The sequence below is a fragment of the Streptomyces sp. NPDC104226 genome, assembly GCF_055584085.1.
On sequence record NZ_JBVJMS010000005.1, the window covers coordinates 501,049 to 558,163 of the forward strand.

Consider the following 57,115-nt stretch of genomic DNA (forward strand, 5'->3'; position numbering starts at 1 on the left):
AACCTCCCGATGCCGGAGTCCGCCGAGATCGTCCAGATCCCCGGCTCCTGGCTCACCGACACCACCTACGCCAAGTCCGACATGGGCAAGGTCGTCGGCTACAACCTCACCGACGGCGCCAAGAAGTGGGAGATCCCGCTCGGCGCCAACGTCTGCGGGGCCAGCCGCTGGGTCTCGGAGAACAAGACCGCGATCCTCTTCGACGAGGCCCTGCCGACGGCCGAGAAGAAGTACCAGCCGTGCAACCAGGTCGGCGTCATCGACCTGGAGGCCGGCAAGCTCCTGTGGAAGGCCAACGCCAAGTCCCAGACCGGCGGCGACAAGCCCATCAACCTCTCCGAGGTCACCGTCAGCGGCCAGACCGTCGCCGCGGGCAGCCTGAACGGCGGCGCCGCCTGGAACCTCGCCGACGGCAAGGTCCTGTGGCAGGCCAAGACCGACGCGGACCGGTGCGAGGACCTCGGCTACGCCGGCGGCCCGGCCCTCGCCGTGATCCGGCGGTGCGGCGCGTCCCCGAACTACGTGCTGTCCGCCCAGAGCCTCGACCCGGTCACCGGCGCACCGAAGGGCTCGTACAAGCTCCCCGCGGGCCTGGACTTCGCCCAGATCGTCTCCACCAAGCCGCTGGTCGTCGCGGTGGACGTCAACGACACCTCCAAGAACGCCACCGGCGTCAGCGACCTCTTCGTCCTCGACGACGGGGGCCAGCTGAAGTCGCGCATCCCGCTCACCTCGGGCAACTACCGACCCGAGTGCGGGGCCACCGAGGTCGAGGACTGCACCCACATGGTCGTCGGCAACGGCAGGATCTACATGCCGACCGAGGAGCACAAGGGCGCGAGCGAGTCCGGCCGCACCAACGAGATCGTCTCCTTCGACCTGGAGACCGGCAAGCTGACCACCGACCGCGCCGACGCCGGTGACCGCTACACGGTGTTCCCGATGCGCATGGACGGCTCCAACCTCATCGTCTACAAGGTCCCGCCCTACGACGGCGGCGGCCAGGTCGTCTCCGTCGACGGCAAGACCATGAAGCAGACCGTGCTCATGCAGAACCCGGCGACCAAGGAATCCCAGCGCGCCGAGACCCAGTACGTGCCGAACGCCGCCGAGTACCGCTACGCCAACGGGAAGCTCTTCATCGCCCGCGACGCCGTGCACAGCAAGTCCTCCGTGGCCACCGACCCGTACTACAACTTCGTCTCCTTCACGACGGGCTGAGCCCCGAGAGCCCTGAAGGCCCCGGAGCCCTGAAGCCCCGAAGCCCCCGGAAGGTCCGTCCTTCCGGGGGCTTCTGCGCGGTATCCCCACCGCGTCGTCGAACAAGCGTGTAGCTTGCCGGGTCAGAAGGGCGGGGGTGGATACCTCAATGGGCGTACGGGTCATGGTGGTCGACGAGCACCGGCTGCTGGCCGAGGCGCTCGCCTCGGCCCTGAAGCTGCGCGGCCACCGGGTGCTGGCGGCCGCCGCACCGGCCGCGGGCGCCGCCGAACTGGTCATCAGCCGCGCCCCGGAGGTCTGCCTGCTGGGCACCGCCACGCCCGCCGAGCCCGGGGTCTTCGAGCCGGTCGTCCGGATCAAGCGGGAGCGCCCGCAGATCGCCGTGGTCGTCCTGGGTCCGGTGCCGAGCCCGCGCGGGATCGCGGCCGCCTTCGCCGCCGGCGCCTCGGGGTACGTACGCCACGACGAGCGCATCGAGGGCGTGGAGCGGGCCCTGGCCAAGGCCCGGGCGGGGGAAGTGGCCATCGCGCCGCAGCTGTTGCAGGGAGCCTTCGCGGAGCTGCTCAACCCCGCCGCCCAGCCCGACGACGAGGGCAGCCGGCTGTTGCGGCTGCTCACCCCGCGCGAGGTGGAGGTGCTGGTCCGGGTCGCCGAGGGCGAGGACACCCGGCTCATCGCCGCCGGCATGGCCATCGCGCCGAGCACCGCGCGCACGCACGTCCAGCGGGTGCTGATGAAGCTGGGCGTGGGCTCGCGGCTGGAGGCGGCCGCGCTGGCCGCCCGTACCGGTCTGCTCGACCGTGCCGGACTGCCGCCGTCCGGGGGCGCCCGGCCCTGATCGGGGCCGGGGATTTCCCCGGCGGCGCGGATTCCGGTATGCCGGTGACCAGCACGCGCACGGTGCGTGCTCCCCCCGGCGAGAGGCAGTAGTCACGTGAGCGAGACGGCGTCTTCCCAGGCTTCCGAGTTCCCCGGGGCCTCCCGGGCCTCCCGGGCCTCGAAGTACCTGGTCACCGGCGGAGCCGGATACGTGGGCGGGGTGGTCGCCGCGCACCTCCTGGAGGCGGGCCACGAGGTCACCGTCCTCGACGACCTCTCCACCGGCTTCCGTTCGGGGGTGCCGGCCGGCGCCGCGTTCGTCGAGGGCCGCATCCAGGACGCCGCCGAGCACCTGGACCCCTCCTACGACGCGGTGCTGCACTTCGCGGCCTCCTCGCAGGTCGGCGAGTCCGTGGTGAACCCCGGCAAGTACTGGGAGAACAACGTCGGCGGCACCCTGGCCCTGCTGGCCGCGATGCGCGGCGCGGGCGTGCGCAGGCTGGTGTTCTCCTCCACCGCGGCGACCTACGGGGAGCCGGGCGACGGGCCGCTGACCGAGTCCTCGGTGACCGCCCCCACGAACCCGTACGGGGCCTCGAAGCTGGCCGTCGACCACATGATCGCGGGGGAGTGCGCGGCGCACGGCCTCGCGGCGGTCTCGCTGCGCTACTTCAACGTGGCCGGCGCCTACGGGCAGTTCGGCGAGCTGCACGACCCCGAGACCCACCTGATCCCGCTGGTGCTGCAAGTGGCCATCGGCGAGCGGGAGTCGATCTCGGTGTTCGGCGAGGACTACCCGACCCCGGACGGCACCTGCGTACGGGACTACATCCACGTCGCCGACCTGGCCGAGGCCCACCTGGCCGCGCTGCGGGTCGCCGCCGGGGGAGAGCACCTGGTGTGCAACCTCGGCAACGGCAGCGGTTTTTCGGTCCGCGAGGTCATCGAGACGGTCCGCAAGGTCACCGGGAAGGAGATCCCCGAGGTGGTGGCCCCCCGCCGGGCCGGCGATCCGGCCTTCCTCGTCGCCTCCGCGCGCAGGGCGCACGAGCGCCTCGGCTGGACCCCGACCCGCTCGGACCTCACGGGCATCGTGACGGACGCCTGGAACTTCACCCGCGCCCGCCGCGGCTGATCCCACGGGCACCACGCGCCCACCCCCGTCGCGCCCGCGCCCGCGCCCCCGCCCCCGTCAGGGCGGGGGCGCGCGTGCGTTCGGGCGCGCCCGTGCGGGGCGCTGCGCGCGGGCGCCCGGCGTGCGCACGCCGAGTGAAATACCCCTCGTGCAACTGCCCGCGGCACACCAAGGGGCGGAACGGCACCTCCGGTGGAAGGAAGCAGTCGATTTCAAGCCACCCCCGAGCCCGTCCGGAAGCGCCTCGCCGGAAAATCGCTCGGAAAACTTCTGCAATTCGGCCAACCACGAGCCGACCCCGGCCCTACGCTGATGCGTGACACCGGTGGGGGCCGGTGTTGATTCAGGGGTCGAGACAAGTCGGGTACGACGTCCGGTCCGGGGTAGTGCAGAGATGTCACGGCGGCGGCCGCGGCGCCTGCGGATCACCCGGTCCGGGCGTCGTACCCGCAGTCGTCCGTTCCCCGACCCTTGGGGGTTTTGTGGTCCGTATCCGGGTACTCGTGGTCGACGATCACCGCATCTTCGCCGAATCTCTCGCCGCCGCGCTCGCGGCCGAACCTGACGTGGACGTCTCCGCGGCCGGCAGCGGCCCCGCCGCGCTGCGCTGCCTCGAACGGGCGGTGGCCGAGGGCCGCCGCTTCGACGTCCTGCTGGTCGATGCCGACCTGGCCGCCGTCCCCGCGGGCGGCGCCTCGGGCGTCCCCGCCCAGCGGGAGTCCGGCTCCGCCCCGCCCGCCGCCGACGGGATCGCGCTGGTGGCGGGCGTACGCGTGTCCCATCCCGGGGTCCGTACGGTCGTGCTCGCCGAGCGCGACGACGCGCGCCGGGCCGCCCTGGCGCTGCAGGCGGGCGCCTCGGGCTGGGTGGCCAAGGACTGCTCGCTCTCGCGGCTCCTGGCCGTCATCCGCGGAGTCCTGCGCGAGGAGACGCACCTTCCGCCCGCGCTGCTGACCGGAGTGCTCCGCGAGCTGACCGCGGCGCGCAAGCACCGTACCGACAGCGAACGGCTGGTGGAGTCCCTCACGCCCAGGGAGCACGAGGTGCTGCGCTGCATGGTGGCGGGGCTGGGCCGCAAGGACGTGGCCGCGCGGCTGTTCCTCTCCCCGCACACCGTCCGCACCCACATGCAGAACGTGCTGGGCAAGCTGGGCGTGCACTCCACGCTCGCGGCGGTGGCCCTGGCCCGGCGGGCGGGCGTACGGCCCGCCGACCTGCCGGGACTTCCGGGGCAGGGACTAGCCGGGGATGTTGTCGAACGGAGCGGTCAACTGGCGTAGCAGGCCGGCGAGGTCGGCGCGCTGCGTCCGGGAGAGCTGGGCCAGGATCGCCCGTTCCTGGGCCAGCAGGCCGGCGAGCGCCTGGTCGGCGCGGTCGCGGCCCTCGGGGCTGAGGCGTACGAGGACCCCACGGCGGTCGTTGGGGTCCGGCAGCCGTTCGACGAGGCCCTTCTTGGCGAGCCGGTCGATGCGGTTGGTCATGGTCCCGGAGGTCACCAGGGTCTGCGTCAGCAACTGGCCGGGTGAGAGCTGGTAGGGCGCGCCGGCCCGCCGCAGCGAGGTCAGGACGTCGAACTCCCAGGGCTCCAGGCCGTGCTCGGAAAAGGCCAGCCGGCGGGCACGGTCCAGGTGCCGCGCGAGCCTGCTGACGCGGCTGAGCACCTCGAGCGGTTCCACGTCGAGGTCAGGGCGTTCCCGCCGCCATGCCGCGACCAGTCGGTCGACCTCGTCCTCCATGCGGATCAGTGTAAAGGGTCTGTCGATGTGAAGTCTCTTTAAATCGAGCATCTCGATCTCAAGTATCTTGACGTCGAGATATATTCTCCGCCATCATGGGGCATGGAGGGGGCCGGAGCAGCTTCCGCTTCCGACCGCACTGCCAGCAGGGAGGCTCGAACATGCATTCCGATACCGCGCCGGCCAGGATCCAGGCGTCGACCACCGGCACCACGAACGAAGCGCCCACCGCGCCGACCGCCCCCACCTGGGACCCGCAGCAGTACCTCCGGCACGCAGGCCACCGGGCCAGGCCCTTCCTCGACCTGCTGGCCCGCATACCCGAGCTCCCCACCCGGGCCGCCCGCATCGCCGACCTCGGCTGCGGCCCCGGCAACGTCACCGCCCTCCTCACGGAGCGCTGGCCCGCAGCGCACATCACCGGCTACGACCTCTCCCCGGAGATGCTCCACCGCGCCGACGCCGAGTACGCTGGCCCCACCGGAGGCGGCGGCACGCTGGAGTTCCGCCACGGCGACCTCGCCGACTGGCTCCCGGAAGAGCCCCACGACCTGATCGTCTCCAACGCCGCCTTCCAGTGGGTCCCCGGCCACGCCGGATCCTTCGCCCCCTGGATCAACGGACTGCGCCCCGGCGGCACCTTCGCCTTCCAGATCCCCGGCAACTTCACCGCCCCCAGCCACCGGATCCTCGCCGACCTGTGCGACACCCCGCGCTGGCGGTCCCGGCTCGGCGGCCACGGGGCCCGCTACGTCCACATCCTCGAACCCTCCGCCTACCTGGAGCGGTTCACGGAACTCGGCTGCGCCGCCGACGTGTGGGAGACCACCTACCACCAGCTGCTCCAAGGCCCCGACCCGGTACTGGACTGGGTCAAGGGCACCGCGCTGCGGCCGGTGCTCACCGCGCTGGCCGACGACGAGGAGGCCGCCGGGGCCTTCCTCGCCGAGTACCGGGCCCTGCTCCGCGAGGCCTACCCCGCGGGGCCCCGCGGCACCGTCTTCCCGTTCCGCCGGATCTTCGCCGTCGCCCGCAAGGAGGCCTGACCATGCTCGCCGGACTCGACCACGTCCAGCTCGCCGCGCCTCCCGGATCGGAGGAGCGGCTGCGCGCCTATTACACCGAGGTGCTCGGCATGACCGAGATCCCCAAACCGCCGGTGCTCGCCGCGCGCGGGGGCTGCTGGTTCGCCGCCGGGCCCGTCCAGCTGCACCTGGGCGTGGAGGAGGACTTCCGCCCCGCCCGCAAGGCCCACCCGGGACTCAGGGTCGAGGGCATCGAGGCCTACGCGGACAGACTGGAGAGCCGCGGCGCCCTGGTCGTCTGGGACGAGAACCTGCCGGGACACCTCCGCTTCTACTCGGAGGACCCGGTCGGGAACCGGATCGAGTTCCTGGAGAAGCGCGGCTAGGAGAGGCACGGCCCGGAAAGGGCCCGGCGCACCGTACGACGGCGCCCCGCCACCGGATCTCCGGTGACGGGGCGCCGCCGTGGGTGCACGCGGTCCGCGGGGCTCACTTCTTGCGGTGGCCCACCAGCCGCGGCTTCGCCTCCAGGTTCTCCAGCCCGTGCCAGGACAGGTTCACCAGGTGCGCCGCCACCTCGGCCTTCTTCGGCTGGCGCGTCTCCAGCCACCACTGCCCGGTCAGCGCGACCATGCCGACCAGCGCCTGCGCGTACAGCGGGGCCAGCTTCGGGTCGAAGCCGCGGGCCTTGAACTCCAGGCCCAGGATGTCCTCGACCTGCGTGGCGATGTCACTGATCAGCGAGGCGAAGGTGCCCGTCGACTGGGCCACGGGGGAGTCCCGGACCAGGATCCGGAAACCGTCCGTGTAGCTCTCGATGTAGTCCAGCAGCGCGAAGGCCGCCTGCTCCAGGAGCTCCCGCGGGTGCCCGGCCGTCAGCGCGCCCGTCACCCCGTCCAGCAACTGGCGCATCTCGCGGTCCACGACGACCGCGTAGAGGCCCTCCTTGCCGCCGAAGTGCTCGTAGACCACCGGCTTGGAGACTCCGGCCTTCGCCGCGATCTCCTCCACCGACGTGCCCTCGAACCCCTTCTCGGCGAACAGGGTGCGGCCGATGTCCAGCAGTTGCTGACGCCGTTCGGCGCCCGTCATCCGGACCCGGCGGCTGCGCCTGGGTTTCTCGCTGCTGGAGCTGCTGCCGTCGTTTCCCACGTCCCCCATCATGCCGCGTTCGACGCTTCTTCCTTGCGCCGGGCGTCGATGCGGGCCTCGGACGGCCAGCGGACGTCGGACGCCCAGCCGAGCTGTTCGAACCAGCGGATCAGGCGCGCGCTGGAGTCGACCTGGCCGCGCAGCACGCCGTGCCGGGCCGAGGTCGGGTCGGCGTGGTGCAGGTTGTGCCAGGACTCGCCGCAGGACAGCACCGCCAGCCACCACACGTTGCCGGAGCGGTCGCGGGACTTGAACGGGCGCTTGCCCACCGCGTGGCAGATCGAGTTGATCGACCACGTCACGTGGTGCAGCAGCGCGACCCGGACCAGGGAGCCCCAGAAGAACGCCGTGAAGGCGCCCCACCACGACATCGTCACCAGACCGCCCACCAGCGGCGGCAGCGCCAGCGAGAACATCGTCCAGAAGATGAAGTCGCGCGAGATGCGGCGGATCGCCGGGTCCTTGATCAGGTCCGGGGCGTACTTCTGCTGGTCGGTCTGCTCCTCGTCGAAGAGCCACCCGATGTGCGCCCACCACAGGCCCTTCATCAGGGCCGGCACCGTCTCGCCGAAGCGCCACGGCGAATGCGGGTCGCCCTCGTGGTCCGAGTACTTGTGGTGCTTGCGGTGGTCGGCCACCCAGCGCACCAGGGGACCCTCGACCGCCATCGAGCCCATCACCGCGAGGGCGATGCGCAGCGGCCGCTTCGCCTTGAAGGAGCCGTGCGTGAAGTAGCGGTGGAAACCGATGGTGATGCCGTGGCAGGTGAGGAAGTACATGAAGACCATCAGGCCCACGTCCAGCCAGCTCACCCCCCAGCCCCACGCGAGCGGAAGCGCGACGAGCAGGGCGAGGAAGGGGACGGTGATGAACAGCAGCAGTGCGACCTGTTCCACGGACCGCTTGTTCTCACCGCCGAGGGTCGCGGACGGCACGGACGCGCCGGAAGACGCCGGGGCGTCCTCGATCACGTCGGGACTGATGGTCATGGATGTGTCCCCTGAGGGTGAGGGAGTCGGCAGGCGCCGCCCGGCCACACGTCCCTACGGGTGCGTAACCTACGGCAACGTAAGTATGGCAAAGCTCCCCCGCACGACAAGAGGAGCGCGCCCGCGGACCCGGGCGCGCGGGCCCGCGCACGCTCCCCCGCGCCGCCGGACCCGGGCCGATCGGCCCGGGTCACAGGGCCGTCGTCCCGCCTGGTGACACAGGGACCTGGTCACCGGTACGGGCCACCTATCCTGGTGTCGTCGGACAGCGCGGTCCGCACGGGCAGCCCGAGCTGCGCATCAGGAGCGGTGGCTCCGCCGGACCCAGGTCCGGGCGGGCACCACCGCGCGCATCCGGGGCCCACCTCCCAGTAGCGCTCGAAACACTGCAAGGAGCCGCACCTGTGAGCAGTGCCGACCAGGCCCACTCGACCACCGCCCCGGCCGCGACCCCCGCCGGCGCGGCCAATGCCGAGCTGCGCGCGGACATCCGCCGCCTCGGCGACCTCCTCGGCGAGACCCTCGTACGCCAGGAGGGCCAGGACCTCCTCGACCTCGTCGAAAAGGTGCGTGCTCTCACCCGCACCGACGGCGAAGCCGCCGCCGAGCTGCTCGGCGACACCGACCTGGAGACCGCCGCCAAGCTGGTACGGGCCTTCTCCACGTACTTCCACCTCGCCAACGTCACCGAGCAGGTGCACCGCGGCAAGGAGCTGCGCGCGCACCGCGCCGCCGAGGGGGGCCTGCTGGCCCGCACGGCCGACATGCTCAAGGACGCGGACCCCGAGCACCTGCGCGAGACGGTCAAGAACCTCAACGTCCGCCCCGTCTTCACCGCGCACCCCACCGAGGCCGCCCGCCGCAGCGTCCTGAACAAGCTGCGCCGCATCGCGGCCCTCCTGGAGGAGCCCGTCTCGGGCGCCGGCGAGCGCCGCCGCCACGACCTGCGCCTCGCGGAGAACATCGACCTCGTCTGGCAGACCGACGAACTGCGCGTGGTCCGTCCCGAGCCCGCCGACGAGGCCCGCAACGCGATCTACTACCTCGACGAGCTGCACGCCGGCGCCGTCGGCGACGTCCTGGAGGACCTCGCCGCCGAGCTCCAGCGCGTCGGCATCGAGATCCCGGCCGGCACCCGCCCGCTCACCTTCGGCACCTGGATCGGCGGCGACCGCGACGGCAACCCCAACGTCACCCCCGACGTGACCCGGGACGTGCTGATCCTCCAGCACGAGCACGGCATCACCGACGCCCTGGAACTCATCGACTTCCTGCGCGGACTGCTGTCGAACTCCATCCGCTACACCGGCGCCACCGAGGAACTCCTCACCTCCCTCCAGGCCGACCTGGAGCGCCTCCCCGAGATCAGCCCGCGCTACAAGCGGCTGAACGCGGAGGAGCCGTACCGCCTCAAGGCCACCTGCATCCGGCAGAAGCTCCTCAACACCCGCGAGCGCCTCGCCAAGGGCACCCCGCACGAGGAAGGCCGCGACTACCTCGGCACCGCCGAGCTGCTCACCGACCTCACCCTCATCCAGACCTCCCTGCGCGAGCACCGCGGCGCCCTCTTCGCCGACGGCCGCATGGACCGCACCATCCGCACGCTGGCCGCCTTCGGCCTCCAGCTCGCCACGATGGACGTGCGCGAGCACGCGGACGCCCACCACCACGCGCTGGGCCAGCTCTTCGACCGGCTCGGCGAGGAGTCCTGGCGGTACGCGGACATGCCCCGCGACTACCGCGGCCGCCTCCTGGCCAAGGAGCTCCGCTCGCGCCGCCCGCTGGCGCCCACCCCGGCCCCGCTCGACGCGGCCGGCCAGAAGACGCTCGGCGTGTTCGGCGCCATCAAGGACGCCTTCGAGAAGTTCGGCCCCGAGGTCGTCGAGTCCTACATCATCTCGATGTGCCAGGGCGCCGACGACGTCTTCGCCGCGGCCGTCCTCGCCCGCGAGGCCGGTCTCCTCGACCTGCACGGCGGCTGGGCCAAGATCGGCATCGTGCCGCTCCTGGAGACCACCGACGAGCTCAAGGCCGCCGACGTCATCCTCGACGAGATGCTCGCCGACCCCTCCTACCGGCGCCTCGTCTCGCTGCGCGGCGACGTCCAGGAGGTCATGCTCGGCTACTCCGACTCCTCCAAGTTCGGCGGCATCACCACCTCCCAGTGGGAGATCCACCGCGCCCAGCGCCGGCTGCGCGACGTGGCCCACCGCTACGGCGTGCGCCTGCGCCTCTTCCACGGCCGCGGCGGCACCGTCGGCCGCGGCGGCGGCCCCTCGCACGACGCGATCCTCGCGCAGCCCTGGGGCACCCTGGAGGGCGAGATCAAGGTCACCGAGCAGGGCGAGGTCATCTCCGACAAGTACCTCGTACCGTCCCTGGCCCGCGAGAACCTGGAGCTGACCGTCGCGGCCACCCTCCAGGCCTCCGCCCTGCACACCGCCCCGCGCCAGTCCGACGAGGACCTGGCCCGCTGGGACGCGGCCATGGACACCGTCTCCGACGCCGCGCACGACGCCTACCGCGCGCTCGTCGAGGACCCGGACCTGCCGGCGTACTTCTTCGCCGCCACCCCGGTGGACCAGCTCGCCGACCTGCACCTGGGCTCGCGCCCCTCGCGCCGCCCCGACTCCGGCGCCGGCCTCGACGGCCTGCGCGCCATCCCGTGGGTGTTCGGCTGGACCCAGTCCCGCCAGATCGTCCCCGGCTGGTACGGGGTCGGCTCGGGCCTCAAGGCCCTGCGCGAGGCGGGCCAGGGCGACGCGCTGGCCGAGATGGGCGAGCGCTGGCACTTCTTCCGCAACTTCCTGTCCAACGTCGAGATGACGCTGGCCAAGACGGACCTGCGGATCGCCCGCCACTACGTCGACACCCTGGTGCCCGACGAGCTCAAGCACGTGTTCGCCCGCATCGAGGCCGAGCACGAGCTCACCGTCCGCGAGGTCCTGCGGATCACCGGCGGCGAGAAGCTCCTCGACTCCAACCCGGTCCTCCAGCAGACCTTCTCGGTCCGCGACGCCTACCTGGACCCGATCTCCTACCTCCAGGTCTCCCTGCTGGCCCGCCAGCGGGCGGCCGCCGAGCGCGGCGAGGAGGCGGACCCGATCCTGTCCCGGGCCCTGCTCCTCACCGTCAACGGCGTGGCGGCCGGCCTGCGCAACACCGGCTGAGGTTTCGTACGGCACGGCAGAGGGCCCGCACACCGGACGGTGTGCGGGCCCTCTGCCGTACTGGCGACTAACTGTTGTACGTGGACTGCGCGCGCTCCAGGCCCTCCTGGATCAGGCACTCCACGGCGTCCGCCGAACGGTCGACGAACCAGTCCAGCTCCTTGCGCTCCGTGGAGGAGAAGTCCTTCAGCACGAAGTCGGCGACCTGCATCCGGCCGGGCGGGCGGCCGATGCCGCAGCGCACCCGGTGGTAGTCCGGGCCCATCGACTTCGTCATCGACTTCAGCCCGTTGTGGCCGTTGTCCCCGCCGCCCAGCTTCAGCCGCAGCGTCGGGTAGTCGATGTCCAGCTCGTCGTGGACCGCGACGATCCGGTCCAGCGGCACCTTGTAGAAGTCCCGCAGCGCCGTCACCGGGCCGCCGGACAGGTTCATGAACGACATGGGCTTGGCGAGCACCACGCGACGGTTCAGCGGTCCCGGCGGGCCGATGCGGCCCTCGACCACCTGGGCGCGGGCCTTGTGCGCCTTGAACTTGCCGCGCATCCGCTCCGCCAGCAGGTCGGCGACCATGAAACCGATGTTGTGGCGGTTGCCCGCGTACTCCGCACCCGGGTTCCCGAGACCCACGATCAGCCAGGGCGCCGCGTCGTCCGACATCAATAGCTCCTTATACGAAGACGACCGCCGTCCCGCTCCAGTGGAGCCGGACGGCGGTCGTTCAGCAAGTGCTGAGGGGGAGGGGCGAGGCTCAGGCCTCGTCGCCCGCGGCCTCGGCGGCCGGCTCCTCGGCCTGCGGGGCGACGACCTGCAGGACCGGGGTCTCACCGTCGACGGCCAGGGTGGTGCCGGCCGGCAGGACCAGGTCGGCGGCGGTGACGGTCGCACCGGCCTCGAGGCCCGCGATGGAGGCGGTGATCTCGGTGGGGATGTGGGTGGCCTCGGCCTCGACGGAGATCGTGGCGAGGAGGGTCTCCAGCATGTTGTTGCCGGCGGCCAGGTCGCCCTCGGTCACGACGGGAACCTCGACGGTGACCTTCTCGCCCTTCTTGACGATCAGGTAGTCGACGTGGGAGATCGAGCGCTTCAGCGGGTGCTTCTGAACGGCCTTCGGGATGACCAGCTCGGAGCCCTCGCCCGCGATGTCCAGGGAGATCAGGACGTTCGGGGTGCGGAGCGCCAGCGCCAGGCCGTGGCCCTCGACGTTGACGTGCTTCGGGGCGGTGCCGTGACCGTAGATGACACCGGGGACCAGGGCGTCGCGACGGGCCTGGCGGGCAGAGCCCTTGCCGAAGGTGTCACGGATCTGGGCGGAAAGCTTGACCTCGGACATGCTCACTCCTCGTGGGGTGATGGAAATGGACACAGTCACCCGGCCGGAACGGCCTGCTACGAAGAGCGCGTCGATAACGGAGACCCCGGACCCGTTCGGATCATCCGAAAACAGGTACGGCCTCCCTCGCCGAGCAACTCGAGGAGTGTACCCGGCGGGGAGGCCGTACCCAAAAACGATCTAGCGCACAGCGGAGGTGCTTACTGCTGCTCTTCGAACAGGCTGGTGACCGAGCCGTCCTCGAAGACCTCGCGCACGGCGCGGGCGATCATCGGGGCGATGGACAGCACCGTGATCTTGTCGAGCTCCAGGTCGGACGGGTCCGGCAGGGTGTTCGTGAACACGAACTCGCTGACCTTGGAGTTCTTCAGGCGGTCGGCGGCCGGGCCCGACAGGATGCCGTGCGTGGCCGTCACGATGACGTCCTCCGCGCCGTGCGCGAAGAGCGCGTCGGCGGCGGCGCAGATGGTGCCACCCGTGTCGATCATGTCGTCGACCAGGACGCAGACGCGGCCCTTGACCTCACCGACGACCTCGTGGACGGTCACCTGGTTGGCGACGTCCTTGTCGCGGCGCTTGTGCACGATCGCCAGCGGGGCGTCCAGACGGTCGCACCAGCGGTCGGCGACGCGTACGCGGCCGGCGTCCGGGGAGACGATCGTCAGTTTGGAGCGGTCGACCTTGGCGCCGACGTAGTCCGCGAGGACCGACAGGGCCGAAAGGTGGTCGACCGGGCCGTCGAAGAAGCCCTGGATCTGGTCGGTGTGCAGGTCGACCGTGAGGATGCGGTCGGCACCCGAGGTCTTCAGCAGGTCGGCGACCAGGCGGGCCGAGATCGGCTCGCGGCCCTTGTGCTTCTTGTCCTGGCGGGCGTACCCGTAGGACGGGACGATCACGGTGATGGAGCGTGCCGACGCGCGCTTGAGCGCGTCGATCATGATCAGCTGCTCCATGATCCACTTGTTGATCGGAGCCGTGTGGCTCTGGATCAGGAAGCAGTCCGCGCCACGCGCCGACTCCTGGAAGCGGACGTAGATCTCGCCGTTCGCGAAGTCGAAAGCCTTGGTCGGCACGAGACCGACACCGAGCTGGTGCGCGACCTCCTCGGCCAGCTCGGGGTGGGCGCGGCCGGAGAAGAGCATCAGCTTCTTCTCGCCGGTCGTCTTGATCCCGGTCACAGCACTGTCTCCTCAGACGTGGGAAAGCTGCTCGCCCCCATGTGCGTCCGTCCCGCACACGGTGAGCCAGCCGAATTGCGTGCACCTATCACGGTACGCCGTATCGGGCGTAGCCGTTTCCGGTCAGTTCACCTCAGTGTTCGCCGGAGGCCTCGTCGGCCGCCGACTGGGCCGCTGCCGCCGCGGCACTTCCCGGACGCTTGCGGGCCACCCAGCCCTCGATATTCCGCTGCTGGCCACGGGCCACGGCCAGTGCGCCGGGCGGCACGTCCTTCGTGATCACGGAGCCGGCGGCGGTGTAGGCGCCGTCCCCGATGGTGACGGGAGCCACAAACATGTTGTCCGAACCCGTCTTGCAGTGTGAGCCGACGGTGGTGTGGTGCTTGCTCTCACCGTCGTAGTTCACGAACACGCTGGCCGCGCCGATGTTGGAGTACTCGCCGATCGTCGCGTCGCCGACGTAGGACAGGTGCGGGACCTTGGTGCCCTCGCCGATCGTGGCGTTCTTCATCTCCACGTACGTACCGGCCTTGGCCTTCGCGCCCAGGTTCGTGCCCGGACGCAGGTACGCGAAGGGGCCGACGGTCGCCGAGGCGCCGACGACGGCGGTGTCCGCCACCGTGTTGTCCACCCGGGCGCCCGCACCGACGTGCGTGTCCTTCAGGCGGGTGTTGGGGCCGACCTCGGCCTGCTCGGCCACGTGCGTGGTGCCGAGCAGCTGGGTGCCGGGGTGCACGATCGCGTCCTGGCCGAAAGTCACCGTCACGTCGACGAGCGTGCTCGCCGGGTCGACGATCGTCACGCCGGCGAGCATGGCGCGCTCCAGCAGGCGGGCGTTGAGCAGGGCGCGGGCCTCGGCGAGCTGGACCCGGTTGTTGATCCCGAGGATCTGCCGGTGGTCCGCGCCCACGGCCGCGCCGACGCGGTGGCCGGCCTCGCGCAGGATGCCGAGCACGTCGGTGAGGTACTCCTCGCCCTGGCTGTTGTCGGTGCGGACCTTGCCGAGGGCGTCCGCGAGGAGGGCGCCGTCGAAGGCGAAGACCCCGGAGTTGATCTCGCGGATGGCGCGCTGGGACTCGGTCGCGTCCTTGTGCTCGACGATGGCGGTGACCGCCCCGTCGGTGCCGCGGATGATCCGGCCGTAGCCGGTGGAGTCGGGAACCTCGGCGGTCAGCACGGTGACGGCGTTGCCGTCGGCCTCGTGCGTGGCCGTCAGCGCGGCCAGGGTCTCGCCGGTCAGCAGCGGGGTGTCGCCGCAGACGACGACCACGGTGCCGGCGGGGCGGTCGCCGAGCTCTTCGAGGGCCATCCGGACGGCGTGCCCGGTGCCGTTCTGCTCGTACTGGACCGCGGTGCGGACGTCGGAGTCGATCGTGGCGAGGTGCGCGACGACCTGCTCGCGGGCGTGCCCGACGACGACGACGAGGTGGGTGGGGTCCAGCTCGCGGGAGGCGGCGACGACGTGACCGACGAGCGAACGCCCGCTGATCTCGTGCAGAACCTTGGGTGTGGCCGACTTCATGCGGGTGCCTTCACCCGCTGCGAGTACGACGACGGCTGCCGGGCGGTTGGCGCTCACGGGTGTGCCCTTCGGCTTCGGGTGGTGGACCCGTGAAGGATACCGGGGGGTCACGACCCCGAAACGAGGCCGGGTCCCGACAGGCCCCAGGGGGCGGTCAGGACCCGAACGTGCAGTGCTCCCCCGCCAGGACTCGAACCCGGACATAAGGCACCAAAAGCCTCAGTGCTGCCAATTACACCACAGGGGATTGATCGGCCAACCCGGACATTGAGCCCTGGTGGTCGAGCCGACGGGACCTACTATGCCGCACCGGGCGCCCTGAATGCGACGGTACAAATCCGAGCCCTTCAGCGGGATTTCCGGCCGCCTCCGCGCCGGGCCCGCTGCGTAGGCTGGACCGCATGACCAGTACGGGGGAAGAGCAGGGGAAGGCGGGGGCCGGGCGGGACGGGCCCCTGTGGTGGGAGCGGCGCAGGTCGGCCGTGTGGGACGTGGGGCTCGGCGTGGTGTCCGCCGTCGAGTGCGGGGTGGAGGGCGTCGATTTCGCGCACAAGGCCGGGATCCCGGTCTTCGCCGGGGTGCTGTTCGGGCTGCTGGTCGGGTCCGTGCTCGTCCTGCGGCGGCGCTGGCCGATCGTCGTGGTGCTGGTCGGCATCGCGGTGACGCCCGCCGCCATGGGGTTCCTGATGGGGGTGGTCGGGCTGTACACGCTGGCCAGATCCGAGGTGCCCCGGCGGATCACCGTGACTCTGGCGTCGATGTCCTTGGCCGCGATCTTCGTGGTGATGTACATGTCGACCCGGGAGGACCCGGAGATCAGCCGCACCTTCGTCGTCACCCTGTCCGTGTTCGTGGCGGTGGCGCTGACCGTGCCCCCGGTGCTGCTCGGGCTGTACACGGCGGCCCGCAGGCGGCTGATGGAGAGCCTGCAGGAGCGGGCGGACTCGCTGGAACGGGAGCTGTCGCTGCTCGCGGACCGGGCGGAGGAACGGGCCGAGTGGGCCCGTACGGAGGAGCGGACCCGGATCGCGCGGGAGATGCACGACGTCGTGGCGCACCGGGTCTCCCTCATGGTGGTGCACGCGGCGGCGCTCCAGGCGATCGCCGCGAAGGACCCGGTGAAGGCGGCGAAGAACGCCGCGCTGGTCGGGGACATGGGGCGGCAGGCGCTGACGGAGCTGCGCGAGATGCTCGGCGTGCTGCGGGCCCAGGCGCCGAAGCCGACGGCCGTGACGGCGCCGGTGGCCCTGGTGGGGAGCTTCGACGACGGGCCGACGCTGGCCGAGCTGGAGGTGCTGGTCGGGCAGTCGCGGGCGGCCGGGATGACCGTGGAGCTCGACGTGCACGGGGAGTGCTGCGCGTACGCGGCGGAGGTGGAGCAGACCGCCTACCGCGTGGTCCAGGAGGCGCTGACCAACTGCCACAAGCACGCTCCGGGCGCACGCGTCGTCGTACGGCTCGCGCACCGGGAGGGGGAGGTGGCCATGCAGGTCGAGAACGGCCCCTGCGACGGCAAGGCCGCCGAGCCCGGGCTGCCGAGCGGGGGGAACGGCCTGGTCGGCATGCGAGAGCGGGTACTCGGCCTGGGCGGGGTGTTCGTGTCCGGCCCGACGGACGGGGGCGGCTTCAAGGTCTCGGCGGTCCTGCCGAGCGGACGGGGGTAGCGGGGGTGGCCTGGGATCCGGTGGCGGAGCTGACGGACGAGGAGCGCGAGAACTTCGGGCGGCACGAGGAGCGCCCGGAGCGGTTGTGGCTGAACGTGCCCGGGCCGTTCTGGACAGGTATGACGGACAACTGCTGGACCGGGCGGATGGAAGCCCCGGACAACGTGCTGTACACGGCGGAGAGCGCGTACTGCACCGAGTACGTGTTCCGGCAGCCGAGGAATCCGGCGGAGGTGCGGGCGGTGGCCGAGGCCGCCTGGGCGGATCCCGTCGGGGAGTACTTCTGCGACGGCGACCTGTTCTGGACCCCGGCCGACGTGCGCCTGTGGTGGGCGGACCGGGGGCGGGTCGTTGCGCACCTGGCCGAGTCGCTCGCGGACTTCGGGGAGGGCGGCACGGTCGCCGACGCCGATGCGGCCGCCGGCGTACGGGAATTCCGGGCGTATCTGGCCGGCGCCCTCGGCGGGGATCTGCGGGCGTATCTTTTCCGGCTGGAGGAAGGCCGGTATCCGGAGGTCGGGGAGCGGCTCCCGCGGCTGTGACGCGGGGCGACTGGGGGGAAGTGGGGATGACGGTGGGCTGGGATCCGGTGGCGGAGCTGACGGACGAGGACCGGAAGCTGTTCCAGGGGCGGTGGGAGAAGAAGCTCTGGCTGAACGTGCCGGGCCCCTTCTACACGGGCGAGACCGACACGTGCTGGACCGGACGGCTGAACGCGCCCGGCAACGTGATGTACGCGGCGAGCACCGAGGGCACCCTCGAGTACGTCTTCCGGCAGCCGCGGAACCCGGCCGAGGTGCGCGAGGTCGTGAACGCGGCGGACGAGGAGCCCTTCCAGGAGTACGCGTACGACGGGGACCGCTGGTGGACCCCGCAGACCGTGCGCCTGTGGTGGGCCGGGCGCGGCCGGGTCGAGGAGCACCTGGCGCTCACCCTGGCCGAGTACGGGGACAGCGTCCATCCCGCCGACCGGGACGCCGCCGTGGGGGCGCGCGAGTTCCGGGCCTACCTGGAGGGCGGGCTCGCCGCCGATCTGCGGGCCTACCTCTTCCGGCTGGAGGAGGGCCGCTACCCGGTGGCCGGGGAGCGGCTTCCGGAGCTCGGGGGTTAGCCCGTCGTCAGGCGGGTCGGCTGGAGGCCGGTCAGGAGGAGGGTGAGGGCCTCGTCGAGGCTCGCACCGAGGTACCAGTCGCCGGTGTGGTCCACGCAGTAGACGCGGCCCTCGCGGTCGAGGGCGAGGTGCGAGGTCCCGTCGGCCTCGACGCCGAGCGGGCAGAGCTGCGTGGAGAGGGCGCGGCCGAGGTCCGCGAAGGTCCGGGCGAGGTGGAGCCCCGTGAGGGGGTCCATGCGGATCGCGGTGGGCGCGATCTGGCGGCCCGGCCCCGGGGCGGTGACGGTGAGGTTCCCGAACTCCGCCCAGGCCTCGACGGCGGCCGGGAAGACGGTGTGCCGGTGCCCGGCGGGGGTGGTGTGGTCGCGCAGGGCGTCGGCCCAGTACTCGGCCTGCTTGATGTCCCAGCGGCCCGGCTCCCAGCCTGCGGTGCGCAGGGCGGAGTCCACGGCGACGGGGAAGCGGGTGGCCGAGGAGCGGGCGTACGAAGCGGAAGCGGTGGTCATGGCGGCTACTCGGGGTGGGAGAGATCGACGGGGCGGACGCCGAAGTGGGCGAGGAGGGCCTCGCAGGAGCGGCAGGGCGGTGCGTAGCTGCCGTGGAGCGGGTCGCCGTCCTCGCGGATGCGGCGGGCGGTGATCTTGGAGTGCTTCAGCGAGCGGCGGGCCTCGCTGGGGGTGAGGGGCTTGCGCGAGGCGCGCTTGCTGCGGGCGCCCTCCACGGTGGCCAGGTGCCGGGAGAGCAGGATCGCCTCCGGACACCGGCCGGTGAAACGTTCGCGCTGGCCGCTCGTGAGGGTGTCGAGGAAATCCTGTACGAGGGCGTGCAGTACGGGGGGCTGGTCCGCCTTGCCGGCGGTGCCGGTGAGGGTTTCGCCGCGGACGGACAGGGCGGCCGCCACGGTGGGGAGGATCCCGTCCCGGCGGAACCGCAGCGTGGGCACGGCCGGGCGGCCGTCCCCGCCGCCCCAGCGCAGGCGGGGATCGCCCGCGCCCTGGCCGGCCGCGGCGCCGGGCTGCACCGGGATGGCCGCCGGGCCGCCGGTCGCCGCCGGGCCGCCCGTCGAGGCGGGGTCGCCGGAGCCGGCGGGGTCCGCGGATCCCGGGGCTCCCGTGCCTCCTGAGTGGGCGTCGGCCGCTGCCGTACGTGCTGCCGTGTTCTGCATGGTTGCGCTTTCCCTCCCGTGGCCGCGGTGCTGACCGCTGTCGCGCACGCCCCCGTGCTGCGGGGACAGCCTGTCAAATGTCTCCTCGCCTGTGGAAGCGGGGTCGAATATTCGTATCAATTCGGATCTTCCCGGCCGTCCCGCGGGGTCCCCGCACACGCGCGGGTGACGTCCTCGCCGGAGCACATAGGCTGTGGTGAACCAGCCGGATCCAGCAGGGGGCTACCGCCATGACGACAGGTCGGCTCGGGCATCAGGCCGCGCCACCCAACTCCGCTTACGCGGGGCAGGTCGTGCATTTCCCGGACCCCGTCCGGGCAGCGCGCCACCCCCACGGAGTCCGCATCGACGCGAACGGACATCCCGACCTCGCGCCGTACGCGCGCGCGGCCGTCGAGATCGCCGAACCCCCGGAGGGCTTCGGCGTGGACGAGCTGCGCCTGACCGACTGCGTGTCCGCGAACGCGGCCATGCGGGCGACCGGCCACGAACTGTGGGACACGGTCGGCCCGGTGTCGACCCCGCACGGCTGGACCTGGCACCACGTGGCCGGCACGCGCCGGATGGAGCTGGTCCCCGTGGAGGTCAAGTGCCTGCTGAGGCACCACGCCGGTCTGGCGACGGCGGCGGTGGACCACGGCAAGCGCGGGACGCGGCCCCTGCAGGAGGTGCGCCCGGTGCACCTGGGACTGCCCAAGACGGTGGTCTCGGTGTCCGAGCAGCAGGTCCAGGGCGTCGAGGAGGACCTCGGCTACCGGCTCCCGGAGGCCTACCGCTCCTTCCTGAAGGCGGCGGGCGGCTGCGCACCGACGGGCACGGGGCTCGACGTGGAGCTGGGCCTGCTGGTGGACCAGCCGTTCTTCACGGTGCGCGAGGAGGCGGCGGTCAACGACCTCGTCTACGTCAACAAGTGCCTGCGGGACCACCTGACGAAGGACTACCTGTGCGTGGCCTTCGCCCAGGGCGGGCTCCTCGCCGTGAAGGTGCGCGGGGAGGCCGTCGGCTCGGTCTGGTTCTCTCCGTACGACGATGCGCGCGACCAGGACGGCTGGTCGGTGCAGGAGCGCGTGGAGCGGTTGCTGCTGCCGTGCGGTACGGATTTCGACGCCTTCCTGGAACGCCTGGCGGGCAATCCGCCGGAACTGGAAACGGTGGCCGGTCTGATGGTGGACGGCGGATTCGCGCGCTCGGTTCCCGTGTCGGGTCGGGGCCGAGGTCAGGGCCCGGGACCGGGTTCGGTTCCCGGTTCGGCGGAGCGTTCGGTTCCGGGTGCCGGGCCGGCAGCGGCACCGGTGGAAGGGTGACGGCGCGATGGTGACGTTTGCGCAGGCGCAGGAGCGCGCCGAGGAATGGATCAACGGGGACGTGCCCGCGTACCAGCACCGCGAGGTGCGCGTACGGGAGTTCGGACTCGGTTTCGTGGTGTGGGCGGAGGACCGCCCCGCGGGCCCGGTGTCCGGGGGCGGCCGGCAGCGGCTCGTCATCGCGCGGGACAGCGGGGAGGTGACGCTCTGGCCCGGCCTGCCGGTGGGTGAGGTGATCCGCCGCTACGAGGAGGAGTACGGGGCGTCGGCCGCGCAGGCCGAGGCTTCGGTGCCGGTGCCGCGCATCGACTCGGAGCAGACCTCGTTCATGCTGAGTCCGCCGGAGTGGCTCCAGGAGGCGGCGGACCGGGCCGGGATCCCGGCGGCTCCGGCCGCCCCCGCTGCCCCTGCTGCTCCCGCGACCCCGGCGGCTCCCTCGGCGCCGGTCGGGCAGGCGGCCGCGGCCGCCTCCGGGGCGGGCTCTTCCGGGCCGGATCCGGAGCCCGTGCCGCTGCGCCGCGGGGGAGAGGTCCCCTACGAGCCGACCGCCAACGACGGGGTGCCCGCCGCGGTCCCGATCGGGGCCACGCCCTGGGCCGGGACCGATGTGAACCCCGGTGCGGACTCGGTGTCCGTACCGCTGCCGGCGACGGTGTTCGCGCCGCCGCTGTCCGGGTCGGACCTGGACGACGCCCCGGCGTCGTCGGGGCCGGGCCCGGAGGCGCGCACGACCCTGATGCCCAGGGGCAGCGAACTGCCGAAGACCGCCGTCGTGCCCGCGCTGGACCCGGAGTCGGGGCGGGGTCAGGCGTCCGGTTCCGGGTCGGCATCCGGGCAGGGCCCGTCGGCCGGTTCGGGTTCCGGGTCCGGGTCCGGTTCGGTGTCCGGCGGGGACATCGCCGATGCGCCGACGAGCAAGGCCCGGGTCAACCGGCCCGGGGCCCCCGCGCCCGTGACCCCGCCGGGTCCGCCCGGTGCGCCGGGTGGCGCGGAACCGCCTTCGTACGCCGCCACGATGCTGGCCGCTCCCGGTGGCCCGCAGCAGCCGGGTCCGCCGGGTCCTCCCGGTGTTCCGGGTGCGGGGCAGCCGCCCGCGCCGCCCGGTCCTCCCGGTGTGCCCGGGGGTGGGTTGGATCATGCCGCGACGATGCTGGCGGGTCCGCCCGTGGGCGGGCAGCCGGCGCCTCCCGGTCCGCCGGGTGCTCCGGGTGCGTCCGGTGGGCGCGGGGACGCGTACGCCGCCACGATGCTGGCCGGTCCCGGCGGACCCCAGCAGCCGGGTCCGCCGGGTCCTCCCGGTGTTCCGGGTGCGGGGCAGCCGCCTGCGCCGCCCGGTCCTCCCGGTGTGCCCGGGGGCGGGTTGGATCATGCCGCGACGATGCTGGCGGGTCCGCCCGTGGGCGGGCAGCCGGCGCCTCCCGGTCCGCCGGGGGCTCCGGGTGCTCCGGGTGCTCCGGGTGCGTCCGGTGGGCGCGGGGACGCGTACGCCGCCACCATGCTGGCCGGTCCCGGTGGACCCCAGCAGCCCGCTCCGCCCGGTCCTCCCGGGGTCCCGGGTGCCGGGCAGCCGTCCACGCCGCCCGGTCCCGTGCCGCAGGCCCCCGCTCCCGGGGTCCCCACGGTCGGCCCCGGCTACCAGGCCGTGCTCCGCTACCGCGCGCCCGACGGATCCGAGCAGCAGCTCATCCGCCGTTCCGCGCCCGGTACCCCGCACCCGGAGTGGCAGATCCTGTACGAGCTGCGGGCGATGAACGTGCCTCCGCAGCAGGTGCTGGAGCTGCACACCGAGCTGGCCTCGTGCGAGCTGCCCGGAGGCTACTGCGCGCGCATGATCCGCGAGACCTGGCCGCAGGTCCGGATCACCAGCGTGGCCCCGTACGGGACGGACCACGCGGGCCGGCAGCAGGGCATGCGGCACCTGCTGACCCACCAGGGCGAACTGCACCAGGTGGCGGACGGACCGGCGCGCCCCGCGCCGGTGCGCGCACCGCTGCCGCAGGTGCCCCTGCAGCCGGCGATCCCGCTCGACGCGATCGCGCAGGAACTGGCGGGGGCGTTCGGGCCGCAGGGGGTGTTCCGCTTCGAGCAGCGCGCCGTGTCCCGGCAGGGCGTGCCGGAGATCGTGGCGCAGACGCTGATGTGGTCCGGACTGCCGGTCGATTTCGGGCCGTTCTTCTGGGCCCAGGCCGTACCGGGCGCCCCGCTGCCGACGCTGGCCGAACTGGCGGCGCAGCGGCAGGTGCAGCCGGCCTCGGACGCGGGCTCGTACCTGGTGGTGGGCAGCGACTTCGGCAAGGCGCTGTGCGTGCAGTACGGGACCGCGCACATCGTGGCCGTACCGGTGGAGAGCGGTCCGGGCGGGGCGCCGGTGCCCCCGCAGTTCGTCAACTCCTCGCTGCCGCAGTTCGTACGGTCCCTGGCGATGCTGGGTCACATGTGGCGGCTGCGCCAGCACCTGACGCCGGAGCAGGCGGGCCGCTGGACCGTCGACTTCCAGGCGAACCTGGCAGGGCTCGACAGTGCGGCGCTGGCGTCGCCGGAGAACTGGTGGTCGGTACTGCTGGAGCAGATGTGGGACGGGCTCCTCTAGCCGGTACCCGCTGATCCGGATGGCCGGGTCGAGACCCTCGAACAGGGTCTCGGCCCGGCCATTCGGGCTTCCGTGACCAAATGACGCATCCTTGGCAGGAACCCCCGCGAGAGAGGCGCTTCCAGGATGAGTGCACCCTTTACGACCGTGCGTGGCCGTGGCTACCGGGCGGAAGAGGTGGACCGGTACCTCGCCAGGCTGTCGGGGAGCCGGGACGAGGCCTGGGAGAGCGTGGCCCGGCTGACCGCGCTGGTGCAGCAGATGGAGGCGGAGGCGGAGCGGCTGCGCGCGGAGGTCTCCGGGCTGGCCCCGCAGACGTACGAGGAGCTCGGCGAGCGCGCCCGCCGGATCCTGCTGCTGGCCGAGGAGGAGTCCGAGACCCTACGGGGCGACGCGCGGGCGGACGCACTGGCGGCGGCCGGCGCCGCCGAGGCGCACGCCGACCGGACGGCGGAGCTGGCGCGCGGCGACGCGGAGGCGGTGCGCGAGCAGACCGAGGTCAGGGCCCGGCAGGCACTGCTGCGGGCGGGGCGCGAGGCGGACGACGCGCGGACCGAGGCGCGGGACGACGCGGCGGCCTGGCGGGCGGAGGCGCAGGCCGCGCTGGCGGACACGGCCCGCAGGGCGGACGCGCTGCTCGCGGAGCGCGAGCAGGAGCACGCGGAGCGCCGGGACGCGGCGGAGCGGGAGATGGCGGCGCGGGAGGCGGAGCTGGCGTCCCGGCACGCGGAGCTGGAACGGTACGCGGAATCCCGCCTGGCGGAGGCGAAGCGGGCCTTCGCACAGGCCCAGGAGACCGCCCGGCACGGCCAGGAGGACGCCGAGGCGAGGGCGGCGGAGCTGATCGCGGAGGCGCGGGTGCGGGAGGAGCGGGTCGGGCGGGAGACGGACCGGATCCTCCGGGAGCACGGGGAGTCCCAGGACGAGATGCGGGCCCACATGAACCACGTCCGCTCCAGCCTGGCCGCCCTGACGGGCCGCGCCCCGGCCGAGGGCTGACCCGGAGGGGGCTGGATTGCCCGCAGGGCAATTCCAGCCTCGCCGGCGTTTGAGGCGCGGGGTCTGGGGCGGAGCCCCAGGGGGTCCGGGCGTAGCCCGGGGAACGGTGGAAGGGCGGGTAGGGGACTCTGCGCCGCGCAGCGGGCCCGTCAGGAAGGCTGCGCCGACCGCTGCTCGGGCCGCTGCTCGGGCGGCTGGTCGGAAGGCTGCGCCGGCTGCGGGGCGGGCGGCTGCTCGGAGGGTTGCTCGGGCAGCGGCTGGGTGGGCGGTGGGGCGTACGGGGACGGGTCGCTGCGGAGGCCGTGGGTGGTGACCACCACCGTGAAGGCGGGCGCCGCCGCCGCGGGGAGGTCCGCGGTCAGGGCCCCGGCAGGGGTGACCGTCGTAGGGAGGGCGGTCCCGTCCACCTCGACCCGCGGGTTGTCCCCGAAGCCCCCGCCCTCGACCGTCAGGAGACCGTCCGTCACGGACACCCTCGTGATCACGGGATTCCCCCGCACCGCCACCTTGTTCAGGAGATAGGCCCCGGCCGGCGCCCCGGTCAGCGCCCACATCTCGGCGGGCAGCTTCGGCAGCCCGCCGCCCACGTCCGTCAGGAAGAACGCCACCACGTACAGCATCGTGACCGCGCTCAGGGCGACGTACTGCAGGTCGACGAGGTCGGTCCGCCCGCCGTCGTTCGAGATCAGGTCGTGCACCGGGCGCCGCTCCGTGCCCTTCGGCGCGGGTTTGGCCATGGAGCCCCGCTCCACCCGCATGCCGACCACCGCCTTGGCCGCGATGAGGGCGGCGTACGGGCCTCCGAGCAGCGGGAGGTAGACGGTCGTCAGGGAGGACAGCGGCCCCTCGGGGCCCTGGAACCACCGGACGCCGCCGCCCGCGGTGAGCCCGTAGCCGAGGGTCGCCAGGAGCAGCCAGACGAGGATCACCGTCCAGGCGAGGGCGAGCGTGGTCGAGGTGGAGAGGCGCCCGTCGCGGCCGGTGACGAAGCCGGGGTGGCGGAGCAGGCGCAGGACGATGGGGCCCGCCAGGGCGGCGAGTAAGGCGAGTGCGAGCAGCGCGGACGTCATGTGTGGTCCCCCCGGGAGTGCGGCGTCTCCACCGAGGGTTGCCGACTCAACCCGGGCATGACAAGTTCCCGGCCTCTCCGCGGCGTCGGCTCAGCCCTCCCGCTGCTCCGGCAGCACCGGGAACCGGCGCGGCGCCACCAGCAGCAGCACCAGCGCCGACGCGGCCGCCGCCAGGCTCGCGCCGAGGAAGATGTGGTCCCCGGCGGCCGCCACCGCCCGGCGCAGGTACTCGGAGGCCTCCGGGGGAAGGAGTCCGGGGTGGCTCAGGGCCCGGGACGCCTCGTCGAGGTCCGAGGGGAGCCCGGGCACGGGGGCCTGCGACAGCCGGGAGGCGATGGTGGCGTTGGCGACGGCCCCCAGCAGCGCCGCTCCGACGCTCTGCCCGACGTTGCGGCAGAACAGCACCGAGGCCGTGGTGGTTCCGCGCTCCTCCCAGCCCACCGTGGACTGGACGCCCACGATCAGCGGGAGCTGGAAGAGGCCGAGGGCCGCGCCCAGCAGCAGCATGATCAGCACGGGCTGCCAGACCGGGGCGGGGTAGGGGAGCAGGGCGAAGGAGCCGAGGATGAGGGTGGCCAGGCCGACCCCGGTGGCGGCGGTGTTGCGGAAGCCGATGCGCCGGTAGACGTGCTGTGCGAGGGCGGCGCTGATCGGCCAGCTCAGGGTCATCGCGGAGGCGACCAGGCCGGCGCCGGTGGGGCCGAGGCCCAGTACGGACTGGGCGTACGTCGGCATGAACAGCATCGGGGCGACCATCAGCAGGCCGAGCCCGGCCATGGCCAGGTTGACGGCGGCGATGGTGCGCCGGCGCCACACCCAGCCGGGCAGGATGGGCTGTTCGGCCCGGCGTTCGATCCGGACGACGAGCACACCCAGTGCCGCGGAGGCTCCGAGCAGCACCAGCGAGGGCGCCGACAGCCAGGGCCAGGCGACTCCGCCCTGCACCAGCGCGAACAGCAACAGCCCCCCGCAGGCGAAGACGGCCACGGCTCCGGCCCAGTCGACGGGGCCGGTGCGGCCGGGGGGCCGGGTGGGCTCGACCAGGTGGCGGCTGATGATCCACAGGGCGGCGGCGGCCAGCGGCAGGTTGAGCAGGAAGATCCAGCGCCAGTCGGTGTACGTGGCGATCAGCCCGCCGAGCGCGGGGCCGGCCAGTGCGGAGCCGGCCCAGACCACCGACATCCGGGACTGGATGCGCGGCCGGTCCTTGAGCGGGTAGAGGTCGGCGGCCAGGGTCTGCACGGTGCCCTGCAGGGCGCCGCCGCCCAGGCCCTGGAGGATCCGGAAGGCGATGAGGGCGGCCATGTTCCAGGCGGCCGCGCAGAGCAGGGAGCCGAGCAGGAAGAGGCTGATGCCGAGGAGCAGGACGGGCTTGCGGCCGTAGGTGTCGGAGAGCTTGCCGTAGACGGGCAGGGTGACCGTTCCGGCCAGGATGTAGCCCGAGAAGATCCAGGAGAAGACGGCGAAGCCGCCGAGGTCGCCGACGATCTGCGGGACGGCGGTGGCGACGATGGCGCCGTCGAGGGCGACGAGGCCCATGGTCAGCATCAGGGCGGCGACGACGGCCGTACGGGGCCGCCCGGGCGGGGGCGCGGTCTGCGGACCCGCTCCGGCACCCGGACCCGTACGCGTTTCCGTACCCGCGTCCGTGTGTGCACCCGCGCCCGAGCCCGCGTCCGCACCCGTACCGCCATCCGCGCCCGCCTTGGCGGAGGCTTGGTTTCCGGATCCGGTCCGGTCGGTCCGGTCGGCCCGCTCCTCCTCGGGTATGCCACCGGCACTGTCGTCGGTACTCGCGCCCGTGCTCTCCCCTGACCCCATGAAAAACCCTTCACCCCGTTCTTACCTGCGCGGACACCATCTCACTGCGGCATTACGGGGTGGTATCCCCCGAGGGCGCCTCGTCCCAACGGGCGAGATCCCCTAGGGGTTGGTCCTCATAAGGGTCCAGGGGCCCTTCGTCCCGGGGGAGGACGAGGAAAGGCCGCGGGCGTCCTTAACTGGTCACTACAGGGCGGGAGTCCGGGGGGTAGGGCTAGCACCCCTATGGATACGGCGATTGGCACCAGCGCGCCGCGGAACCCCTCCCGACAGACTTCGAATGAAGCGCATCACAGCGCACGAACCGACGAACCGACGCAGCAGAACGAGGGGAAACACCGTGACAACGGCTATGACCGAAACCAGGCACGGGGGTACTGGAGGGCATGTCGCCGTCGCGGCACGGGCGCGGAAGGTCGTCAAGGCCTACGGCTCCGGCGAGACGCGGGTCGTCGCCCTCGACGCGGTGGACGTGGACATCCACCGCGGCCAGTTCACCGCGATCATGGGGCCCTCGGGCTCCGGCAAGTCCACGCTGATGCACTGCCTGGCCGGCCTCGACACGGTCACGAGCGGCCAGATCTTCCTGGACGACACCGAGATCACCGGTCTGAAGGACAAGAAGCTCACGCAGCTGCGCCGCGACCGGATCGGCTTCATCTTCCAGGCCTTCAACCTGCTGCCGACGCTCAACGCCCTGGAGAACATCACCCTCCCCATGGACATCGCCGGCCGCAAGGCCGACGCGGAGTGGCTGAACCGGGTCGTGGAGACCGTGGGTCTGGCGGGTCGCCTCAAGCACCGTCCGACCGAGCTCTCCGGCGGCCAGCAGCAGCGCGTGGCGGTCGCCCGCGCCCTGGCCTCCCGGCCCCAGATCATCTTCGGCGACGAGCCCACCGGAAACCTCGACTCCCGGGCCGGCGCGGAGGTCCTCGGCTTCCTGCGCCGTTCGGTGAACGAGCTGGGCCAGACCATCGTCATGGTCACCCACGACCCGGTCGCCGCCTCCTACGCGGACCGCGTCATCTTCCTCGCGGACGGCCGGATCGTGGACGAGATGTACACGCCCACCGCCGACCAGGTCCTGGACCGCATGAAGGACTTCGACGCCCGTGGGCGGACGTCGTGACCGTCATGAAGACCGCGCGGCGCAACTTCTTCGCGCACAAGGGACGCATGGCGCTCTCCGCCGTGGCCGTCCTGCTCTCCGTGGCCTTCGTCTGCGGGACGCTGGTGTTCACGGACACCATGAACACCACCTTCGACAAGCTGTTCGCCGTCACCAACTCCAATGTCACGGTCACCCCCAAGGAGGCCGAGGAGACCGGGGAGACCCCCGACACCGGCAAGCCGCAGGCGCTGCCCGCCTCGGTGGTCCAGCAGGTGAAGAAGGCCGAGGGCGTGAAGTCCGCCGAGGGCGGCGTGGCCTCGACGGCGGTCACCGTCGTCAACGCCAAGAACGAGAACCTCGGCTCGACCACGGGCGCCCCGACCTTCGCGGGCAACTGGACCGAGAACGAACTGAAGTCCATGAAGATCATCGAGGGGCAGGCTCCGCGCGGCCCCACCGACCTGATGATCGACAGCGACACGGCGAAGAAGCACCACCTGGGGCTCGGTGACGACATCCGCACCATCACCGTCAACGGCGACATCCGCTCCAAGATCACCGGCATCGCCGCCTTCACCGTGACCAACCCGGGTGCGACCGTCGTCTACTTCGACACCGCCACCGCGCAGCAGAAGCTGATCGGCACCCCGGACGCCTTCACCCACGTGAACGTCACCGCCAAGGACGGGGTGAGCGACACCCAGCTCAAGGCGAACGTCGCCTCCGCCCTCGGCGCCGACACCTACAAGCTGCAGACCGCGAAGGAAGCCGCGGACGCCAACAAGAAGAACATGGACTTCCTCGACATCATGAAGTGGGTGATGCTCGGCTTCGCCGCGATCGCCTTCCTCGTCGGGATCTTCCTGATCTTCAACACGTTCTCGATGCTGGTCGCCCAGCGCACCCGCGAGATCGGCCTGATGCGGGCCATCGGCGCGAACAGCGGCCAGGTGCTCAAGTCGGTGGTCATCGAGGCCTTCCTGCTCGGCGTGGTCGGCTCGATCCTCGGCGTCGGCGCCGGCATCGGCCTGGCCGTCGGCCTGATGCAGCTCATGAGCCAGATGGGCATGAGCCTGTCCACCGAGGACCTCACCATCGCCTGGACCACCCCGGTCATCGGCATCGTCCTCGGAGTCGTCGTCACCGTCGTCTCCGCCTTCATACCGGCCCGCCGGGCCGGCAAGGTCTCCCCGATGGCCGCCCTGCGCGAGTCCGGCACCCCCGGGGACAAGAAGGCCGGCCGGATCCGCGCCGCCATCGGCCTGACCCTCACCGGCATCGGCGCCGCGGGCCTCTACCTCGCCTCCACGGCCGACGCCGCAGGCACCGGAGCCCAGTGGCTCGGTCTGGGCGTGCTCTTCACCCTCATCGGGTTCATCGTGATCGGCCCGCTGCTCGCCGGCGTCGTGGTCAAGGCCCTGTCCGCTCCGGTCCTGCGGCCCTTCGGCTCCGTCGGCCGCCTCGCCGAGCGCAACGCGCTGCGCAACCCGCGCCGCACCGGCGCCACCGCCGCCGCGCTGATGATCGGCCTCGCGCTGGTCGCCTGCCTGTCGGTGGTCGGCTCCTCGATGGTGGCCTCGGCCACCGACGAGCTCGACAAGTCGGTCGGCGCGGACTTCATCGTCCAGTCGATGACCGGGCAGCCGGTCGTACCGCAGGCGGAGGAAGCGCTGCGCAAGACCTCCGGCCTGGCGCACGTCACCGCCTACCGGGAGGTCGACACCAAGATCACCGCCCCCGACGGCACCACCGAGGCCGACGGCCTCGGAGTCCAGGACCCCACGTACGCCCTGGACGTCCGCCGCAAGGTGACCGCGGGCGAGCACGCGGACGCCTACAAGCCGGGCTCGATGTCGGTGGGCTCCGAGTACGCCGCCAAGCACCAGGTCAAGCTCGGTGACGAGCTGACGGTCGCCTTCACCGGCGGCAAGACCGTCAAGCTCAAGGTCGCGGCGATCACCAGCGACGAGAGCAACCTCGACAAGGGCATGAAGTACGTCAGCACCGCAGTCGCCGAGGCGAACCTGCCGGCCGACAAGATGCCCCGGCCCTTCATGGTGCTGGCCACCGCGAAGGACGGCCAGGACGACGCCGCCTACGCGGCGGTCAAGTCGGCGCTGGCCGAGTACCCGCAGTACCAGGTGCTCAACCAGACGGACTACAAGCAGGCGCTGAAGGACCAGGTCGGCCAGCTCCTGAACGTGGTCTACGCCCTCCTCGCCCTCGCGATCATCGTCGCGGTCCTGGGCGTGGTGAACACCCTGGCCCTCTCGGTGGTCGAGCGGACCCGCGAGATCGGCCTGATGCGCGCCATCGGCCTCTCCCGCCGCCAGCTCCGCCGCATGATCCGCCTGGAGTCCGTGGTCATCGCCCTCTTCGGCGCCCTGCTGGGCCTCGGCCTGGGCATGGGCTGGGGCGCCACCGCCCACCAGCTCCTCGCGCTGGAGGGCATGAAGATCCTCGAGATCCCGTGGCCCACCATCCTCGGAGTGTTCGCCGGATCCGCCCTGGTCGGCCTGCTGGCCGCCCTGGTCCCCGCCTTCCGGGCGGGCCGGATGAACGTACTGAACGCGATCGCCAGCGAGTAGTCGCCGGCCGGTCGTACGGGGGAAACGACCCGGCCCCGCCCCACCCTCCCGGGTGCGGCGGGGCCGCGGTCGTTCGCCGGCTCCGTCACCCCCACGGGGACCCGGATCCCACGCGCGGGTGTCGGAGGCGCGTCGTAGGGTGGGAACCCCCGGCCCGTTCGACGTGTCGGGTCCTTCGCGTTGCCGCTCCGCGGGGACGCGCCGCACCTCATCGGATGGAAAGCCGCCTTCATGAGCCTGCACGGACTGCTCGACGCCGTCACCCGGGACCCCGCACTCGCCGAGGCGGTCACCGCGGCCGGGGACGGCAACCGCATGCACGTGGACCTCGTCGGCCCGGCTGCCGCGCGGCCCTTCGCCATCGCCGCGCTGGCCGCCCGTACCGAGCGGACCGTGCTCGCGGTCACCGCCACCGGGCGGGAGGCCGAGGACCTCGCCGCCGCGCTGCGCTCCCTGCTGCCGCCCGACGAGGTGGCGGAGTACCCCTCCTGGGAGACGCTGCCGCACGAACGGCTGAGCCCGCGCAGCGACACCGTGGGCCGCCGGATCGCCGTCCTGCGCCGGCTCGTGCACCCGAGCAAGGACGACCCCGCCGCAGGACCGGTCTCGGTGGTCGTCGCCCCGATCCGCTCCGTGCTCCAGCCGCAGGTCAAGGGGCTCGGCGACCTGGTCCCGGTGAGCCTGCGCCAGGGCGAGAGCGTGGACCTCGGCGCGGTGACGCAGGCACTCGCCGCGGCCGCGTACGCCCGCGTGGAGCTCGTCGAGAAGCGCGGCGAGTTCGCGGTGCGCGGCGGGATCCTCGACGTGTTCCCGCCCACCGAGGAACACCCGCTGCGCGTGGAGTTCTGGGGTGACGAGGTCGAGGAGATCCGGTACTTCAAGGTCGCCGACCAGCGCTCCCTGGAGATCGCCGAGCACGGCCTGTGGGCCCCGCCCTGCCGGGAACTGCTCCTCACCGACGAGGTGCGCGAACGCGCCGCGGCCCTCGCCGAGCTCCACCCCGAGCTCGGCGAACTGCTGCACAAGATCGCTGAGGGGATCGCCGTCGAGGGTATGGAGTCCCTGGCCCCGGTCCTGGTCGACGACATGGAGCTGCTGATCGACGTACTGCCCGCCGGGGCGATGGCCGTGGTCTGCGACCCGGAGCGGGTCCGGACGCGGGCCTCGGACCTGGTGGCGACCTCGCAGGAGTTCCTGATGGCCTCGTGGGCCGCCACCGCAGGCGGCGGCCAGGCCCCCATCGACGTGGGCGCGGCCTCGCTGCGCGGGATCGCCGACGTACGGGAGCACGCGCGCGAGCTCGGCATGATGTGGTGGTCGGTGTCCCCGTTCGCCGCGGACGAGGACGCGGCCGTCGGCAGCGACACCCTCACCCTCGGCATGCACGCCCCCGAGGCCTACCGCGGCGACACCGCCCGGGCGCTCGCCGACACCAAGGCCTGGATCGCCGACGGCTGGCGCACCGTCTACCTGACCGAGGGCCACGGCCCGGCCGCCCGCACCGTCGAGGTGCTCGGCGGGGAGGGCATCGCGGCCCGCCTGGAGGCGGACGTCACCGCCCTGGAGCCCTCGCTGGTCCACGTCTCGTGCGGCGCCCTCGACAACGGCTTCGTCGACCCGGCCCTCAAGCTCGCCGTGCTCACCGAGACCGACCTGACCGGCCAGCGCACGGCCACCAAGGACCTCGGCCGGATGCCGACCCGGCGCCGCAAGTCGATCGACCCCCTCACCCTGGAGGTCGGCGACTACATCGTCCACGAGCAGCACGGCGTCGGCCGCTACATCGAGATGGTGCAGCGCACCGTGCAGGGCGCCACCCGCGAGTACCTGCTCGTCGAGTACGCGCCGGCCAAGCGCGGCCAGCCCGGCGACCGCCTCTACATCCCCACCGACCAGCTGGAGCAGGTCACCAAGTACGTCGGCGGCGAGGCCCCGACCCTGCACCGGCTCGGCGGCGCCGACTGGACCAAGACCAAGGCGCGCGCGAAGAAGGCGGTCAAGGAGATCGCCGCCGACCTCATCAAGCTCTACAGCGCCCGCATGGCGGCCCCCGGCCACACCTTCGGCCCGGACACCCCCTGGCAGCGCGAGCTGGAGGACGCCTTCCCGTACGCGGAGACCCCCGACCAGCTCACCACCATCGCCGAGGTGAAGGAGGACATGGAGAAGTCGGTCCCCATGGACCGCCTGATCTGCGGCGACGTCGGCTACGGCAAGACCGAGATCGCCGTGCGCGCGGCCTTCAAGGCGGTCCAGGACGGCAAGCAGGTCGCCGTCCTCGTCCCGACCACGTTGCTGGTGCAGCAGCACTTCGGCACCTTCTCCGAGCGGTACGCGCAGTTCCCGGTCAAGGTGAAGGCGCTGTCCCGCTTCCAGACCGACACCGAGTCGAAGGCGACGCTGGAGGGGCTGAAGGAGGGCTCCGTCGACATCGTCATCGGCACGCACCGGCTGTTCTCGCAGGAGACCAAGTTCAAGGACCTGGGCCTGGTCATCGTCGACGAGGAGCAGCGGTTCGGCGTCGAGCACAAGGAGCAGCTCAAGAAGCTGCGCGCCAACGTCGACGTGCTGACGATGTCCGCGACCCCCATCCCGCGCACCCTGGAGATGGCGGTGACCGGCATCCGCGAGATGTCCACGATCACCACCCCGCCCGAGGAGCGCCACCCGGTCCTGACCTTCGTCGGCCCCTACGAGGAGAAGCAGATCGGCGCCGCGATCCGCCGCGAGCTGCTCCGCGAGGGCCAGTGCTTCTACATCCACAACCGGGTCGAGTCCATCGACCGGGCGGCCGCCAAGCTCCGCGAGATCGTGCCCGAGGCGCGCATCGCGACGGCGCACGGCCAGATGTCCGAACAGGCCCTGGAACAGGTCGTGGTGGACTTCTGGGAGAAGAAGTTCGACGTCCTGGTCTCGACGACGATCGTCGAGTCGGGCATCGACATCTCCAACGCCAACACCCTCATCGTCGAGCGCGGCGACAACTTCGGCCTCTCCCAGCTCCACCAGCTGCGCGGCCGCGTGGGCCGTGGCCGCGAGCGCGGGTACGCGTACTTCCTGTACCCGCCGGAGAAGCCGCTGACCGAGACGGCGCACGAGCGGCTCGCGACGATCGCCCAGCACACCGAGATGGGCGCGGGCATGTACGTGGCGATGAAGGACCTGGAGATCCGCGGCGCGGGCAACCTGCTCGGCGGCGAACAGTCCGGCCACATCGCGGGCGTCGGCTTCGACCTCTACATCCGGATGGTCGGCGAGGCCGTGGCCGACTACCGGTCGGCCGTCGAGGGCGGAGTGGAGGAGGAGCCGCCGCTGGAGGTCAAGATCGAGCTGCCGGTCGACGCGCACGTTCCGCACGACTACGCGCCGGGCGAGCGGCTGCGCCTCCAGGCGTACCGGTCCATCGCGGCGGCCAACTCCGAGGAGGACGTCAAGGCGGTCCGCGAGGAGCTCACCGACCGCTACGGCAAGCTGCCGGAGCCGGTGGAGAACCTGCTGCTGGTGGCCGGACTGCGGATGCTCGCCCGTGCCTGCGGGGTCGGCGACATCACCCTCCAGGGGCCCAACATCCGCTTCGGCCCGGTGGAGTTGCGCGAATCGCAGGAGCTGCGGCTGAAGCGGCTCTACCCGGGCTCGGTGATCAAGCCGGCCGCCTCGCAGGTGCTGGTGCCGCGGCCGAAGACCGCCCGGGTGGGCGGGAAGCCGCTGGTCGGACGGGAACTGCTGGGCTGGACCGGGGAGTTCCTCGCCACGATCCTCGGCTCGTAGGCGGGCTCGTAGGCGCGGCCCGCAGGCAGGGCCCGCAGACACGGCGACGCAGGCACGGCGAAGCAGACACAGCGACGGCCGCGGCGGGAACCTTCCGGTCCCCGGTCGCGGTCGTTCGCGTTCCCGCTGGGTTACTTGTTCGGGTCGTCGTCGATGCCGAGCTTCTCTTCCATCTGCTGCTGTGCCTTGTCGACTTGGTCGGCGTACTTGTTGCCGGTCTTGTCGTTGATCTCTTGTTCGAGGTTGTCGGAGATGTCCTTGCCCTTGTCCTTGAACCTGTCGAAAATCCCCATGCTCGGGCTCCTTCCGTTCATCCCGTTTGCGACGCTACGCCCGTTTGGGTCGGTTCGCTCGCTGGAGCGTCGGAACGTCCCGTAATGCCCTGGAGTTTATGATCTTGTCCCATGCGTCCCCACCTGCTGTTTCCCGCCCTGCTGCTCGCCTCCGCCGTCGCCCTCTCCGGCTGTACGGCGCTCCCCGGGTCCGGCGCCGGTGCGGGTGCGAACGCGCCCGGGCCGGCCAACGGCCCGGTGGCCCTGGCCTCGGTGGACGGGCTCGCGGTCAAGGGGCGGGCGCCGAAGACGGGGTACGCGCGCGAGCGGTTCGGCAAGGGCTGGCCGGACACGGACGGCAGCGGCTGCGGGACCCGCGAGGACATCCTCAAGCGGGACCTCGCCCGGACCACCTTCGAGGACGGCTGCAAGGTGCTGACCGGGGTACTGGAGAAGGACCCCTACACCGGGGCCCGCATCACGCACGAACGGGGCCGCACCGGTGTGGACATCGACCACATCGTGGCCCTCTCCGACGCCTGGCAGAAGGGAGCCGGCGGCTGGGACAAGGGCAAGCGCATCGCCTTCGCCAACGATCCGCTGAACCTGCTGGCGGTCGACGCCGCGGCCAACCGCAAGAAGGGGGACGGTGACGCGGCCACCTGGCTCCCGCCCGATCGCGGGTACCGCTGCCGCTACGTCGCGGCCCAGATCGCGGTCAAGCAGAAGTACGGTCTGTGGATCACGGCCGGTGAGCGCGACGCGATGAAGCGCGTCCTGACCGGCTGTCCCGGGGAGCGCCTGCCGACCGGGGGCAACCCCACCCGCCTGCCGGAACGGCTCCGCTGATCCACCCCCGGATCGGGTCCCGGGCCGCCCTGTGGGCCGGGCCCGGAACACCCCCCTGCATCAGGTCCTGGGCCACCTCGTGGGTCGGGCCCGGACCACCCCCTGCATCAGGCCTGTGGTCAGGCCTTCTTCCAGTCCTGGCAGTCGACGGTCGTGAAGAAGCCGTCCCCGGCCTCGATCGTTACGACGGCCTGCCCCTCGGGGTTCTCGTTCGCGATGATCGTGTCGACGCTGCCGGACGCGTCCTTGGTGCGCTCCCAGTAGCAGCCGGTGCCGTCCTCGGTGGAGCCCGCGGACTTGTAGGTGCCCGGGGCGACGTCGACGCCGACCTTGAGCATGCCGGCCTTGCCGGACATCTCGGCCTTCGGGGTGCCCGTGGCCTTCGGGTCGACGAGCTCCCAGCCCTTGCAGCCCTCGGTCTTGAAGATCTTGTCGGTGGCGACGATGGCCACGTACGTGGAGCCCACGGCGTTGGCGTTGTCGATGATCGACTCCGCCTCGCCCTTGGAGTCCTTGGCGCGCTCCCAGTAGCAGTTGTCGTCGGCCTTGTTGCCCGTCGAGCGGTAGAGGCCCGGCTGGACGTCGGAGCCGACCTGGAAGGTGCCGCTGCCCTTGATGGCCGACTTGGCCTTGCCCGCGTCGGGGGCCGGGGCGCTGCCGCTGCTCGCCGCCGCGGGCTTCGAGGCGGCCGCGTCGGCGCCCTTGTCGGCGGCGGTGTCCGTGCCGCTGCACGCGCTGAGCGCCACGAGGGCGATGGCCGCTCCACAGCCCGTCAGGACCTTCGTGCGGGCGGTGCGGGCGGTCCAACTGGTGCGTGTGGTCCGGGACATGTGTGGCTCCTGCCTGATCTGACGACCTGTTCGGTGTGATCATCACAGCAGAGCCTGTGAACCGAGTCAACGAGTTTTTGAGGGGCTGTTAAATTCACACTGTGAATGGGTCTCTCCTCTTTGCAGCGGTATGCTCGCGCACATGCCGGAGCAGAAGCCCCCCACCGAGGCCCCAGCCACCCCCACAGCCCCCATAGGCCCTACCGCCCCCGAAGACCCTGCCGCCCCCGAAGCCGCCCCCGAGGTCACCGCCGCGGAGATCGCCCGCCTCGCCGGAGTCGGCCGCGCCGCCGTGAGCAACTGGCGCCGCCGCCACCCCGACTTCCCCCGCCCCGTCGGCGGCACCGAGACCAGCCCCTCCTTCGCCCTCGCGGAGGTCACCGACTGGCTCCGGACCCAGGGCAAGCTCGCCGAAGTCCCGCTGCGCGAGCGCGTCTGGCAGTACGTGACCGCCCACCCCGGCGGCTCCGTGGCCGCGCTCGTCAAAGCCGGGAGCGCGCTGCTCCTCGTACGCGACCGGCCCAGGGAGTGGCTGGAAGCCGCGGCCGTCTCCGACGAGCGGATGGCCACCCTGCTGGCGCCCGCCCTCGACCGGGTGCTCGCCCTGCGGTTCGGGCCCGCGCACCCGCTCGGAGCCACCGCCCCGCTCCCGGCCGCCTCGGTGCCCTTCCTGCGGGCCGCGGCCGACCTCGCCGCCGAACTCGGCACCAGGGGAGCCTTCGAGTTCCTGCTCGGCCGCCACCTCGAAGCCAACCCCCGCCAGTACACGCTCACTCCGGACGGCCTCGCCGTCCTCATGGCCGCCCTCGCCGCCCCCGCCACCGGCGCCGCCGGCCCCGCACCCTTCACCGTCCTGGACCCGGCCTGCGGCACCGGCACCCTGCTGCGGGCCCTCCCCGGGGCCACCACCCGCTACGCGCAGGACAGTTCGCCCGAGCTGGCCTCCCTCGCCGCCCTGCGCCTCGCCCTGCAGTCGGACGCGCCGGTCCGCGCCGCCGCCGCCGACAGCCTGCGCGCCGACGCCTTCGCACGGCCCGCCGCCGAACCGGTCGACGCCGTGCTCTGCCACCCGCCGTTCAACGAACGCAACTGGGGCCACGAAGAGCTGGCCTACGACCCGCGCTGGGAGTACGGACTGCCGGCCCGCGCGGAATCCGAACTCGCCTGGGTCCAGCACGCCCTGGCCCACCTGCGCGAGGGCGGCACCGCCGTCCTCCTCATGCCGCCCGCCGCCGCGGCCCGCCGCTCCGGCCGCCGGATCCGGGCCGACCTGCTGCGCCGGGGCGCGCTGCGGGCCGTCGTCGCCCTCCCGGCCGGCGCCGCGCCCCCGTACGGGATCCCGCTGCACCTGTGGGTGCTGCGCAGGCCCGCCCCGCAGGCCGCGCCCCCCGCGGGGCTGCTCCTCGTGGACACCGCCGCCCTCGGCACCGAGGGGCAGGGGCCGGGCCCGGGGCGGGCCGGGTGGGCCGCCGTTCACAGCGCGGTGGAGGAGGCCTGGACGGCGTACGAGCGCGGCGGCCGGGGCCCGGACGCGGCGGACGTCCCGGGCGTGCGCCGCGTGGTGCCCGTCGTGGACCTGCTCGACGACGACGTGGACCTGACCCCGGCCCGCCACCTGCCGCCGCCCGCCGCGGGCGGCGGCCCGGCCGAGCTGGCCGCCGTACGGGACCGGCTGGACTCCACGCTGACCCGCGCGGCCCGGCTCACCCCGCCCGCTCCGCCCACCCCGCCCGCCGACGCGAAGGACCGGCCCGCCGCAGTGCCGGCCCGACTGCCGCTGACCACGGTCGGCGAGCTCGCCCGCGCCGGAGCCCTGCTCCTCCACACGGGCACGGGCACCGGCGCGGGCCGGGCCCCCGTCCTGACCGAGTACGACGTGAGCGCCGGCACCGGCCCCTCCGGCACCCTGGCCGCCGCCGCGGAGCAGCCCCTGCTGACCGCACCCGGTGACGTGGTCGTCCCCCTCACCGGGGGCGCCGGCGTGGCCCGCGTGGTCGACGAGGCCACCGCCGGGGCGGCGCTCGGCCGGGGCCTGCAGCTGCTGCGGCCCGACCAGGCCGCACTGGACCCCTGGTTCGTGGCCGGGTTCCTGCGCGCCACCGCCAACAACCGCCGCGCCAGCAGTCACGCCTCCACCACGACCCGGCTCGACGTGCGCCGCCTCGAACTGCCCCGGCTGCCACGGGCCGAGCAGGAGGTGTACGGGGCACGGTTCCGGGCGCTGGCCGAGTTCGAGGACGCGTTGAGGCTGGCCGCGCGGCTCGGGGAGCAGCTCGTCCAGGGCCTGTACGACGGTCTGTCGGACGGCACGGTCCGGCCCGAATGAGCCCGCGGCGCCCGGCCGGGCTGCGACCGTACAACGGTTGAGCGCATCCCCTCACCCCCGGCCGGGAACGCTGTATACCCTCAGAGCCGAAATCCTTCACCTTTCCTCCGCACGGCCCGTCAGGAGCAGCGATGCACGGCCCCGGCACACCGCCGCCCCACGGACACCAGCCCAGCACCGGGGGCGTGGTGGCGCTCCGCGTGCTGTTCGCGCTGCTGCCGATCCTGAGCTGCGGGTTCCTCGCCTGGGGGACGATGCTGCGGCTCGCGCTCGTCACCCGCAAGAGCCGGGACTGGTGGCTGATGGGGGGCTCCATCGCCGCCGAGATCGTGTCGCTGGCGCTGATCGGCGCGGACCCGACCCCCGACACCAGCGGCTGGCAGGGCAACGCGGGGGCCTTCGGCATCCTGCTGAGCGGCCTCGCGGTGTGCATCTACTACCTCGTCGCCGAGATCCGTCACTTCGAGGCGCTCAAGGCCGGGCCCGCCGGGGCGGCCGGCTGGTACCCGCCGCCCGCCTCCCCCTACGTACCGCCCCAGCAGCAGACCGGGCCCGCCTACGGATACCCGCCGGTGTCCCAGACCGGCCCGCAGCAGCAGCCGCAGCGGCCCCAGCACCAGCCCCAGCAGCCCGCGCCGCAGCAGGCCCCCGAGCCCGCGCCCGCCCCGACGCCGCCCCCGCGCATCGGGCAGGTCCGCGCCGAGCTCGACGAGCTCAGCGAACTCCTGCGCCGCCAGCAGCCGCCCCAGGGCGAGGACCCCCGCCCGTGACGGACCGGCTCATCGGGGACCGCTACCAGCTCGCCACCATCCTGGGCCAGGGCGGCATGGGCCAGGTGTGGACGGCGTACGACCGGCGCCTGGACCGCCGCGTCGCGGTGAAACTGCTGCGCCCCGACAAGGTGGCCGGACCCGGCTCCGTGGCCGAGGAGCTGCGCCGCCGCTTCGTGCGCGAATGCCGGGTCACGGCCCAGGTCGACCACCCCGGGCTGGTCACCGTGCACGACGCGGGCAGTGACGGGGACGAGCTGTACCTCGTCATGCAGTACGTGGAGGGCGCCGACCTCGCCGACCACCTCGCCGAACACGACCCGTACCCGTGGCCGTGGGCGGTCTCGGTGATCGCGCAGCTGTGCTCGGTGCTGTCGGCCGTGCACGCGGTGCCGATCGTGCACCGCGACCTGAAGCCGCGCAACGTCATGGTCCGCCCCGACGGGACCGTGCTGGTCCTCGACCTCGGTGTCGCCTCCGTGATGGACACCGACACCACCCGCCTCACCAGCACCGGTTCGCCGATCGGCAGCCCCGCGTACATGGCCCCCGAACAGGCCATGGGCGGGGCCGTCGGCCCGCACACCGACCTCTACGCCCTCGGCGTGGTCCTGTACGAGCTGCTGTCCGGCAACGTCCCCTTCGCCGGCTCCACCGCACTCGGGGTGCTCCACCGGCACCTGTACGAACCCCCGCTCCCGGTGCGCCAGTTGCGCCCCGAGGTCCCGCAGCAGTTGGAAGCCGTACTCCTGAAGCTGCTGGCCAAGGACCCGCAGGACCGGCCCGCCTCCGCGCAGGCGGTGTACGCGGCCCTCGCGCCGCTGCTGCCCCACCACGGCTCCGGCGCCCCCACCGGCCCCCTCGACCCGACCCGCCCCTTCCTGCGCCCGCAGGCCCCCTGGCCGGACCGCGCCACCGTGATCCCGCCCCGGCCCGCGACCCCGCCCCAGCCGCCGAGGCCGGACGTCCCGGCGGCCGTCGAGGAGGCCAAGAAGCTCCTCGACCAGGGCATGCTCACCCAGGCCGTGGACATCCTCGGCGGGATCCTCCCGGCGGCGGCCGAGCAGCACGGCGCGCACTCGCCGGTGGTCCGCTCCCTGCGCAAGCAGTACGCGGCCACGCTGATGGACGACGGCCAGTACCGCCGCGCCCTGCCCGAACTGCGCCGCCTCGCGGAGGAGTTCCCGGCCGGCGACCCGCAGTCCCTGCGCTTCCGCTACGACGCGGCCCAGTGCCTGGAACAGCTAGGCGAACCGGCGGCCGCCCTCGCCGAGTACCGCTCGCTGCTGCCGCTGTTCGAGAACCACTACGCGAACCCGGACCCGGGCCTCCCGCTGGAGGTCCGCCGCCGCATAGCGCACCTGCTGCTCTCGCTCGGCGACCGCCCGGCGGCCCACGACACCCTGGCCCGCCTCCTCTTCGACGCGGAACGCCTGCACGGCCCGAACCACCCCTTCACGGAGGAGGTCCGCCGCACCCTGCACTGGCTCGGTCAGGTCCGCTGACGCCGTCGGCCCGCCGCGAGCAGGACGGCCACTCCCAGCAGGGCCGTTGCCGCGAGGGCCGTGCCCGGGAGGAGGCCCGGGGGGCGGAAGGTGCAGGCGAGGCGGGTGGTGCGGCCGTCCAGCGGGATCGCGACCAGGCCCAGCCGGGCGGCGGCGGGCCGGCCGTTGCAGCTCCAACCCGCGATCGCGGGGACCGAGAGCACCGCCGTGCCCGTACTGCCCGGCGGGAGCACCGCGTCCACGCCCGCGGAGCCGACCCGGACGGACACCGCCGCCGTGGCGCGCAGCCGGGCGACGGCCGCGTCCAGCAGCGAGCGGTCCAGGCAGGACAGCTGCCAGTGCGCCGGCGCCGCCTGCTCGAAGACCAGGACCGAGCCGGGCCCCCGGGAGGGCCCCATCGGCTGCAAGGCGGCTCTGTTGCGCGGCGGGTTGGCGTTCAGCCGGAAGGCCGGTCCGTCCGCGAGGCGGGCCGTCCCGTTGTACTCCGGCGCCGACAGGAAGGCCTCCGTCCCCGCCCGGCAGACCCCGGGGGAGAGCGGATCCTCGTACACCCGGGCGCCCAGCAGGAGCTCCTGGTTGGCGAAGGGCGAGGCCCCGTACGCCGGCTGCGCGCCCGGCGGGCGGACGGTGACCAGCGGCGGCACCTCGGCCCGCGCGACCGTGCCGTCGGGCCGCAGCCGGGCGCCGACGGAGAACACGGCGTCCGTCACCGGGTTGTCCAGGCTCTGCACGTTCCGGCCGCGCGAGGTCCAGCCCGCCCCGAGGGCCACCATGGTCCGCGTGAACAGGTCCGGGGTGTGGCTGCTGTAGTACGCGCCGCCCTCCCCGCCCAGCAGCATCGGGTCGTTGCCGGTCAGCGCGGGCCGCCCGGCGTCCGTCCGGTACGCGGGCCAGCCCTCGGCGCCCCTCAGGGCATCGGCCCGTGCGGTGTGCGCCGCCCCCCACACCGGGTAGTCGTCCAGGCCCGCCAGCTTGCCCCGCTCCCCCTGGGCGGTGGTCGCCGCCGCCTGCGCCAGCAGGACCAGCACCAGTACGGCCGCCGCCGGCAGCACCAGGCGCCGGTGGCGCAGCGCCCACCAGGCGGCCCCCGCCAGGGCCAGGCCGCCGCCGAAGAGGGCGAGTCCCCACCCGGTCGCCAGCCGGCTCCCGCCCGCCCCGAGCAGCACGGCCGCCAGCACCCCGGCGCCGCCCGCCAGCGCCCGCGGCGGGGGCGGCCCGGCCGACAGCCCCGCCCAGGCGGCCGTCACCACGATCCCGGCCAGCACGAACGTCTGCCGGTACGGGCTGCCGTTGGGCGTCGCGAAGAGGTGCCAGGCCAGGTGCGTCGGCATCCACTGGAAGGACAGCAGCACCAGCAGAACCAGCCCCGTCCACAGCAGCCGCTCCCGCCCCGGCACGGCCCGGTGGAAGGGCAGGGCCGCCACGAGCAGCAGGGTCCCGGTGCCGACGAACAGGGCGGGGGAGGAGAAGGAGTAGGTGGCGGGCAGCAGCCGGGCCAGCAGATCCTCGGTGGGCACCGGCACGAAGGGCTTGAACCACCCCGGGTAGGCCTGCTTCGAGCTGAGGAAGAGGGGCAGGAGCACCGGCATCGACAGGGCGACGCCCAAGGCGGTGGTCAGGGCCGCCCGCGCGAGGCACCGCAGCCGTGCTCCCGCGCCCTCCCGGACGAGGAGCAGCCGGACCAGCAGCACGAGGACCGCGCCCAGCGTCGCCATGTAGGCGGTGTAGAAGTTCGCCGTCCAACAGAGCGCCACCACCACGACGGCCGCCGCCGGCCGGCGCGAGCGCAGCGCCCACTCACCCGTCAGACACAGGAGCGGGAAGGCGATCAGCCCGTCGAGCCACATCGGGTTGTACGAGGCCTCGATCACCGACCAGCCGCACAGTGCGTACGAGGCCCCGAGCAGCCCCGCCGCCCACACCGGCCCGCGCCGCTGGGTGCGCAGCAGCCAGGCCATCGCCGCCGCCGCGGCCGCCGTCTTGAGCACGGTGACCACGTACACCGCGAGGTCGATGTCCTGCCGCGGGAACAGCCCGACCAGGACCGCGAACGGGCTCGCCAGATAGGTCCCGAAGTCGGGCAGGAAGCTCGTCCCGTAGCCGGACTGCCAGTTCAGCAGCAGCCCGCCCCCGGCACGTCCGTGCAGCAGGTCCCACAGGTGCGCGTGGTACGGCACGAACTGATTGCCGAGGTCGTTGATGCTGCGGTGGCGCGGCCCGTACGGGAAGACGCGCGCGACGGCGTCTCCGGCACCCACGGCCACCACCGTGACCAGGGCGGCGAGCGCCGAGCCGAGCAGACCGGGGCGGCGCGGGGAGCGGTGCGGTGTCGACATGGTGGGCCGACCCTGGCACTCCCGATGGGCCGAAGGGTGGCCATCGGTGGACGCGAACCCCAACACCCCCGGAATCGTTGGTCGAACCAGTGGCTCTGATCACCTCGACTGCATAACATCGATCACCGCACGGCCCTTGTGCACCGAAGCACAATCTCCCGGCCCTGGAGGCTCCTTTGCACCGTCGCACAGCGCTCTCCGTTTCCGCCGCCCTGCTCCTGGCGGCCCCTCTGCTGTCCGCGTGCTCGGGCGAAGCCCGCCCCGGCACCGCGGCCGTGATCGGCGGCGAACGGATCACCACCTCCGCGCTCCAGGCCCAGGTGAACGACGTCCGCTCCGCACAGAACCGCTCCGAGCACGCCGCCGAGCTCATCGCGGCCGTCCCCCAGCTCGACCGGGTCAAGCTCAGCACGATGCTGCAGAGCCGGATCCTCGACCGGATGGCGAAGGACGCCGGGATCACGGTCACCCCCAAGGAGCTCCAGGACGCCCGCAAGGCCTACGACGAGGGCAACCGCGGGGCCGCCGCCTTCGAGGAGGCGATCCTGCAGAAGGCAGCCGTCGCCCCCGACCAGATCGAGCGCTGGGTGCGGGACCAGGTGCTCTTCGAGAAGCTGAACGCCAAGTTCGGCGAGGGCAAGCTCGCCGAACCCGCCGCGAAGGCCGCGGCCGCGCTCGGCATCGAGGTCAACCCCCGGTACGGCGTCTGGGACCCCCAGCGGGTCACCCTCGGCGAGCACTCCACCCCGTGGATCACCCAGGTCACCCGGCCCGAGCAGCCCCCGGCCGGCGCCTAGTGCCGTGACCGGGGAGGTAGGTTCGGAGGGTGACTGACGACGTGCCCTCCGAGCCTTCCGCGCCCACCGCGCCCGCCGAGCCCACCGGCCGCATCGTGCTGCTGACCACGAGCCACCGGGTGGCCCCCGGCGTGCTGTCCTGGCCCGCCTGGCAGACCCTGCGGAGCGCCGACCGGGTGCTGTGCGCCGACCCGGCACACGTCCAGCTCCCCTACCTGCGCGAGGCGGGCGTCGAGGTCGCCCTGGAGGCCCCCGACGCCCAGGCGCTGATCGAGGAGTGCGCCGGCGGGCACACGGTCGTCGTCCTGCTCAGCGGCGAGGGAGACCGGCGGCTCACCGACGGGCTGGCCCGGTTCGCCGGCTCCGGCCGGGTCGCCGTACCGGACCTGGAACTGCTGCCGGGCTCGTACGACCTGCCCGGCGCCCGCCTGCTCGACCTCGTCCAGGTCATGGACCGGGTCCGGCGCGCATGCCCCTGGACCTCGGAGCAGACCCACGAGGGACTGGCGAAGTACGCCATCGAAGAGGCCTACGAGCTCGTCGAGGCCATCGAGACCGGGGACCGCGAGGAACTGCGCGAGGAACTCGGGGACGTCCTGCTCCAGGTGGTCTTCCACGCGCGCATCGCCGAGGAGGGCGGTCCCGGTGAGGACGACGAGCCGTTCTCCATCGACGACGTGGCCGGGGCCCTCGTCGAGAAGCTCATCCACCGGCACCCGCACGTCTTCGGCGACGAGAAGGCGGACACCCCGGAGGACGTGCACGCACACTGGCAGCGCACCAAGCAGGTGGAGAAGCAGCGGGAGTCGGTGACCGACGGCATCCCGCTCGGCCAGCCCGGTCTCGCGCTCGCGTCCAAGCTGGCGGGCCGCGCCCGTGCGGGGGCGGTGCCCGTGGAACTGCCCCGCGGAGAGGGCGTCGGGTACGAACTGCTGGAGCTGGCGGCGCGCGCCGAGGCGGCGGGGACCGACCCCGAGACCGCGCTGCGCGCGGCGGCCCGTACCTACCGGGACGCGATCCGTGCGGCCGAGGGCGTCGGCGAGTAACCCCCGGCGGCGGGAGGTCCCGCAACGGCGGGAGGTCCCGCGGCGGCATCCGGCCGCGATGCTCTCAGTACTCCCGGGGCGCGCGGCCCGACGGGTTGTGCCAGTGCGGGTCGGGGCGGTTCAGGAACCACTCGCCGAAGCCCATCGGGCGGCTTCCGTCGTCGTGGCTCCTGCCACTGACGGGTACGGAGTCGTAGAAGATCCGGTCGGGGCGCGCGCCGAGCTCCTCCAGGAGGTACGCGGTCTCCCGGATGAACTGCGGCGGACCGCTCAGGTAGACGTCCTGGTCGGGCCAGAGCCCGCGGTTGCTGAGCGCGGTGGCCAGCCGGTCGGTGGCCTGGTTGCGGTGCTGGCCGGGCGCGGGGGTGATGTAGGTGACGCTCAGCCAGCCGAGGGAGTCCGCGTACGCGTCGATGAGCGGGCGGTCGTAGAGGTGCGCGGCGTCCCGTGCGACCACGAAGAGCCGCACGTCCTGATCGGGAGGGTGTTCCGCCAGGTCCTCCAGCATGGCGCGGACCGGGGCCCAGCCGGTGCCGGCGGCTATGAAGCTGACCGGGCGGTCCTCGCGGCGGAAGGTCATCTGCCCGCCGGCCGCGCCGAGTCGTAGTACGTCCCCGGGCTGGATGTCGCGGATCAGCGCGGTGCTGAGGCGGCCGCCCTCGATCCGGCTGACGTGCAGGTCGAGGGTCCCGTCGGTGCGGGGGGCGTTCCCCAGGGAGTACGTGCGCCAGGTGGTCGGCACCCGGTCGCTGCTCACGCTCGTGTACTGGCCGGGGAGGTGCGGGAAATGCGCGTGCGGGCGCAGCGTGAGAACGCCGATGTCCTCCCCGTACAGCAGGTGGCGTACCACTTCCGCGTTCCACCAGGGCGGGTCCTCGCTGGTGGCCGCGCCGGCCATCATGGCGTCGGCGATCATCTGGTACGCCTCTGACCAGGCCTTTTCGGCTTGCGGATGCCAGGCGGACCCGGAGGCCTCGGCGAGCGCGGCGATGAGGCTGGTGCCCACGGCCGCGTAGTGCTCGGGCCCCACCAGGAACTTGCGGTGGTCGCGGCCGAGGTCGCGGAGATAGGGGACGAGCGTCTCGTTCTCCAGGTGGGCGATGACATGGGTGAGCGCGGCGAAGAGCCGGTCCCGTTGCCGTTCCATGTCCTCGAAGGAGGCCGGGAAGAGATCACGGACTCCGGGGTTGTGCCAGAACAGGTGGGAGTAGAAGAACTTGACCGCGTGCTCGGCCCGTCTCTCCACCACCGCGAAGCTGCTTTTCAAGATCCTCACATCCACAAAACCGAAAGTAGGAACGTCGGAGAACGTGAGGTCAAGCCAGGAGCTATCTACGGACAGCCGCGATAAATGGCTCAAATGGGGTGACGCGTAGCGGGCGGGATACGGTCTCGGGGTGCACGAGCAGACCCCCGCAGCCCCCGGATGCCCCGCCGCCGCCCACTCCGTGGACGGATCCGCCGACGCGTCCTCCCCGCCCCCGACCCTGTTCGACTGGGAGTTCGCGACCGACCCGTACCCGGCGTACGCCTGGCTGCGCGAGCACGCCCCCGTGCACCGCACCACGCTCCCCAGCGGGGTCGAGGCCTGGCTCGTCACCCGGTACGCCGACGCCCGCCAGGCCCTCGCCGACCAGCGGCTCAGCAAGAACCCGGCCCACCACGAGGGCTCCGCGCACGCCAAGGGCCGCACCGGCATCCCGGGGGAGCGCAAGGCGGAGCTGATGACCCACCTCCTCAACATCGACCCGCCGGACCACACCCGGCTGCGCCGCCTGGTCTCGAAGGCGTTCACCCCCCGCAGGGTCGCCGAGTTCACCCCGCGGGTCCAGGAACTGACCGACCACCTCATCGACCAGTTCGTGGAGAAGGGCGAAGCCGACCTCATCCACGAGTTCGCCTTCCCCCTCCCCATCTACGCCATCTGCGAGATGCTCGGCGTACCACGAGAGGACCAGGACGACTTCCGCGACTGGGCGGGCATGATGATCCGGCACGGCGGCGGCCCGCGCGGCGGGGTGGCCCGGTCGGTGAAGCAGATGCGCACCTATCTCGGGGAGCTCATCCGCCGCAAGCGCGACGACCTCGGCGACGACCTGATCTCCGATCTGATCCGGGCCAGCGACCACGGTGACCACCTGACGGAGGCCGAGGCCACCGCCATGGCTTTCATCCTGCTGTTCGCGGGGTTCGAAACCACGGTGAACCTGATCGGCAACGGGCTCCACTCCCTCTTCATGAACCCGGATCAGCGCGAACGCCTCCAGCTCTCCCTCGCCGCCGGGGAGAGCGGGCTGCTGGCGACCGGTGTGGAGGAGCTGCTGCGCTACGACGGCCCCGTGGAGCTGGCCACCTGGCGGTTCGCCACCGAACCCTTCGTCCTCGGCGGTCAGGACATCGCGGCCGGCGATCCGGTGCTGGTGGTCCTGGCGGCCGCCGACCGCGACCCGGAACGCTTCGACGACCCGGACACCCTGGACCTCTCCCGGAGCGACAACCAGCACCTCGGCTACGGCCACGGCATCCACTACTGCCTGGGCGCCCCGCTGGCCCGCCTCGAAGGCCAGACCGCGCTCGCGACCCTGCTGACGCGGTTGCCCGATCTGGAACTGGCCGTGGAGCCCGGGGAACTGCGGTGGCGCGGGGGGCTCATCATGCGGGGGCTGCGGACGCTTCCGGTCCGGTTCTCTGTCGAATCCGGGGGCCAAAACGTCTGAAACCGGCCTGACCTGAAGTCAGTTGGCTGGCCAAACTTGTGACAGGCGTTCGAAGGCGGCTAGGTTCTGCCGTTACCCCGCCGTTATGCGAAAGGTGCAGCCTCATGCGTTCCGGGAACGGCCGCCACAGACGCCCCCGACAAGTGCCCGCACTTGTCGTCACCGCCGGAGTGACCGGCACCGCGCTCGCCCTGCCGCTGCTCGCGGCCACCGGTGCGAGCGCCGCGGAGACCTCCACATGGGACAAGGTCGCCGAGTGCGAGAGCGGCGGCACCTGGAGCGCCAACTTCGGCGGCGGCACCTACGGCGGGCTGCAGTTCAGCCAGGAGCAGTGGCAGAACGCGGGCGGGCTCGACTTCGCCGAGCGCGCCGACCTGGCCAGCCGCTCCCAGCAGATCGCCGTGGCCGAGCGGGTCCTGGCTTCGCAGGGCCCCCAGGCGTGGCCGCTGTGCGGCGTGCCGGCCGGTCTGACGCAGGACGCGCCCGCCGCCGTGGTCGACCCGGGTCTGCCCAACGGTTCCGGATCGGCCGCCCCCGCCCCGTCCCGCCCGGACGACTCGGTGCCGCACAGCGGCTCGGGCAAGCCGTCCACGGACTTCGGGGCCCCGACTCCGGCGAGCCCGTCCCCGTCGCTGCCCGACTATCCGATCGGCGTGCCCGGCGAACTGCCCGTCATGCCCTCGCCGGACCTCCCGACGCCGCCTCCCGGCCTCCCGGGCGACCCGACGGCTCCCGTGGACCCCCTGGATCCCACGGCCCCCGTGAGCCCCGTCGCTCCGGCCGACCCCACGACTCCGGCGCCGCCGACCGTGGACCCGACCACGCCCACCACGCCGGTGGATCCGACGGCACCCGTGACCCCGCCGAGCCCCGGGGACACCACGAACCCGATCAACCCGGGCAATCCGGCGAACCCGACCATTCCGGTCAACCCGGTTGATCCCACGGCCCCGACGGCCCCGGCGACTCCGGCCGCACCCGGCGATTCCGCTTCGCCGAGCGCCCCGGCGACCCCCGGTGCGACCGAGGGCAGCGGCAAGCACCGCGGCCAGGCCGCGGTCGAGACGCCCGCCGCATCTGATGCCGCGTCGGACCCGACGTACACCGTGAAGGAAGGCGACAGCCTCATCGCGATCGCGGACGCCAACGGCGTGAAGGGCGGCTGGAAGGGGCTCTACGAGGCCAACGAGCAGCTCATCGGCGGAGATGCGGACCTGATCAAGCCCGGCCAGAACCTGGATCTAACGCACTAATAGGGACACTTGAGTCGCCCGGAACCAGCTGATTGTCCGTTTTCTGTAAGTGAGACATGTGTCTCTTCAGGTCAACTGGCGTGTCCGGCCCGGACGGTTCCGCAAACCCCGCCCTCACCTGCGCAAACGTCCCTCCGGGGGGCGCAAGTAGGCACCGATTCCCCCGATGTTCCTCGTTGAACATCGGGGGAAGACCTGTCTACCTTCTGAATCGCTCGCCACCGCGGGCTCCTTCGACCGCATCGCCGAATCCTGCCGGCGGACGGAGGGAACACTCGTCGCGTCAAGCGCCGAAGGCAGGAGCGGGGGAACCAAGGTAGGCGCCGGAACCGGCCGTTGAGAGACGGTCACGGAACCGGCTAGGGGTTAAGCCAAGCGCTAGGTCGCTCGGCCGGGCACTCACTCGCCCGAACCCGACAGCTCACCTCGTAGGCGTCGGTGAGGAGAACTCCATGCTGCTTTCGGGCAAGGGCAAGCACCGTCGCGGCTCCAAGGCCGTCCGCATCGTCACGCTCGCCGGTGTCACCGGTGTCGCCGTGGCCGCGCCGCTGATGGCCGCGGGCACCGCTTCCGCCGCGACCGCCGGTGAATGGGACCGCGTCGCCGCGTGCGAGTCCGGTGGCAACTGGTCCATCAACACGGGCAACGGCTACTACGGCGGCCTGCAGTTCTCGTCCTCCACGTGGGCCGCGTACGGCGGCAAGGCGTACGCCGCGCAGGCCAACCAGGCCTCCAAGTCGCAGCAGATAGCCATCGCCGAGAAGGTCCTCAAGGGCCAGGGCAAGGGCGCCTGGCCGTCCTGTGGCGTGGGCCTGTCGAACTCCTCCTACAACGGCGGCTCGGCGGAGACCCCCGCCAAGCCGAAGGCCCAGCCGAAGCCGGCGCCGAAGCAGGAGAAGAAGGCCGAGCCGAAGAAGGAGACCAAGCGCGTCGAGGCTCCGACCACCCGCTCCGAGCGTCCGGCCGCCGCTGCCGCGCCGAAGAGCGAGGCCCCCAAGACGGGCACCGGCTCCTACGAGGTCAAGTCCGGCGACACGCTGGGTGCGATCGCCGACGCCAACAAGGTGGCCGGCGGCTGGGAGAAGCTCTTCGAGCTGAACAAGGACACCGTCTCGGACGCCGACCTGATCTACCCGGGTCAGAAGCTGAACCTCGGCTGAAACATGTGAGAACAAGCGCTGCCGCATTCGCGACGCGCAGTAGTTCCACACGTAGATCCACCACGCAGATCCACCGCCCGGCGCGCAACCCCCTTCGCGCCGGGCGGTGCTGTGTGCGGGTGCTGCCGGGCTGACGGACCCTCCGAATCGCCGATGATCAAGGGCCCTATGTCCTGTAAGGGGGGCATTCAGGCCCTTTTTCGTCCCAGGACCCGGGCGGTCGGCTGGCCGAGTGCCCGGAGGCGGTTAGGCTCTAAGCGGCAAGGCCATCCCACGGCCTGACATGCCACCGCACACCCAGCGTCACATCCCAGAAGGAGATGCTCGTGCCGTCCATCGACGTCGTCGTAGCCCGGGAAATCCTGGACTCCCGAGGCAACCCCACGGTCGAGGTCGAGGTGGGCCTCGACGATGGCAGCACCGGCCGTGCTGCTGTCCCGTCCGGCGCCTCCACCGGAGCGTTCGAAGCCGTAGAGCTCCGCGACGGTGACCCCAACCGCTACATGGGCAAGGGCGTCGAGAAGGCGGTCCTCGCCGTCATCGAGCAGCTCGGCCCGGAGCTCGTCGGCTACGACGCCACCGAGCAGCGCCTGATCGACCAGGCGATGATCGACCTGGACGCCACCGAGAACAAGGGCTCCCTCGGCGCCAACGCCATCCTCGGTGTCTCCCTCGCCGTCGCGCACGCCGCGTCCGAGGCCTCCGACCTCCCGCTCTTCCGCTACCTCGGCGGTCCGAACGCGCACCTGCTGCCCGTTCCGATGATGAACATCCTGAACGGTGGGTCGCACGCCGACTCCAACGTCGACATCCAGGAGTTCATGATCGCCCCGATCGGCGCGGAGTCCTTCTCCGAGGCCCTTCGCTGGGGTGCCGAGGTCTACCACACCCTCAAGAAGGTCCTGCACACCAAGGGCCTCTCCACCGGTCTGGGCGACGAGGGCGGCTTCGCCCCGAACCTCGAGTCGAACCGCGCCGCGCTGGACCTCATCGTCGAGGCCATCAAGCAGGCCGGCTACGTCCCGGGCACCCAGATCGCTCTCGCGCTCGACGTCGCCGCGTCCGAGTTCTACAAGGACGGCAACTACGAGTTCGAGGGCAAGTCCCGCTCGGCCGCCGAGATGACCGACTACTACGCCGAGCTCGTCGAGGCGTACCCGCTGGTCTCCATCGAGGACCCGCTGTTCGAGGACGACTGGGAGGGCTGGAAGACCCTCACCGACCGTCTGGGCTCCAAGGTCCAGATCGTCGGCGACGACCTCTTCGTCACCAACCCCGAGCGTCTCGCCCGCGGCATCGAAGAGGGCTCGGCGAACGCCCTGCTCGTCAAGGTGAACCAGATCGGTTCGCTGACCGAGACCCTGGACGCCGTCGAGATGGCCCAGCGCAACGGCTTCAAGTGCATGATGTCGCACCGTTCCGGCGAGACCGAGGACGTCACCATCGCCGACCTCGCGGTCGCCGTGAACTGCGGCCAGATCAAGACCGGCGCCCCGGCCCGCTCGGACCGCGTCGCCAAGTACAACCAGCTGCTGCGCATCGAGGAGATCCTCGACGACGCCGCGGTGTACGCGGGCCGCAGCGCGTTCCCGCGCTTCAAGGGCTGATCAGTCCTTTAGGGGCGCAAGCCTCCCTACGTCCCCGCACTCGGTCCCGTACCGTGTGCGGGGACGTAGTGCGTCGTGCGCCGTGCGCACCGAGGGCGCGCGTGCAGCGGGTGCATATAGGGGAGGCGGATCAATGGCCGGGAACCGGGACCGGTTCGCCACGTTCTCGACCGCGACCAGGCTCAAGCAGCTCGGCGAGCGGACCGCGGCGCACGTGTACCGCTCGCAGTCCCGCCGGCAGGTCCGCCGCAGCCGGCTCACCGGCCGGGCCGCCCTGCTCGTCCTCGTCCTCTGTACCCTGGTCGTCGCGCTCGCGTATCCGATGCGCCAGTACGTCTCCCAGCGCTCGGAGATCGCGAAGCAGCAGAAGGAGGCCGTCTCCGCGCGGGACCGGCTGGAACGGCTGCGCGACGAGAAGGCCCGCTGGCAGGACAACGCGTACGCCGAGCAGCAGGCGCGCAAGCACCTGCACTTCGTCCGGCCGGGGGAGATCAGCTACATCATGACCGACCCCGGAGCCGCCGCGGGAGAGCAGCGCCGCAGCGGACAGGCCGCCACCGACCGGCCCTGGTACTCCAACGTCTGGGACGGCGTCGACAAGGCCGACCGCCCGGGCGACTGAGTCCCACCCATCCACGAGAACGAAAAGACTTCCTCCAGGCATGCAGACGCCCCCGCCCCAGACCGACCGGACCGAGCCGACCGACGCCGACGTCGAGGCGTTCCAGCAGCAGCTCGGCCGCCCGCCGCGCGGGCTCCGCGCCATCGCGCACCGCTGCCCCTGCGGGCAGCCGGACGTGGTGGAGACCGCCCCGCGGCTCCCCGACGGCACCCCCTTCCCGACGCTGTACTACTTGACCTGCCCGCGGGCCGCCGGTGCGATCGGCACGCTGGAGGCCAACGGCGTGATGAAGGAGATGCAGGCCCGTCTCGCCACGGACCCGGAGCTGGCCGACGCCTACCGGGCCGCGCACGAGGACTACATCACCCGCCGCGACGCCATCGAGGTGCTCCAGGGCTTCCCGAGCGCCGGCGGGATGCCGGACCGGGTGAAGTGCCTGCACGTGCTGGTCGGCCACTCCCTGGCCGCGGGCCCGGGCGTGAACCCGTTCGGCGACGAGGCCCTGGCGATGCTGCCCGAGTGGTGGGCCAAGGGCGCCTGCGTCACCCCGTGCGGCGAGAAGAAGGCCGCCGAGGGCGCTGCCGAGGGGGCGGACGCGTGACCCGCGTCGCGGCCGTCGACTGCGGTACGAACTCCATCCGGCTCCTCGTCGCGGACCTCGACCCCGCCACCGGCGAGCTGGTCGAGCTGGACCGCCGGATGATCGTCGTCCGGCTCGGCCAGGGCGTCGACAAGACCGGCCGGCTGGCTCCGGAGGCGCTGGAGCGCACCTTCGCGGCCTGCCGCGAGTACGCGGCGGTCATCAAGGAGCTCGGCGCCGAGCGGGTGCGCTTCGTGGCGACCTCGGCCTCCCGGGACGCCGAGAACCGCGACGACTTCGTCCGGGGGGTCCTGGACATCCTGGGCGTCGAGCCCGAGGTGATCAGCGGGGACCAGGAGGCCGAGTTCTCCTTCACCGGCGCCACCGGCGAGCTGACCGGGCGCACGGACCTGGAGCGGCCCTTCCTGGTGGTGGACATCGGCGGCGGCTCCACGGAGTTCGTGGTCGGAGCCGAGCACGTGGGGGCGGCCCGCTCCGTCGACGTGGGCTGTGTCCGGATGACCGAGCGCCACCTGACGGTGGACGGGGTCGTCACCGACCCGCCGACCGCGGAGCAGATCGCCGCGATACGTGCCGACATCGAGGCGGGCCTGGACCTGGCCTCCGAGACGGTTCCGCTGGCCGAGGCGCGCACCCTGGTGGGCCTGGCCGGGTCGGTGACCACGGTCGCCGCGATCGCGCTGGGCCTGGAGGCGTACGACTCGGCGCGGATCCACCACTCCCGGATCTCCTACGAGACGGTCCGCGAGGTCAGCGAGCGGATGCTGACGCTGACGCACGCCGAGCGCGCGGCCATCCCGGTGATGCACCCGGGCCGGGTCGACGTGATCGGCGCGGGCGCCCTGGTCCTGCTGGCGATCATGGAGCGGGTCGGCGCCTCGGAGGTCGTGGTCTCGGAGCACGACATCCTCGACGGAATCGCCTGGTCCATCGCCTGACGACCGGCGCGCACGCACACCACGGTGCCCCCGGCGGATCCCGCCGGGGGCACCGTCGCGTCCGGCCTAGCCGTCCAGCCGGACCGGCATCAGGAGCGAGAAGGTCTCCTCGTCGTCGGGGCGGCGGATCACCACGGGGGCCTTGGGGGCGCCGAGCTCCAGGACCAGCCGGTCGCGGGCCCCGGCGGCGAGGGCGTCGAGCAGGAACGCGCGGTTCAGGCCGACGTCGGCCGGGTCGTCGGTGCCCTCGTCGCCGAGGGTCAGCGTGCCCCCGTCGGTCACCCTGACCACGCTGACCTCGCCGGTCGCGCCGTCCTGCTCGCGCTCGGAGGGGCGGACGGGGCCGTTTTCCAGGGCCTTGCGGAAGGCGGCGACGTCGACGGGGACGCGGCGCCCCGCGGGCAGGGCGACGAGGCGGCGGTAGTCGGGGAACTCGTGGTCCAGGCAGCGGCCGGCCGCCTGGCGGTCGGCCGACTCCGTCTCCAGGGACACGCGGTCGCCGTCCACGGTGAGCAGGACGGGTGCGTCGTCGCTCAGCAGCGCCCGCATCGCGTCCGCGAGCGGGGCGGGTACGAGGAGGCGGAGGCGGGGTCCGGTGTGTCCGGCGGCCCCGGTGCGGGCGACGGCCAGCCGGTACCGGTCGGTGGCAACGACGCGCAGCGCCCCGTCCTCGATGTCGAAGAGGATGCCGCCGAGCACCGGCAGCTCGGGGTCGGTGCCGACGGCGAACCGGACCGCGTCGAGCGCGGCGGCCAGCTCGGGGGCGGACAGGGTGAGCCGGGCGGTCGCGGCGGCGGTCGCGGTGGTGGGGCCGGGCGTGGCCTGGGTCGTGCTCATGGGGTTCTCCCTGCGGTCGAGTAGGGCGCGGATCGCGGAGAGCTCGGTGCGGGCGTCGGACAGGCCCCGTTCCAGCCGGAGCAGGTGTGCGCGGAGCAGGCCGCGGACCAGATCGGTGTCCGTGCCGGCCCAGCCGGCCAGCACGAGCCGGATGTCCGCCAGGGGCATGCCGGTCCGCCGGAGGCGGGCCAGCAGCCGGGCCTCCTCGACCTGCTCGGGTCCGTACCAGCGGTACCCGCTCGCGGGATCCACCCGGACGGGGACCAGCACGCCGGCCCCGTCGTAGAACCGCAGGGCACTCACGCTCAGCCCGCTGTCGAGGGCCGTCTCGCCGATACTGCGCATCTCGTTCTCCACGCCCCGAACCCTGGGGCCTCGACCAGGTCGAGGGTCAACAGCGGGGGCGGTAGTGGGGTCGGTGGCGGCGCCGGAAGGGGTCCCGGGGGGTCGCTCGGGGGGCTGCTCGGGGGTCTTTGGTCCCGTCGTCCACATGAACTTCGTGAAGTTCTTCACAAGGAAAAGATGCCTGTGGGGGCTCTGGAGGGGCCTTTTGGGCGAGCCGAGACCCTCCCGGGCCTTCTTTTCGCTCGCGTTCGTGCGATTGCCGGACGCCGCGGACCTCTGTCGGTAGGTATCCACGAAGGTGGTGGTCTACTCCGCTTGAGGGCCTGGAGGCCAGGTCGGGACTGGTGTTCAACGACTCCCGTTACACCCTGGTTCCCGTTTCCCGCCATGACCTCGGTCACGTGGGCGGCGGAGTGTAGCAGAGGGGCCTGAGGTCCTTGTGAAGGGGCTCACGAGCGTCACCCCTGAGGGTGCTGGATACTCGTTCCATGAGCACCACGGAGCGTCCCAGGATCCTCGTTGTAGGAGGTGGGTACGTAGGCCTGTACGCAGCCAAGCGCATCATGAAGAAGATGCGCTACGGCGAGGCGACCGTCACGGTCGTCGACCCGCGCTCGTACATGACCTACCAGCCCTTCCTCCCCGAAGTGGCCGCAGGCAGCATCTCGCCTCGGCACGTCGTCGTACCTCTGCGACGCGTGCTCCCGAAGGCTGAGGTCCTCACCGGCCGCGTCACCAGCATCGACCAGGACCGCAAGGTCGCCGTCGTCACGCCGCTCGTCGGCGAGGCGTACGAGCTGCCCTTCGACTACCTGGTGATCGCGCTCGGCGCCGTCTCCCGCACCTTCCCGATCCCCGGCCTCGCCGAACAGGGCATCGGCATGAAGGGCGTGGAAGAGGGCATCGGCCTGCGCAACCACGTACTCGAGCAGCTCGACAAGGCCGAGTCCACGACGGACGAGGACGTCCGCCGCAAGGCCCTCACCTTCGTCTTCGTCGGCGGCGGCTTCGCCGGTGCCGAGACGATCGGCGAGGTCGAGGACATGGCCCGCGACGCCGCGAAGTACTACACCAGCATCAAGCGCGAGGACATGCGCTTCATCCTGGTCGACGCGGCCGACAAGATCCTTCCCGAGGTCGGGCCCAAGCTCGGCACCTGGGGCAAGGAGCACCTCGAGTCGCGCGGCATCGAGATCTACCTGAACACCTCCATGGACTCCTGCGTGGACGGCCACGTGGTGCTGAAGAACGGCCTCGAGGTCGACTCCAACACCCTCGTGTGGACCGCCGGCGTCAAGCCCAACCCGGTGCTGGCCCGCTACGGCCTGCCGCTGGGCCCGCGCGGCCACGTGGACGCCGACCCGACCCTCCAGGTCAAGGGCACGGACTACATCTGGACCGCCGGCGACAACGCCCAGGTGCCCGACCTCGCCGCCCGCAAGGCCGGCGTGGAGAACGCCTGGTGCCCGCCGAACGCCCAGCACGCGCTGCGCCAGGCCAAGGTCCTCGGCGACAACGTCATCTCGGGCATGCGGGGCTTCCCGCAGGCCGAGTACGCCCACTCCAACAAGGGTGCGGTGGCGGGCCTCGGCCTCCACAAGGGCGTCGCGATGATCGTCATGGGCAAGATGAAGATCAAGCTCAAGGGCCGTCTCGCCTGGTACATGCACCGTGGCTACCACGGCATGGCCATGCCGACCTGGAACCGCAAGATCCGCGTCTTCGCCGACTGGACCCTCGCGATGTTCCTCAAGCGCGAGGTCGTCTCCCTCGGCGCCCTGGAGAGCCCCCGCGAGGAGTTCTACGAGGCCGCCAAGCCGGCGCCGGCTCCGGCC

General features: G+C 72.4%; 46 protein-coding genes, 1 tRNA gene and 1 riboswitch (2 of these 48 running past the window's edge). Of the genes, 30 read left to right on the forward strand and 17 right to left on the reverse strand.

Annotated features, from left to right (window positions below; translation table 11 throughout):
• From ACZ60J_RS18720 to ACZ60J_RS18735, 4 genes are all read left to right on the forward strand, one after another.
• On the forward strand, positions 1–1,221 hold the 3' portion of the coding sequence (locus tag ACZ60J_RS18720) for an outer membrane protein assembly factor BamB family protein (protein ID WP_469683100.1). It extends 576 nt beyond the left edge of the window; the window shows 1,221 of its 1,797 coding nt (coding positions 577–1,797); its start codon lies beyond the left edge, outside the window; its stop codon occupies positions 1,219–1,221.
• Between the two features lie 148 nt (positions 1,222–1,369).
• Positions 1,370–2,059, forward strand: a complete 690-nt coding sequence (locus ACZ60J_RS18725; protein WP_469683299.1) for a response regulator transcription factor — start codon at positions 1,370–1,372, stop codon at positions 2,057–2,059.
• 168 nt (positions 2,060–2,227) lie between these two features.
• Entirely contained in the window at positions 2,228–3,175 is a 948-nt protein-coding gene (gene galE, locus ACZ60J_RS18730; protein ID WP_469683300.1) for a UDP-glucose 4-epimerase GalE, read from the forward strand.
• A gap of 482 nt (positions 3,176–3,657) precedes the next feature.
• On the forward strand, positions 3,658–4,455 hold the full coding sequence (locus tag ACZ60J_RS18735) for a response regulator transcription factor (RefSeq protein WP_469683102.1): 798 nt from the start codon (positions 3,658–3,660) through the stop codon (positions 4,453–4,455).
• Here ACZ60J_RS18735 and ACZ60J_RS18740 read toward each other — a convergent pair.
• A complete protein-coding gene (locus ACZ60J_RS18740) occupies positions 4,414–4,911 on the reverse strand; it encodes a MarR family winged helix-turn-helix transcriptional regulator (protein WP_254385882.1) in 498 nt (165 codons plus the stop codon). The genes ACZ60J_RS18735 and ACZ60J_RS18740 overlap by 42 nt on opposite strands.
• Positions 4,912–5,072: 161 nt before the next feature.
• Between ACZ60J_RS18740 and ACZ60J_RS18745 the strand changes: the two genes are divergently transcribed.
• Both ACZ60J_RS18745 and ACZ60J_RS18750 read left to right on the forward strand, forming a co-directional pair.
• Positions 5,073–5,957 carry a trans-aconitate 2-methyltransferase gene (locus ACZ60J_RS18745; RefSeq protein WP_469683104.1) on the forward strand — a complete coding sequence of 295 codons (885 nt, stop codon included), beginning with the start codon at positions 5,073–5,075 and terminating at the stop codon, positions 5,955–5,957.
• A 2-nt stretch (positions 5,958–5,959) separates the two neighbouring features.
• Positions 5,960–6,322: a VOC family protein gene (locus ACZ60J_RS18750; RefSeq protein ID WP_469683105.1), complete on the forward strand. Its 363-nt coding sequence runs from the start codon at positions 5,960–5,962 to the stop codon at positions 6,320–6,322.
• Positions 6,323–6,425: 103 nt separating this feature from the next.
• Here the strand turns inward: ACZ60J_RS18750 and ACZ60J_RS18755 are convergent, their stop codons facing one another.
• Positions 6,426–7,100, reverse strand: a complete 675-nt coding sequence (locus tag ACZ60J_RS18755; RefSeq protein WP_469683107.1) for a TetR family transcriptional regulator — start codon at positions 7,098–7,100, stop codon at positions 6,426–6,428.
• Positions 7,097–8,077, reverse strand: a complete 981-nt coding sequence (locus tag ACZ60J_RS18760) for an acyl-CoA desaturase (RefSeq protein ID WP_469683108.1) — start codon at positions 8,075–8,077, stop codon at positions 7,097–7,099. Before ACZ60J_RS18760 ends, ACZ60J_RS18755 begins: the two co-directional genes overlap by 4 nt.
• Positions 8,078–8,481: 404 nt before the next feature.
• On the opposite strand from ACZ60J_RS18760, the gene ppc reads away from it, so the two are divergent.
• On the forward strand, positions 8,482–11,247 hold the full coding sequence (gene ppc / locus ACZ60J_RS18765; protein ID WP_469683110.1) for a phosphoenolpyruvate carboxylase: 2,766 nt from the start codon (positions 8,482–8,484) through the stop codon (positions 11,245–11,247).
• Positions 11,248–11,314: 67 nt separating this feature from the next.
• On the opposite strand, the gene pth is transcribed toward ppc, so the two are convergent.
• From pth to ACZ60J_RS18790, 5 genes are all read right to left on the reverse strand, one after another.
• Complete coding sequence (pth, locus tag ACZ60J_RS18770) at positions 11,315–11,905, reverse strand: aminoacyl-tRNA hydrolase (RefSeq protein ID WP_469683112.1); 591 nt, start codon at positions 11,903–11,905, stop codon at positions 11,315–11,317.
• A 91-nt stretch (positions 11,906–11,996) separates the two neighbouring features.
• On the reverse strand, positions 11,997–12,578 hold the full coding sequence (locus ACZ60J_RS18775; protein ID WP_469683114.1) for a 50S ribosomal protein L25/general stress protein Ctc: 582 nt from the start codon (positions 12,576–12,578) through the stop codon (positions 11,997–11,999).
• A gap of 200 nt (positions 12,579–12,778) precedes the next feature.
• Positions 12,779–13,756 carry a ribose-phosphate diphosphokinase gene (locus ACZ60J_RS18780; RefSeq protein ID WP_469683116.1) on the reverse strand — a complete coding sequence of 326 codons (978 nt, stop codon included), beginning with the start codon at positions 13,754–13,756 and terminating at the stop codon, positions 12,779–12,781.
• Positions 13,757–13,889: 133 nt separating this feature from the next.
• Complete coding sequence (gene glmU, locus ACZ60J_RS18785; RefSeq protein ID WP_469683118.1) at positions 13,890–15,335, reverse strand: bifunctional UDP-N-acetylglucosamine diphosphorylase/glucosamine-1-phosphate N-acetyltransferase GlmU; 1,446 nt, start codon at positions 15,333–15,335, stop codon at positions 13,890–13,892.
• Between the two features lie 118 nt (positions 15,336–15,453).
• Positions 15,454–15,525, reverse strand: a tRNA-Gln gene (locus ACZ60J_RS18790).
• Between the two features lie 154 nt (positions 15,526–15,679).
• Here ACZ60J_RS18790 and ACZ60J_RS18795 point away from each other — a divergent pair.
• Genes ACZ60J_RS18795 through ACZ60J_RS18805 form a run of 3 tightly spaced genes read left to right on the forward strand, consistent with a single transcriptional unit; the run spans position 15,680 to position 18,053 of the window.
• The gene (locus ACZ60J_RS18795) at positions 15,680–16,942 is read left to right on the forward strand and encodes a sensor histidine kinase (RefSeq protein ID WP_469683119.1); all 1,263 of its coding nucleotides are present in this window, start codon (positions 15,680–15,682) and stop codon (positions 16,940–16,942) included.
• Between the two features lie 5 nt (positions 16,943–16,947).
• Positions 16,948–17,484: a hypothetical protein gene (locus ACZ60J_RS18800; RefSeq protein WP_469683121.1), complete on the forward strand. Its 537-nt coding sequence runs from the start codon at positions 16,948–16,950 to the stop codon at positions 17,482–17,484.
• A gap of 26 nt (positions 17,485–17,510) precedes the next feature.
• Entirely contained in the window at positions 17,511–18,053 is a 543-nt protein-coding gene (locus ACZ60J_RS18805; protein WP_469683122.1) for a hypothetical protein, read from the forward strand.
• Here the strand turns inward: ACZ60J_RS18805 and ACZ60J_RS18810 are convergent.
• Entirely contained in the window at positions 18,050–18,559 is a 510-nt protein-coding gene (locus tag ACZ60J_RS18810) for an SUKH-3 domain-containing protein (protein ID WP_274553056.1), read from the reverse strand. The two genes, ACZ60J_RS18805 and ACZ60J_RS18810, sit on opposite strands and share 4 nt — an antisense overlap.
• 5 nt (positions 18,560–18,564) lie before the next feature.
• Entirely contained in the window at positions 18,565–19,218 is a 654-nt protein-coding gene (locus tag ACZ60J_RS18815; protein WP_469683124.1) for a YwqJ-related putative deaminase, read from the reverse strand.
• A 230-nt stretch (positions 19,219–19,448) separates the two neighbouring features.
• Between ACZ60J_RS18815 and ACZ60J_RS18820 the strand changes: the two genes are divergently transcribed.
• The 3 genes from ACZ60J_RS18820 (at position 19,449) to ACZ60J_RS18830 (ending at position 24,111) form a co-directional block, all read left to right on the forward strand.
• On the forward strand, positions 19,449–20,522 hold the full coding sequence (locus ACZ60J_RS18820; RefSeq protein WP_469683126.1) for an SMI1/KNR4 family protein: 1,074 nt from the start codon (positions 19,449–19,451) through the stop codon (positions 20,520–20,522).
• Positions 20,523–20,529: 7 nt separating this feature from the next.
• On the forward strand, positions 20,530–23,112 hold the full coding sequence (locus ACZ60J_RS18825; RefSeq protein WP_469683128.1) for an SUKH-4 family immunity protein: 2,583 nt from the start codon (positions 20,530–20,532) through the stop codon (positions 23,110–23,112).
• Positions 23,113–23,238: 126 nt separating this feature from the next.
• Positions 23,239–24,111, forward strand: a complete 873-nt coding sequence (locus ACZ60J_RS18830) for a DivIVA domain-containing protein (protein ID WP_469683130.1) — start codon at positions 23,239–23,241, stop codon at positions 24,109–24,111.
• A gap of 149 nt (positions 24,112–24,260) precedes the next feature.
• Here ACZ60J_RS18830 and ACZ60J_RS18835 read toward each other — a convergent pair whose 3' ends face one another.
• Complete coding sequence (locus tag ACZ60J_RS18835; protein WP_469683132.1) at positions 24,261–25,181, reverse strand: hypothetical protein; 921 nt, start codon at positions 25,179–25,181, stop codon at positions 24,261–24,263.
• Positions 25,182–25,271: 90 nt separating this feature from the next.
• Positions 25,272–27,002: an MFS transporter gene (locus ACZ60J_RS18840; RefSeq protein ID WP_469683134.1), complete on the reverse strand. Its 1,731-nt coding sequence runs from the start codon at positions 27,000–27,002 to the stop codon at positions 25,272–25,274.
• A gap of 352 nt (positions 27,003–27,354) precedes the next feature.
• On the opposite strand from ACZ60J_RS18840, the gene ACZ60J_RS18845 reads away from it, so the two are divergent.
• From ACZ60J_RS18845 to mfd, 3 genes are all read left to right on the forward strand, one after another.
• Positions 27,355–28,131: an ABC transporter ATP-binding protein gene (locus tag ACZ60J_RS18845; protein ID WP_469683136.1), complete on the forward strand. Its 777-nt coding sequence runs from the start codon at positions 27,355–27,357 to the stop codon at positions 28,129–28,131.
• Positions 28,128–30,701, forward strand: a complete 2,574-nt coding sequence (locus ACZ60J_RS18850) for an ABC transporter permease (RefSeq protein ID WP_469683138.1) — start codon at positions 28,128–28,130, stop codon at positions 30,699–30,701. Before ACZ60J_RS18845 ends, ACZ60J_RS18850 begins: the two co-directional genes overlap by 4 nt.
• Positions 30,702–30,932: 231 nt before the next feature.
• Positions 30,933–34,469 (forward strand): transcription-repair coupling factor, encoded by a 3,537-nt coding sequence (gene mfd, locus ACZ60J_RS18855; RefSeq protein WP_469683139.1) that lies wholly within the window; start codon positions 30,933–30,935, stop codon positions 34,467–34,469.
• A 131-nt stretch (positions 34,470–34,600) separates the two neighbouring features.
• Here mfd and ACZ60J_RS18860 read toward each other — a convergent pair whose 3' ends face one another.
• Positions 34,601–34,762, reverse strand: coding sequence for an Rv0909 family putative TA system antitoxin (locus ACZ60J_RS18860; protein WP_469683141.1), 162 nt, complete (start codon positions 34,760–34,762; stop codon positions 34,601–34,603).
• 111 nt (positions 34,763–34,873) lie between these two features.
• Here ACZ60J_RS18860 and ACZ60J_RS18865 point away from each other — a divergent pair, with 111 nt between their 5' ends.
• Positions 34,874–35,590 carry an HNH endonuclease family protein gene (locus ACZ60J_RS18865; protein ID WP_469683142.1) on the forward strand — a complete coding sequence of 239 codons (717 nt, stop codon included), beginning with the start codon at positions 34,874–34,876 and terminating at the stop codon, positions 35,588–35,590.
• Positions 35,591–35,709: 119 nt separating this feature from the next.
• Here ACZ60J_RS18865 and ACZ60J_RS18870 read toward each other — a convergent pair whose 3' ends face one another.
• Positions 35,710–36,420, reverse strand: coding sequence for a hypothetical protein (locus ACZ60J_RS18870; RefSeq protein ID WP_469683144.1), 711 nt, complete (start codon positions 36,418–36,420; stop codon positions 35,710–35,712).
• 142 nt (positions 36,421–36,562) lie between these two features.
• Here ACZ60J_RS18870 and ACZ60J_RS18875 point away from each other — a divergent pair, with 142 nt between their 5' ends.
• From ACZ60J_RS18875 to ACZ60J_RS18885, 3 genes are all read left to right on the forward strand, one after another.
• Positions 36,563–38,746 (forward strand): N-6 DNA methylase, encoded by a 2,184-nt coding sequence (locus ACZ60J_RS18875; RefSeq protein ID WP_469683145.1) that lies wholly within the window; start codon positions 36,563–36,565, stop codon positions 38,744–38,746.
• Between the two features lie 131 nt (positions 38,747–38,877).
• The gene (locus ACZ60J_RS18880) at positions 38,878–39,516 is read left to right on the forward strand and encodes a hypothetical protein (protein ID WP_469683147.1); all 639 of its coding nucleotides are present in this window, start codon (positions 38,878–38,880) and stop codon (positions 39,514–39,516) included.
• Positions 39,513–41,021, forward strand: a complete 1,509-nt coding sequence (locus ACZ60J_RS18885; RefSeq protein ID WP_469683149.1) for a protein kinase domain-containing protein — start codon at positions 39,513–39,515, stop codon at positions 41,019–41,021. Before ACZ60J_RS18880 ends, ACZ60J_RS18885 begins: the two co-directional genes overlap by 4 nt.
• Here the strand turns inward: ACZ60J_RS18885 and ACZ60J_RS18890 are convergent.
• Positions 41,009–43,357 (reverse strand): YfhO family protein, encoded by a 2,349-nt coding sequence (locus ACZ60J_RS18890; protein WP_469683151.1) that lies wholly within the window; start codon positions 43,355–43,357, stop codon positions 41,009–41,011. The genes ACZ60J_RS18885 and ACZ60J_RS18890 overlap by 13 nt on opposite strands.
• 176 nt (positions 43,358–43,533) lie before the next feature.
• Here ACZ60J_RS18890 and ACZ60J_RS18895 point away from each other — a divergent pair, with 176 nt between their 5' ends.
• Complete coding sequence (locus tag ACZ60J_RS18895; protein WP_469683152.1) at positions 43,534–44,154, forward strand: SurA N-terminal domain-containing protein; 621 nt, start codon at positions 43,534–43,536, stop codon at positions 44,152–44,154.
• A gap of 29 nt (positions 44,155–44,183) precedes the next feature.
• A complete protein-coding gene (locus tag ACZ60J_RS18900; RefSeq protein WP_469683154.1) occupies positions 44,184–45,200 on the forward strand; it encodes a nucleoside triphosphate pyrophosphohydrolase in 1,017 nt (338 codons plus the stop codon).
• Positions 45,201–45,264: 64 nt separating this feature from the next.
• Here the strand turns inward: ACZ60J_RS18900 and ACZ60J_RS18905 are convergent, their stop codons facing one another.
• On the reverse strand, positions 45,265–46,449 hold the full coding sequence (locus ACZ60J_RS18905; RefSeq protein WP_469683156.1) for a globin domain-containing protein: 1,185 nt from the start codon (positions 46,447–46,449) through the stop codon (positions 45,265–45,267).
• A gap of 148 nt (positions 46,450–46,597) precedes the next feature.
• Here ACZ60J_RS18905 and ACZ60J_RS18910 point away from each other — a divergent pair, with 148 nt between their 5' ends.
• The 7 genes from ACZ60J_RS18910 to ACZ60J_RS18940 all read left to right on the forward strand — a co-directional run bounded on the left by ACZ60J_RS18910 (position 46,598) and on the right by ACZ60J_RS18940 (position 54,098).
• Complete coding sequence (locus tag ACZ60J_RS18910) at positions 46,598–47,917, forward strand: cytochrome P450 family protein (RefSeq protein ID WP_469683158.1); 1,320 nt, start codon at positions 46,598–46,600, stop codon at positions 47,915–47,917.
• A gap of 143 nt (positions 47,918–48,060) precedes the next feature.
• Positions 48,061–49,170: a transglycosylase family protein gene (locus ACZ60J_RS18915; RefSeq protein ID WP_469683160.1), complete on the forward strand. Its 1,110-nt coding sequence runs from the start codon at positions 48,061–48,063 to the stop codon at positions 49,168–49,170.
• 278 nt (positions 49,171–49,448) lie between these two features.
• A riboswitch (cyclic di-AMP (ydaO/yuaA leader) is annotated at positions 49,449–49,620 on the forward strand.
• A gap of 2 nt (positions 49,621–49,622) precedes the next feature.
• The gene (locus ACZ60J_RS18920) at positions 49,623–50,330 is read left to right on the forward strand and encodes a transglycosylase family protein (RefSeq protein WP_469683162.1); all 708 of its coding nucleotides are present in this window, start codon (positions 49,623–49,625) and stop codon (positions 50,328–50,330) included.
• 326 nt (positions 50,331–50,656) lie between these two features.
• Complete coding sequence (gene eno, locus ACZ60J_RS18925; protein WP_469683164.1) at positions 50,657–51,937, forward strand: phosphopyruvate hydratase; 1,281 nt, start codon at positions 50,657–50,659, stop codon at positions 51,935–51,937.
• A 133-nt stretch (positions 51,938–52,070) separates the two neighbouring features.
• Positions 52,071–52,559, forward strand: a complete 489-nt coding sequence (locus ACZ60J_RS18930; RefSeq protein ID WP_469683166.1) for an FtsB family cell division protein — start codon at positions 52,071–52,073, stop codon at positions 52,557–52,559.
• A gap of 40 nt (positions 52,560–52,599) precedes the next feature.
• Positions 52,600–53,160 carry a DUF501 domain-containing protein gene (locus ACZ60J_RS18935; protein WP_469683168.1) on the forward strand — a complete coding sequence of 187 codons (561 nt, stop codon included), beginning with the start codon at positions 52,600–52,602 and terminating at the stop codon, positions 53,158–53,160.
• On the forward strand, positions 53,157–54,098 hold the full coding sequence (locus ACZ60J_RS18940; RefSeq protein ID WP_469683170.1) for a Ppx/GppA phosphatase family protein: 942 nt from the start codon (positions 53,157–53,159) through the stop codon (positions 54,096–54,098). Before ACZ60J_RS18935 ends, ACZ60J_RS18940 begins: the two co-directional genes overlap by 4 nt.
• Before the next feature lie 66 nt (positions 54,099–54,164).
• On the opposite strand, the gene ACZ60J_RS18945 is transcribed toward ACZ60J_RS18940, so the two are convergent.
• Positions 54,165–55,292, reverse strand: coding sequence for a DNA polymerase III subunit beta family protein (locus ACZ60J_RS18945; RefSeq protein WP_469683172.1), 1,128 nt, complete (start codon positions 55,290–55,292; stop codon positions 54,165–54,167).
• 476 nt (positions 55,293–55,768) lie between these two features.
• On the opposite strand from ACZ60J_RS18945, the gene ACZ60J_RS18950 reads away from it, so the two are divergent.
• Positions 55,769–57,115 carry the 5' portion of an NAD(P)/FAD-dependent oxidoreductase gene (locus ACZ60J_RS18950; protein WP_469683174.1) on the forward strand. 39 nt of this gene lie beyond the right edge of the window, so only the first 1,347 of its 1,386 coding nucleotides appear in the window; its start codon is at positions 55,769–55,771; its stop codon lies beyond the right edge, outside the window.

What these genes read in the sequence shown, in the direction of transcription:
- ACZ60J_RS18725 (WP_469683299.1), top strand. Translation starts at nt 1,370, where the DNA reads ATGGGCGTACGGGTCATGGTGGTCGACGAGCACCGGCTGCTGGCCGAG.
- ACZ60J_RS18740 (WP_254385882.1), bottom strand. Translation starts at nt 4,911, where the DNA reads ATGGAGGACGAGGTCGACCGACTGGTCGCGGCATGGCGGCGGGAACGC.
- ACZ60J_RS18745 (WP_469683104.1), top strand. Translation starts at nt 5,073, where the DNA reads ATGCATTCCGATACCGCGCCGGCCAGGATCCAGGCGTCGACCACCGGC.
- ACZ60J_RS18750 (WP_469683105.1), top strand. Translation starts at nt 5,960, where the DNA reads ATGCTCGCCGGACTCGACCACGTCCAGCTCGCCGCGCCTCCCGGATCG.
- ACZ60J_RS18755 (WP_469683107.1), bottom strand. Translation starts at nt 7,100, where the DNA reads ATGATGGGGGACGTGGGAAACGACGGCAGCAGCTCCAGCAGCGAGAAA.
- ACZ60J_RS18760 (WP_469683108.1), bottom strand. Translation starts at nt 8,077, where the DNA reads ATGACCATCAGTCCCGACGTGATCGAGGACGCCCCGGCGTCTTCCGGC.
- pth (WP_469683112.1), bottom strand. Translation starts at nt 11,905, where the DNA reads ATGTCGGACGACGCGGCGCCCTGGCTGATCGTGGGTCTCGGGAACCCG.
- ACZ60J_RS18775 (WP_469683114.1), bottom strand. Translation starts at nt 12,578, where the DNA reads ATGTCCGAGGTCAAGCTTTCCGCCCAGATCCGTGACACCTTCGGCAAG.
- ACZ60J_RS18795 (WP_469683119.1), top strand. Translation starts at nt 15,680, where the DNA reads ATGACCAGTACGGGGGAAGAGCAGGGGAAGGCGGGGGCCGGGCGGGAC.
- ACZ60J_RS18805 (WP_469683122.1), top strand. Translation starts at nt 17,511, where the DNA reads ATGACGGTGGGCTGGGATCCGGTGGCGGAGCTGACGGACGAGGACCGG.
- ACZ60J_RS18810 (WP_274553056.1), bottom strand. Translation starts at nt 18,559, where the DNA reads ATGACCACCGCTTCCGCTTCGTACGCCCGCTCCTCGGCCACCCGCTTC.
- ACZ60J_RS18815 (WP_469683124.1), bottom strand. Translation starts at nt 19,218, where the DNA reads ATGCAGAACACGGCAGCACGTACGGCAGCGGCCGACGCCCACTCAGGA.
- ACZ60J_RS18820 (WP_469683126.1), top strand. Translation starts at nt 19,449, where the DNA reads ATGACGACAGGTCGGCTCGGGCATCAGGCCGCGCCACCCAACTCCGCT.
- ACZ60J_RS18825 (WP_469683128.1), top strand. Translation starts at nt 20,530, where the DNA reads ATGGTGACGTTTGCGCAGGCGCAGGAGCGCGCCGAGGAATGGATCAAC.
- ACZ60J_RS18830 (WP_469683130.1), top strand. Translation starts at nt 23,239, where the DNA reads ATGAGTGCACCCTTTACGACCGTGCGTGGCCGTGGCTACCGGGCGGAA.
- ACZ60J_RS18835 (WP_469683132.1), bottom strand. Translation starts at nt 25,181, where the DNA reads ATGACGTCCGCGCTGCTCGCACTCGCCTTACTCGCCGCCCTGGCGGGC.
- ACZ60J_RS18840 (WP_469683134.1), bottom strand. Translation starts at nt 27,002, where the DNA reads ATGGGGTCAGGGGAGAGCACGGGCGCGAGTACCGACGACAGTGCCGGT.
- ACZ60J_RS18845 (WP_469683136.1), top strand. Translation starts at nt 27,355, where the DNA reads ATGACCGAAACCAGGCACGGGGGTACTGGAGGGCATGTCGCCGTCGCG.
- mfd (WP_469683139.1), top strand. Translation starts at nt 30,933, where the DNA reads ATGAGCCTGCACGGACTGCTCGACGCCGTCACCCGGGACCCCGCACTC.
- ACZ60J_RS18860 (WP_469683141.1), bottom strand. Translation starts at nt 34,762, where the DNA reads ATGGGGATTTTCGACAGGTTCAAGGACAAGGGCAAGGACATCTCCGAC.
- ACZ60J_RS18865 (WP_469683142.1), top strand. Translation starts at nt 34,874, where the DNA reads ATGCGTCCCCACCTGCTGTTTCCCGCCCTGCTGCTCGCCTCCGCCGTC.
- ACZ60J_RS18870 (WP_469683144.1), bottom strand. Translation starts at nt 36,420, where the DNA reads ATGTCCCGGACCACACGCACCAGTTGGACCGCCCGCACCGCCCGCACG.
- ACZ60J_RS18875 (WP_469683145.1), top strand. Translation starts at nt 36,563, where the DNA reads ATGCCGGAGCAGAAGCCCCCCACCGAGGCCCCAGCCACCCCCACAGCC.
- ACZ60J_RS18880 (WP_469683147.1), top strand. Translation starts at nt 38,878, where the DNA reads ATGCACGGCCCCGGCACACCGCCGCCCCACGGACACCAGCCCAGCACC.
- ACZ60J_RS18890 (WP_469683151.1), bottom strand. Translation starts at nt 43,357, where the DNA reads ATGTCGACACCGCACCGCTCCCCGCGCCGCCCCGGTCTGCTCGGCTCG.
- ACZ60J_RS18920 (WP_469683162.1), top strand. Translation starts at nt 49,623, where the DNA reads ATGCTGCTTTCGGGCAAGGGCAAGCACCGTCGCGGCTCCAAGGCCGTC.
- ACZ60J_RS18930 (WP_469683166.1), top strand. Translation starts at nt 52,071, where the DNA reads ATGGCCGGGAACCGGGACCGGTTCGCCACGTTCTCGACCGCGACCAGG.
- ACZ60J_RS18935 (WP_469683168.1), top strand. Translation starts at nt 52,600, where the DNA reads ATGCAGACGCCCCCGCCCCAGACCGACCGGACCGAGCCGACCGACGCC.